Origin of the sequence: Actinoplanes sp. KI2 (genome assembly GCF_025630775.1) — a bacterium.
In the GTDB taxonomy this organism is placed as follows: Bacteria; Actinomycetota; Actinomycetes; order Mycobacteriales; family Micromonosporaceae; genus Actinoplanes.
Window position 1 is genome coordinate 1 of sequence record NZ_JAOSZE010000008.1, and the last position, 57,671, is coordinate 57,671.

The 57,671-nt window shown below is 69.2% G+C and carries 53 protein-coding genes, 1 tRNA gene and 1 pseudogene (1 of these 55 running past the window's edge); 36 read left to right on the plus strand and 19 right to left on the minus strand.

The genetic code is table 11. The annotated features are described in order from the left end of the window. The 3 genes from ODJ79_RS09785 to ODJ79_RS09795 form a co-directional block, all read left to right on the plus strand. Nucleotides 1-248, plus strand: a 248-nt coding sequence (locus ODJ79_RS09785) for a hypothetical protein (protein ID WP_263023033.1), incomplete at its 5' end; no start/stop codon positions are given. Between the two features lie 37 nt (nt 249-285). Continuing rightward, a tRNA-Lys gene (locus ODJ79_RS09790) sits at nt 286-360 on the plus strand. Nucleotides 361-689: 329 nt separating this feature from the next. Beyond that, nucleotides 690-827, plus strand: coding sequence for a hypothetical protein (locus tag ODJ79_RS09795; protein WP_263023034.1), 138 nt, complete (start codon nt 690-692; stop codon nt 825-827). Nucleotides 828-968: 141 nt separating this feature from the next. On the opposite strand, the gene ODJ79_RS09800 is transcribed toward ODJ79_RS09795, so the two are convergent. Continuing rightward, nucleotides 969-1,679 (minus strand): hypothetical protein, encoded by a 711-nt coding sequence (locus ODJ79_RS09800; RefSeq protein WP_263023035.1) that lies wholly within the window; start codon nt 1,677-1,679, stop codon nt 969-971. Between the two features lie 501 nt (nt 1,680-2,180). Between ODJ79_RS09800 and ODJ79_RS09805 the strand changes: the two genes are divergently transcribed. The 4 genes from ODJ79_RS09805 (at nt 2,181) to ODJ79_RS09820 (ending at nt 14,143) form a co-directional block, all read left to right on the plus strand. Continuing rightward, nucleotides 2,181-5,429, plus strand: a complete 3,249-nt coding sequence (locus ODJ79_RS09805) for a DNRLRE domain-containing protein (RefSeq protein WP_263023036.1) — start codon at nt 2,181-2,183, stop codon at nt 5,427-5,429. 26 nt (nt 5,430-5,455) lie between these two features. Then, the gene (locus ODJ79_RS09810) at nt 5,456-12,208 is read left to right on the plus strand and encodes a polymorphic toxin-type HINT domain-containing protein (protein ID WP_263023037.1); all 6,753 of its coding nucleotides are present in this window, start codon (nt 5,456-5,458) and stop codon (nt 12,206-12,208) included. Continuing rightward, nucleotides 12,205-13,095 (plus strand): hypothetical protein, encoded by an 891-nt coding sequence (locus ODJ79_RS09815; RefSeq protein WP_263023038.1) that lies wholly within the window; start codon nt 12,205-12,207, stop codon nt 13,093-13,095. The genes ODJ79_RS09810 and ODJ79_RS09815 overlap by 4 nt, the downstream gene beginning before the upstream one ends. A gap of 649 nt (nt 13,096-13,744) precedes the next feature. Continuing rightward, the gene (locus ODJ79_RS09820; protein WP_263023039.1) at nt 13,745-14,143 is read left to right on the plus strand and encodes a hypothetical protein; all 399 of its coding nucleotides are present in this window, start codon (nt 13,745-13,747) and stop codon (nt 14,141-14,143) included. 82 nt (nt 14,144-14,225) lie between these two features. On the opposite strand, the gene ODJ79_RS09825 is transcribed toward ODJ79_RS09820, so the two are convergent. Further along, the gene (locus ODJ79_RS09825; protein ID WP_263023040.1) at nt 14,226-14,720 is read right to left on the minus strand and encodes a hypothetical protein; all 495 of its coding nucleotides are present in this window, start codon (nt 14,718-14,720) and stop codon (nt 14,226-14,228) included. Between the two features lie 131 nt (nt 14,721-14,851). Between ODJ79_RS09825 and ODJ79_RS09830 the strand changes: the two genes are divergently transcribed. Beyond that, on the plus strand, nt 14,852-15,637 hold the full coding sequence (locus ODJ79_RS09830; protein ID WP_263023041.1) for a hypothetical protein: 786 nt from the start codon (nt 14,852-14,854) through the stop codon (nt 15,635-15,637). 523 nt (nt 15,638-16,160) lie between these two features. Here the strand turns inward: ODJ79_RS09830 and ODJ79_RS09835 are convergent. Further along, nucleotides 16,161-17,143 (minus strand): annotated as a pseudogene (locus tag ODJ79_RS09835) (IS256 family transposase); the annotation flags it as partial. A 647-nt stretch (nt 17,144-17,790) separates the two neighbouring features. On the opposite strand from ODJ79_RS09835, the gene ODJ79_RS09840 reads away from it, so the two are divergent. The 3 genes from ODJ79_RS09840 to ODJ79_RS09850 all read left to right on the plus strand — a co-directional run bounded on the left by ODJ79_RS09840 (nt 17,791) and on the right by ODJ79_RS09850 (nt 19,839). Next, complete coding sequence (locus ODJ79_RS09840; protein ID WP_263023042.1) at nt 17,791-17,931, plus strand: hypothetical protein; 141 nt, start codon at nt 17,791-17,793, stop codon at nt 17,929-17,931. A 124-nt stretch (nt 17,932-18,055) separates the two neighbouring features. Continuing rightward, nucleotides 18,056-19,102, plus strand: a complete 1,047-nt coding sequence (locus ODJ79_RS09845) for a permease (protein WP_411267288.1) — start codon at nt 18,056-18,058, stop codon at nt 19,100-19,102. Then, nucleotides 19,099-19,839 carry a TIGR03943 family putative permease subunit gene (locus ODJ79_RS09850; protein ID WP_263023043.1) on the plus strand — a complete coding sequence of 247 codons (741 nt, stop codon included), beginning with the start codon at nt 19,099-19,101 and terminating at the stop codon, nt 19,837-19,839. Before ODJ79_RS09845 ends, ODJ79_RS09850 begins: the two co-directional genes overlap by 4 nt. Nucleotides 19,840-19,853: 14 nt before the next feature. Here ODJ79_RS09850 and ODJ79_RS09855 read toward each other — a convergent pair whose 3' ends face one another. Beyond that, the gene (locus ODJ79_RS09855; protein WP_263023044.1) at nt 19,854-20,933 is read right to left on the minus strand and encodes a hypothetical protein; all 1,080 of its coding nucleotides are present in this window, start codon (nt 20,931-20,933) and stop codon (nt 19,854-19,856) included. A gap of 148 nt (nt 20,934-21,081) precedes the next feature. On the opposite strand from ODJ79_RS09855, the gene ODJ79_RS09860 reads away from it, so the two are divergent. The 7 genes from ODJ79_RS09860 (at nt 21,082) to ODJ79_RS09890 (ending at nt 28,526) form a co-directional block, all read left to right on the plus strand. Further along, complete coding sequence (locus ODJ79_RS09860) at nt 21,082-21,474, plus strand: SCO5389 family protein (protein ID WP_263023045.1); 393 nt, start codon at nt 21,082-21,084, stop codon at nt 21,472-21,474. 310 nt (nt 21,475-21,784) lie between these two features. Further along, nucleotides 21,785-22,099 (plus strand): metal ABC transporter permease, encoded by a 315-nt coding sequence (locus ODJ79_RS09865; protein WP_263023046.1) that lies wholly within the window; start codon nt 21,785-21,787, stop codon nt 22,097-22,099. Nucleotides 22,100-22,337: 238 nt separating this feature from the next. Continuing rightward, entirely contained in the window at nt 22,338-25,637 is a 3,300-nt protein-coding gene (locus ODJ79_RS09870) for a S8 family serine peptidase (protein WP_411267289.1), read from the plus strand. 248 nt (nt 25,638-25,885) lie between these two features. Further along, nucleotides 25,886-26,200: a PadR family transcriptional regulator gene (locus ODJ79_RS09875; RefSeq protein ID WP_263023047.1), complete on the plus strand. Its 315-nt coding sequence runs from the start codon at nt 25,886-25,888 to the stop codon at nt 26,198-26,200. After that, complete coding sequence (locus ODJ79_RS09880; protein WP_263023048.1) at nt 26,200-27,114, plus strand: hypothetical protein; 915 nt, start codon at nt 26,200-26,202, stop codon at nt 27,112-27,114. The genes ODJ79_RS09875 and ODJ79_RS09880 overlap by 1 nt, the downstream gene beginning before the upstream one ends. Nucleotides 27,115-27,117: 3 nt before the next feature. Then, on the plus strand, nt 27,118-27,258 hold the full coding sequence (locus tag ODJ79_RS09885; protein ID WP_263023049.1) for a hypothetical protein: 141 nt from the start codon (nt 27,118-27,120) through the stop codon (nt 27,256-27,258). 92 nt (nt 27,259-27,350) lie between these two features. Then, complete coding sequence (locus ODJ79_RS09890) at nt 27,351-28,526, plus strand: hypothetical protein (protein WP_263023050.1); 1,176 nt, start codon at nt 27,351-27,353, stop codon at nt 28,524-28,526. 59 nt (nt 28,527-28,585) lie between these two features. Here ODJ79_RS09890 and ODJ79_RS09895 read toward each other — a convergent pair whose 3' ends face one another. Both ODJ79_RS09895 and ODJ79_RS09900 read right to left on the minus strand, forming a co-directional pair. Next, nucleotides 28,586-29,182: a GrpB family protein gene (locus ODJ79_RS09895; RefSeq protein ID WP_263023051.1), complete on the minus strand. Its 597-nt coding sequence runs from the start codon at nt 29,180-29,182 to the stop codon at nt 28,586-28,588. 117 nt (nt 29,183-29,299) lie between these two features. Continuing rightward, on the minus strand, nt 29,300-29,725 hold the full coding sequence (locus ODJ79_RS09900) for a hypothetical protein (RefSeq protein ID WP_263023052.1): 426 nt from the start codon (nt 29,723-29,725) through the stop codon (nt 29,300-29,302). Between the two features lie 166 nt (nt 29,726-29,891). Between ODJ79_RS09900 and ODJ79_RS09905 the strand changes: the two genes are divergently transcribed. From ODJ79_RS09905 to ODJ79_RS09920, 4 genes are all read left to right on the plus strand, one after another. Continuing rightward, nucleotides 29,892-30,410, plus strand: coding sequence for an AAA family ATPase (locus ODJ79_RS09905; RefSeq protein WP_263023053.1), 519 nt, complete (start codon nt 29,892-29,894; stop codon nt 30,408-30,410). Between the two features lie 27 nt (nt 30,411-30,437). Then, nucleotides 30,438-31,169, plus strand: coding sequence for a phosphotransferase enzyme family protein (locus ODJ79_RS09910; protein WP_263023054.1), 732 nt, complete (start codon nt 30,438-30,440; stop codon nt 31,167-31,169). Between the two features lie 66 nt (nt 31,170-31,235). Beyond that, nucleotides 31,236-32,033, plus strand: a complete 798-nt coding sequence (locus tag ODJ79_RS09915; RefSeq protein ID WP_263023055.1) for an AIM24 family protein — start codon at nt 31,236-31,238, stop codon at nt 32,031-32,033. Nucleotides 32,034-32,037: 4 nt separating this feature from the next. After that, the gene (locus tag ODJ79_RS09920; RefSeq protein WP_263023056.1) at nt 32,038-32,928 is read left to right on the plus strand and encodes an AIM24 family protein; all 891 of its coding nucleotides are present in this window, start codon (nt 32,038-32,040) and stop codon (nt 32,926-32,928) included. Nucleotides 32,929-32,952: 24 nt separating this feature from the next. On the opposite strand, the gene ODJ79_RS09925 is transcribed toward ODJ79_RS09920, so the two are convergent. The 3 genes from ODJ79_RS09925 to ODJ79_RS09935 form a co-directional block, all read right to left on the minus strand. Next, nucleotides 32,953-33,831 (minus strand): ZIP family metal transporter, encoded by an 879-nt coding sequence (locus tag ODJ79_RS09925; RefSeq protein ID WP_263023057.1) that lies wholly within the window; start codon nt 33,829-33,831, stop codon nt 32,953-32,955. 129 nt (nt 33,832-33,960) lie between these two features. Continuing rightward, a complete protein-coding gene (locus tag ODJ79_RS09930) occupies nt 33,961-35,520 on the minus strand; it encodes a methyl-accepting chemotaxis protein (protein ID WP_263023243.1) in 1,560 nt (519 codons plus the stop codon). Nucleotides 35,521-35,762: 242 nt separating this feature from the next. Continuing rightward, nucleotides 35,763-36,173, minus strand: coding sequence for a hypothetical protein (locus ODJ79_RS09935; RefSeq protein WP_263023058.1), 411 nt, complete (start codon nt 36,171-36,173; stop codon nt 35,763-35,765). Between the two features lie 240 nt (nt 36,174-36,413). On the opposite strand from ODJ79_RS09935, the gene ODJ79_RS09940 reads away from it, so the two are divergent. Beyond that, a complete protein-coding gene (locus ODJ79_RS09940) occupies nt 36,414-37,952 on the plus strand; it encodes a hypothetical protein (protein WP_263023059.1) in 1,539 nt (512 codons plus the stop codon). 29 nt (nt 37,953-37,981) lie between these two features. Here ODJ79_RS09940 and ODJ79_RS09945 read toward each other — a convergent pair whose 3' ends face one another. The 5 genes from ODJ79_RS09945 to ODJ79_RS09965 all read right to left on the minus strand — a co-directional run bounded on the left by ODJ79_RS09945 (nt 37,982) and on the right by ODJ79_RS09965 (nt 42,351). Beyond that, nucleotides 37,982-39,139: a glycosyltransferase gene (locus ODJ79_RS09945; RefSeq protein WP_263023060.1), complete on the minus strand. Its 1,158-nt coding sequence runs from the start codon at nt 39,137-39,139 to the stop codon at nt 37,982-37,984. Beyond that, nucleotides 39,136-40,269: a glycosyltransferase family 4 protein gene (locus ODJ79_RS09950; protein WP_263023061.1), complete on the minus strand. Its 1,134-nt coding sequence runs from the start codon at nt 40,267-40,269 to the stop codon at nt 39,136-39,138. Before ODJ79_RS09950 ends, ODJ79_RS09945 begins: the two co-directional genes overlap by 4 nt. Before the next feature lie 164 nt (nt 40,270-40,433). Then, nucleotides 40,434-41,108 (minus strand): MBL fold metallo-hydrolase, encoded by a 675-nt coding sequence (locus tag ODJ79_RS09955; protein WP_263023062.1) that lies wholly within the window; start codon nt 41,106-41,108, stop codon nt 40,434-40,436. A gap of 150 nt (nt 41,109-41,258) precedes the next feature. Further along, nucleotides 41,259-41,792: a hypothetical protein gene (locus tag ODJ79_RS09960; RefSeq protein ID WP_263023063.1), complete on the minus strand. Its 534-nt coding sequence runs from the start codon at nt 41,790-41,792 to the stop codon at nt 41,259-41,261. Nucleotides 41,793-41,886: 94 nt separating this feature from the next. Continuing rightward, the gene (locus ODJ79_RS09965) at nt 41,887-42,351 is read right to left on the minus strand and encodes a MarR family winged helix-turn-helix transcriptional regulator (protein ID WP_263023064.1); all 465 of its coding nucleotides are present in this window, start codon (nt 42,349-42,351) and stop codon (nt 41,887-41,889) included. A 106-nt stretch (nt 42,352-42,457) separates the two neighbouring features. Between ODJ79_RS09965 and ODJ79_RS09970 the strand changes: the two genes are divergently transcribed. The 3 genes from ODJ79_RS09970 to ppk2 all read left to right on the plus strand — a co-directional run bounded on the left by ODJ79_RS09970 (nt 42,458) and on the right by ppk2 (nt 44,772). Further along, nucleotides 42,458-43,276 carry a maleylpyruvate isomerase family mycothiol-dependent enzyme gene (locus ODJ79_RS09970; protein ID WP_263023065.1) on the plus strand — a complete coding sequence of 273 codons (819 nt, stop codon included), beginning with the start codon at nt 42,458-42,460 and terminating at the stop codon, nt 43,274-43,276. Between the two features lie 11 nt (nt 43,277-43,287). Then, a complete protein-coding gene (locus tag ODJ79_RS09975; RefSeq protein WP_263023066.1) occupies nt 43,288-43,782 on the plus strand; it encodes a VOC family protein in 495 nt (164 codons plus the stop codon). Between the two features lie 66 nt (nt 43,783-43,848). Further along, nucleotides 43,849-44,772, plus strand: a complete 924-nt coding sequence (gene ppk2 / locus ODJ79_RS09980; protein ID WP_263023067.1) for a polyphosphate kinase 2 — start codon at nt 43,849-43,851, stop codon at nt 44,770-44,772. A 36-nt stretch (nt 44,773-44,808) separates the two neighbouring features. Here ppk2 and ODJ79_RS09985 read toward each other — a convergent pair whose 3' ends face one another. Then, entirely contained in the window at nt 44,809-45,975 is a 1,167-nt protein-coding gene (locus ODJ79_RS09985) for an efflux RND transporter periplasmic adaptor subunit (protein ID WP_263023068.1), read from the minus strand. Nucleotides 45,976-46,155: 180 nt separating this feature from the next. On the opposite strand from ODJ79_RS09985, the gene sthA reads away from it, so the two are divergent. Next, complete coding sequence (gene sthA, locus ODJ79_RS09990) at nt 46,156-47,559, plus strand: Si-specific NAD(P)(+) transhydrogenase (RefSeq protein WP_263023069.1); 1,404 nt, start codon at nt 46,156-46,158, stop codon at nt 47,557-47,559. A gap of 7 nt (nt 47,560-47,566) precedes the next feature. On the opposite strand, the gene ODJ79_RS09995 is transcribed toward sthA, so the two are convergent. Beyond that, nucleotides 47,567-48,397 carry a L,D-transpeptidase family protein gene (locus ODJ79_RS09995; RefSeq protein WP_263023070.1) on the minus strand — a complete coding sequence of 277 codons (831 nt, stop codon included), beginning with the start codon at nt 48,395-48,397 and terminating at the stop codon, nt 47,567-47,569. Nucleotides 48,398-48,550: 153 nt separating this feature from the next. Between ODJ79_RS09995 and ODJ79_RS10000 the strand changes: the two genes are divergently transcribed. After that, nucleotides 48,551-49,210 (plus strand): CGNR zinc finger domain-containing protein, encoded by a 660-nt coding sequence (locus tag ODJ79_RS10000; protein ID WP_263023071.1) that lies wholly within the window; start codon nt 48,551-48,553, stop codon nt 49,208-49,210. 61 nt (nt 49,211-49,271) lie between these two features. Then, nucleotides 49,272-50,054: a zf-HC2 domain-containing protein gene (locus ODJ79_RS10005; protein ID WP_263023072.1), complete on the plus strand. Its 783-nt coding sequence runs from the start codon at nt 49,272-49,274 to the stop codon at nt 50,052-50,054. 181 nt (nt 50,055-50,235) lie between these two features. Here ODJ79_RS10005 and ODJ79_RS10010 read toward each other — a convergent pair whose 3' ends face one another. The 3 genes from ODJ79_RS10010 to ODJ79_RS10020 form a co-directional block, all read right to left on the minus strand. Then, nucleotides 50,236-50,469, minus strand: a complete 234-nt coding sequence (locus ODJ79_RS10010; protein WP_263023073.1) for a hypothetical protein — start codon at nt 50,467-50,469, stop codon at nt 50,236-50,238. A 64-nt stretch (nt 50,470-50,533) separates the two neighbouring features. Further along, nucleotides 50,534-50,980 (minus strand): large conductance mechanosensitive channel protein MscL, encoded by a 447-nt coding sequence (mscL, locus tag ODJ79_RS10015; RefSeq protein WP_263023244.1) that lies wholly within the window; start codon nt 50,978-50,980, stop codon nt 50,534-50,536. A gap of 98 nt (nt 50,981-51,078) precedes the next feature. Beyond that, nucleotides 51,079-51,432: an STAS domain-containing protein gene (locus ODJ79_RS10020; protein WP_263023074.1), complete on the minus strand. Its 354-nt coding sequence runs from the start codon at nt 51,430-51,432 to the stop codon at nt 51,079-51,081. A 165-nt stretch (nt 51,433-51,597) separates the two neighbouring features. Between ODJ79_RS10020 and ODJ79_RS10025 the strand changes: the two genes are divergently transcribed. The 7 genes in view from ODJ79_RS10025 to ODJ79_RS10055 are tightly spaced (at most 43 nt apart) and all read left to right on the plus strand, a layout consistent with a single transcriptional unit that may run on beyond the window. Next, a complete protein-coding gene (locus ODJ79_RS10025) occupies nt 51,598-52,422 on the plus strand; it encodes an STAS domain-containing protein (RefSeq protein ID WP_263023075.1) in 825 nt (274 codons plus the stop codon). A 1-nt stretch (nt 52,423) separates the two neighbouring features. After that, on the plus strand, nt 52,424-52,846 hold the full coding sequence (locus tag ODJ79_RS10030) for an STAS domain-containing protein (RefSeq protein ID WP_263023076.1): 423 nt from the start codon (nt 52,424-52,426) through the stop codon (nt 52,844-52,846). After that, complete coding sequence (locus ODJ79_RS10035) at nt 52,843-53,247, plus strand: ATP-binding protein (protein ID WP_263023077.1); 405 nt, start codon at nt 52,843-52,845, stop codon at nt 53,245-53,247. Before ODJ79_RS10030 ends, ODJ79_RS10035 begins: the two co-directional genes overlap by 4 nt. Next, the gene (locus ODJ79_RS10040; RefSeq protein ID WP_263023078.1) at nt 53,244-54,272 is read left to right on the plus strand and encodes a SpoIIE family protein phosphatase; all 1,029 of its coding nucleotides are present in this window, start codon (nt 53,244-53,246) and stop codon (nt 54,270-54,272) included. Before ODJ79_RS10035 ends, ODJ79_RS10040 begins: the two co-directional genes overlap by 4 nt. 43 nt (nt 54,273-54,315) lie before the next feature. After that, a complete protein-coding gene (locus ODJ79_RS10045; protein ID WP_263023079.1) occupies nt 54,316-55,665 on the plus strand; it encodes a sensor histidine kinase in 1,350 nt (449 codons plus the stop codon). Then, nucleotides 55,662-57,191 carry a fused response regulator/phosphatase gene (locus tag ODJ79_RS10050; RefSeq protein ID WP_263023080.1) on the plus strand — a complete coding sequence of 510 codons (1,530 nt, stop codon included), beginning with the start codon at nt 55,662-55,664 and terminating at the stop codon, nt 57,189-57,191. Before ODJ79_RS10045 ends, ODJ79_RS10050 begins: the two co-directional genes overlap by 4 nt. A gap of 41 nt (nt 57,192-57,232) precedes the next feature. Continuing rightward, nucleotides 57,233-57,671: the 5' portion of a PadR family transcriptional regulator gene (locus tag ODJ79_RS10055; protein WP_263023081.1), read on the plus strand. The gene runs 98 nt beyond the window's last position; only the first 439 of its 537 coding nucleotides appear in the window; the start codon lies at nt 57,233-57,235; its stop codon lies off the right edge, out of view.

The window sequence follows — 57,671 nt, forward strand, 5'->3', positions numbered from 1 at the left end:
GGTTGGGGGCGGGCTTTCGTGCATTCAAGGCCAGGCGCAGAGAAGACTCGCCGATCAGGCCCGCGCACCTTTGCTCGGCAGGCAGCTGGCCCGGCGCCGGCGCCAGCACGGCGAGTTTTCGCGGCAGGGGCCAGCGGGGAAGTGGCGCGCTCCATCGCCTGAGCGGGCACGACCCCGACGTCGACCTGCCGCCGGCCGACGCGCCTCGCGCCATGACCAGGGAAAACGTCGCATTGCTGGATACCTGATCGGCAAGCGAAAGAGGCGCAGGTACGCTGTGATCGCGGGCCGCTAGCTCAATGGCAGAGCTGAGGACTTTTAATCCTTAGGTTCGGGGTTCGAGTCCCCGGCGGCCCACCATAGTGACCTGCGGTTTCCGCGTGGCGGCTGTCCGTTGTGGTGCGTGGACGCTTACTGGTCCCTCGTTGTCGCTTGGACCGTTTTGGTTGTATTTGGTTCTCGCGGGACGCTACCGTGACTCCCTGACCTGCGGTTTTGCCCGCGCCAGGGTGCTAGCTCGTGGTGGTGTTGTGGACGATCTGGTTGACGGCGGTGGCCCATCCCGGCGGCGCTTGTTCTTGGTGGTCATCTTGGCGCGGGCGTTGCGTGCGGTGGTCAGGATGAGCCGGGCGGTGGCTTCTGCGGCCTTGTGCTGGGCAGCGGGTAGCACGCTGGTGTAGGTGTCGGCGGTGAGCACGATGCTGGCGTGCCCGAGCTGGTCAGGTCCGGCCGATCATCAGGTAGTGGGCGCGTTGGCGGCGCAGGTGGGCGCGAAGCACGGTGACGGTGCGCCGGTCGAGCGCGATGGTGCGGCGGCTGGCCGCTGATTTGGGTGGGCCTTCGATGATTTGGTAGCCGACGGTGGTGCGCTGGTTGGTGATGGACGGCTGCCGGTTGTCGAGGTCGATGTCGTGCCAGCGCAGCCAGGCGGCCTCGCCACGGCGCAGCCCGCGCAGGGCGATCAGCCACTACAGCGGATACAGCGGGTCGTCGGCGGCGAAGTCGAGGAACTCGATCAGCTGGGCCGGGGTCCAGACCGCGACACCGGGGCGGACGCCGTCGGTGTGCCAGTCCTCCACACGCCCTTCGGTCCAGACCACCGCCTGGGGCCGTCGGCCGGCCGGCATCTCGACCCGGCGGGCCGGATTGTCGGTGATCATGCCTTCCCGGATTGCCGCGTTGTAGGCGGCGCGCAGGGCCGCCCGGATGCGTTGCAGGGTGGCCGATGAACGCGGCGACCCGGCCGGAGTGGTGCCCGCGGCGAGTTCGGCGAACATCGCGGTCAAATGCCGACTGGTGAGATCGGTCAGCCGTAGGTGCCCGATCGCCGGGATTGGGAACTGGCGGACGTGCCGGGTGTAGATCGCATGCCTCGTCAGCCGGATCGAGGTGCGGGTGGTCAGCCAGTAGGTCAGCCACCGGGCGATCGTCCAGGTGTGCCCGGCGTACTGCTCCCGGGACTCCGCCTGAACCGCGGTGCGGGCCTGCCGGGCCTCCGCCCGGGTGGGGTAGCCGCCGTGGCTGATCTGGACGGGCTTGCCGAGCATGTCCCGGATGTAGCAGCGGTAGTACCAGGCGCCGTGCCCACGCTCGCCGATCCGCGGACAGCGGGTACGCAGCCGCCGCCGGGTGATGGTGTCGCGGCACCCGCATTGCTTGAACAGTCCCGGCGTTCCCATGAACCCTCCCGGCACGTGGCGTGGTCTTTCGGTTCACGGTCCACCGGAACGGCCCTTGATCACTGTCAGTCGGATGGGTGAGCACCACCAACCGCGATCACCCCCGGTCAGCTTCAGCCTTCGTGCCCCGGCCCCGGCCACTATGACAGCCGCTGGTGCGTGCGCCCGCGACAGTTGCTGGTCGTCACCGTCGGTCTTCTTCGTTGACTCCGGCGTTCGATGTCATCACTTGCAGTGCCCACTCCGCTCGCTGGCCGCGCCGGTGTGTCGGGCCGAGGACGCCGTCCGCGGCCCGGTTAATACGAATCGGCCACTGGGTGATCGACGAAAGTTACTTCGATTCATGTCTTTCTGTGAGGCTCCTGTGTGCCGTATCGTCCGCGGCAGTGTTGATCAACGGGGGTTCTGATGGGCGTGTCGTCTGACGGGCGTTGCGGAGATTTTCGGGGCGAACGCATCGTTCGCGCGGCAGTCGGGCTTCTTGTCGCGGTGACGGGTTGGGTGGTCGTTGGGCCGCCCGAGGTGGCGATGGCGGCGCCGTCGGCAGTGGCGCAGGCCCGGCTTGAGGCGCCGGATGAGGCGTCGGCGATGCGGCTGGCGCACCGGAAGCGGTTGCCGGTCCTGGTGACCAGCCAGACGTCGGAGACGACGCAGGTGTGGGCGCAGCCCGACGGCCAGTTCCGGATGACGTTGTATTCGGCGCCGGAGCGGATGCGCGACGCCGCGGGCGAGTGGATCGCCGTCGATCTGACCTTGGAGCGCAAGGACGACGGCAGCATCGGGCCGAAAGCTCACCCGCGGGGCTTGAAACTGTCGGGCAAACGCTCGACAGATAGTGATTCGCTGGTCGAGTTGGGTGTTGGCGCCGATACGGTGTCGGTCGGCTGGCGCGGTGCGCTGCCCGCGCCCAAGCTGGACGGTGCGACCGCTACGTATACCGACGTGCAGGCGGGCGTCGACCTGGTGGTGCAGGCCCGGCCGACCGGCTTCGAGTACTCGCTGGTGGTGAAGGACAAGGCCGCCCTCGCCAAGGTCGGCAAGGTCTCGATGCCGTGGTCGGGCGCTGCGGTGACTTCTGCCTCGGCGAATGGACTGCAGGCACGGTCCGCGCTGGGCAGTTCGGTGTCATTGCCGGCAGCGGAGATGTGGGATGCGCGGCGTTCGACGAAGACGGGTGACCCGGCGTTCCGGGCGCCGGTCGGGGTGACCACCGAGCTCAACGGGAGCGGCGGCAGTGACTTGGTGCTCACGCCGGATCGGGCTTTCCTTGACGACCCGGGCCTGACGTTCCCGGTGACCATCGATCCGGCGGTGGACCTCAACCCGGTCTATGACGCCTTCATCCAGAACACCTACAACACCAACCAGTCGGCATCGACGGAGTTGAAGCTGGGCTACAGCGACGACAGCGGCGACAGTTGCGGCTCCGGTTGCGTGGCCAGGTCGCTGCTGCGGTTCCAGCAGCCGGCCGCGCTGGAGAACGCGAGCGTCGGCACGGCGACGCTGCACCTCTACAACTCCCACTCGTGGTCGTGCACGGCGATGCAGTGGGAAAGCTGGCGCGTCTCGAACGCCGACACCTCGAACACCTGGGCCAACCAGCCGAGCTGGATCGAGCGGGCGGGTCTTTCCACCCAGACCAAGGGCTACAGCGGCTGCTCGGCCGGCGGGGTGGAGATCTCGGTAAAGCCGATCTTCCAGTACGTGGCGGACACGTCGAGCGAGACGATGGCGAAGATCGGGCTGAAGGCGTCGAGCGAGGGCAACCACAACAGCTGGAAGAAGTTCAACTCCTCCGAGGCGGCCTCGAGCCGGCCATATGTCGAGTTGACCTATAACCATAAGCCGAATGTGCCGACCGCGCTGGCGATCGACTCCTGCTACACCGCCTGCAGCTCGCCGGCCACGGTCAGCTCGGGCACGCCGACCATCAAGGCGACGTTCACCGACCCGGACTCGAGCACGATGCGCGCCGAATTCGAGGTGTACAACAGCGCGCATACCGTCTCGTGGGGTAAGTCGGGCACCACGGTAACTGGCGTGACGTCCGGCAGCACCCGGTCCTGGAAGATTGTGCCGCCCTCGGGATACAGCAAGCTTCCGGACGCGGCTTACGCCTATCGGGTCCGAGGGTGCGAGACCTGGAACGGTGCCGCGCTGTGCGGCGACTGGTCGGGCTGGTTCGCTTTCACGGTCAACACTGCGATGCCGACGCTGCCGACGGTGACCGGCACCCCGTACACGGAACGCTCGACCGGCGTGTGGAACGGCGGACCGGGCATCCAGGGCGACTTCACCTTCGGACCGAACGCGGCGACCAGCGTGCTGGAGTACGTCTATCAGCTGAACGACGGCGATGCCGTCACCGTCCCGGCAGGCGTCAAAGGCAGCGAGATGCTGACCGCCAACCAGCAGACCGTCTCCACCAACACGACGGGCTTCGTCGGCGGGGACAGCTCGGTGATCAGCCGGAACGCGACGATGGGGCATCTCGCGGCCGGTTCGCTGCAGGTGGCGCCGGCGGCGACCGCCGGCACCGATGCGGGCAACCAGGGCGACACGTTCGGCTCGCTCGGGGTCGACGACTACAGCGGCCTGGCGGTCGGCATGCTGGGCGGTCACCGGTATACAGTGTCCGGCTGGATCTACGTGCCGGCCTCGACCGGGCTGGCCACGATCGGCACCTACGGCGCCTCGCGCGGTTTGCGGATCATGGGCTTTGCCCGGGTGGGCACCGGCTCCTACCTCACGTATTCGTCGAACAAGGCGTCGGTCACCAACGGCTGGCAGTGGCTGTCGATGACGATGTCGGTGCCGACCGGCGCGACCGAGGCGTTCGTCCGGCTCTACAACGGCTTCTCCGCCGGACAAACCAGCAAGGTCGTGTACTGGGACGACCTGTCGCTGAAGGAGGTCACCGGCACCACCACCGTCGCCGGGATCACACCGACGGTCGAGGGGCCGAACACGCTGGCGGTACAGTCCCGCACGACCAGCGGCCTGACGTCGGACAAGCGGTACTACGAGTTCCTGGTGCGGCCGGCCGCGGGCGCCGAGAACTACTGGAGCCTCGACCAGCGGACCGACCCGGCACCGTCGGAGCCGGACAACAACTACCCGCTCAAGATGAGCACGCAGGGTGCGAGTTGGAGTGAGACCGGCAAGGCGGGCGCGTCGGCGCTGACCCTGGACGGCACGGGCGACCTGTCCTCGGCCGGGCCGGTGCTGGAGACCACGAACGCGGCCGGCTTCTCGGTCGCCGTGTGGGCGCGCCTCGACCCGGACAAGCCGATCACCGGCACGCACGCGGTGCTGTCGCAGGCCGGCACCAACACCGACGCGTTCCGGATCGAGCTGCGCGACGACGTGCTCGACTTGGACGGCGACGGCACCAAGGACCCGTCCTGGTGCTTCTCGCTGCAGCCGACCGACAGCACCAGCGCGACAACCCGGCAGTCGGTCTGCACCACTGACTTTGTGATCCCGGGTGACTGGGTGCACCTCGGCGCCGTCTACGACCAGGCCGCGGGCACGATGACGCTCTACGTCAACGGCGGGTCCATCCTCGGTGGCAGCGAGGTGCAGCAGGCGTACGCCTCGGCGATGTGGGCCGCGAACGGCGTCTTCACCGTCGGACGCGCCTGGCAGGGCGCCAACGTCGACCGCTTCGCCGGCGAACTCGACGAGGTCTACACCAAGCAACGTGCCCTCAACGCGAGAGAAATGGCCCTCTGGGCCAGCCAGCTCTGATCGCCGCCTGTCCCGGGAGACTCGAAATGACCAAGCGCGACATGCGGCTGGTGGGCCGCGGTACCCGGCGGCTCGCCGGAATCCTGGCCGCCCTGGTGGCGGCGACCCTGGCCGCCGAGGCGCCCGGCGGACCGGCCGCCGCGGCCGACTGGACACCGCCGAAGCCGAAACAGGCCACCGGCGTGCCCCGGCACAACGCGGTGCACACCACCCGCCCGACCTGGACAGCCGGTGCCCGGGAGGTCAAGGGCACCCCGGCAGTGACGTGGCCGGCGGCGAGCACCACCACGGTGTCGCTGGCGGACAGCCGGGTTCGCGCCGGCGCGCTGGCAGTCTCGAAGGCACCGGCCGGCCGGGTAGGAAAGGTCACCGTCGCGGTGCGTGACCATGCCGCCGCGACCAAGGCCGGAGTCGCTGGCCTGATCCTCGACGTCAGCCGGGCCGACGGCGTCCGGGCGGCTGGCCAGGCCGAGGTCACGGTCGACTACTCCAGCTTCGCGCACGCGTACGGCGGTGACTGGTCCTCGCGGCTGCGGCTGATCAGCCTGGCCGACGGCCACGAACTGGCCGGCAAGAACAACACCGCTGCCTCGACCGTGACCGCGCTCGTCCCCCTGGCCGCGGACGGCGCGGCGGTGAGTGTCGCGTTGGCCGCCGGGCCGTCCGGTCAGGATGGCACCTATGCCGCGACCAGCCTGTCCCAAGCCGGTACCTGGCAGGTGTCGCAGCAGACCGGCGCCTTCAGCTGGGGCCAGGACCTGCGGATGCCGCCGTCGCTGAACGGCCCGGGACCCAAGCTGTCCCTGTCGTACTCGTCGCTGTCGGTCGACGGCCGCACGGCTGGCACCAATACCCAGGGCTCCTGGATCGGTGACGGCTGGGACATGTGGCCCGGCTACATCGAGCGGCAGTACACGGCCTGCCAGGAGGACAAGGCCGCGGTCGGCGGCGCCGCTGCCAACAACGCGAGCCTCAACGTCGGTGACCTGTGCTGGCTCAAGCCGGAAGGCAACGCCAGCTTCTCGCTCAACGGCCGGGCAACCGAACTGGTCAAGTCCAGCGGCAACACCTGGAAGGGCGTCAGCGATGACGGCGAGAAGATCGAGCTGCTGAAGGACGCCAGTTTCGGCAACGGCGACGACGACGGCGAGTACTGGAAGGTCACCACGACCGACGGCACCCAGTACTCTTTCGGCCGCAACCACGGCGTTGGTGGCGCAACGGCGTCGACGGCCACGAACTCCACCTGGACCGTGCCGGTCTACGGCAACCACCCGAACGAGCCGGGCTACACCGCGGGTGACTTCGCCGGCTCGCGCAAGACGCAGGGCTGGCGGTGGAATCTCGACTACGTCGTCGACACCCACGGCAACACCATGACCCTGTTCTACGACAAGGAGCAGGGCGCGTACGGGCGGGAGGGCGATCCCGCCAAGCGCACCACCTACGACCGCGGCGGGTACGTCACGAGCATCGAGTACGGCAGCCGCAACGACGCCGCGAGCACGGTGCAGGCGGCCGCGAAGGTCGTCTTCGACACCGCCGACCGGTGCGCCTCGAACTGCTACACCGGCACCCCGCCCACGCCGGTGCAGGCGTCATGGCTCGACACGCCGTGGGACCAGTACTGTGCGGCGGCGCCCTGCACGACGCAGCTGAGCCCAACGTTCTGGACGCAGAAGCGCCTCGCGCAGATCCGCACCCAGGTGTACTCCGGCAGCGGCACGACATACACCGACGTCGACCAATGGGCACTGCGGCACACCTACCTGCAGGCTGGAGGCAACGAGGGCAGCCCGATGTGGCTGGCCGGCGTCACCCATACCGGCAAGGTCACGACGGCAGGTGGTACGGCGAGCACCGATCCGGAGATCGTCTTCGACCCGGGATCGGACCCGCTGGCGAACCGGGTGGACGGTCCGGCGGACGGCCGGTCGAGCCTGTTCCGCTACCGGATCAAAGCGATCACCACCGAGTCAGGCGCGCAGATCGTGCCCACGTACTCGCAGACCGAGTGCACCCGCAGCGCGCTGCCGTCGCCGGCGACCAACACCTCGCGGTGCTTCCCGCAGTGGTACGGCGCGCCCGGGGAGGAGCCGACGCTCGACTGGTTCCACAGCTACCGGGTGCAGCGAGTCGACGTGTATGACAACACCGGCGGCTTCACGCACGAGCAGACCAACTACGACTACCTCGACGCGCCCGTCTGGCACTACGAAGACTCCGAACTCGTACCGGAAAAGAAGCGGACCTGGGGCAACTTCCGCGGCTACAGCAAGGTACGGGTGCGTACGGGCCTGGAGTCCGGCACGCAGTCGGCCACCGAATACCTCTACTTCCGGGGGATGGACGGCGACAAGCAGACCTCGGGCGTGCGCGATGTGTCCGTGACCGACTCGCAGAACGTGTCGATCAAGGATGACGACGCCTACGCGGGGCTGCTGCGCGAGCAGACGACTCTGCTCGGCGCCGGCGGCGACTGGATCTCGGGCACCATCACGACGCCGGGCAAGCAAGGGCCGACGGCGACCAGCGGGCCGCTGAAGGCGTATATGACCAACACCGCCATGACGCGCAGCCGGACCAAGTTGTCGTCCGGCGCCACGCGGTGGGTCAAGACCGTCAAGACCTACAACACCGACAACCTCGTCACCCAGGTGGACGATCTGGGCGACGAGGCGACCGCGGCCGACGACCGCTGCGCCCGAACCTCGTACGCCCGCAACAGCACCACCTGGATCCTGTCGGCGGTGAAGAAGACCGAGACCGTCGGAGTCAACTGCTCCGCGACCGCGACCCTGCCTGACGACATGCTGTCCAGCACGCGGATCACCTACGACAAGGACACCAACGATTGGAACACGTTCCTGCCGGTCAAGGGTGACGTCGCCAAGACCGAGCAGATCGACTCCTGGACCGGCACCACACCGAACTGGGTGCAGACCGGCCACGCAGTGTACGACGCCAATGGCCGGGCCACCGACGCCTACGACGCTCTCGGCCACAAGACCCACACTGCGTACACCCCGCCGCTGACGGGGCCGGTCACCCAGTCGGCGATCACCGACCCGATGAACCACACGGTGACCACCACCCTGGACCGGGGACTCGCCGTACCGACCAAGATCGTGGACGACAACGGCCTGGTCACCGACATGACCTATGACGGCTCGGGCCGGCTCCTCGGGATCTGGCAGCCCGGCCGGGCCAAGGCCAGCTATCCGAACTACCCGAACACGTCCTACGACTACCGGCTGCACAACAACGCGCCGACGACCGTCACCACCAAAGCGTTGCTGCCCAACGGCTCCAACACCTACGCCACCACCATCACCCTCTACGACGGGCAGTTGCGCCAGCGGCAGACGCAGAGCCAGGCGCCAGGAGGTGGCCGCGTCATCGCCGACACCGTCTACGACTCCCGCGGGCTCGTCGACTGGTCGTCAATCCCGTACTACGACACGAACAACAACCCGCCGAACACGGCTCTGGCCGGCGGCCCGGGCGACCCGCCCGCACCCGCGACCACGGTGAACGTCTACGACGGCGCCAACCGCAACACCGCGGCGATCTTCAAGGTCGGCACCGCGGAGAAGTGGCGAACCACCACGGCATACGCGGGAGAGCGGGTCGACATCACCCCGCCGGCGGGCGGCACCGCCACCGCAGCGGTAACCGACGCGCGCGGCCACCAGATCGAGCTGCGCCAGTACAAGAGCCTGGCCGACGCCGGCAGCACCGACCCGGCCAAGTACGACAAGACCACCTACACCTACACCGGCCGCGACGAGCTGGCCACGGTCACCGACCCGGCGGGCAACACCTGGAAATACACGTACGACCAGCGCGGCCGGAAGATCAAGGCCGAGGACCCGGACACCGGCACCACCCAGATGTCCTATGACAACGCCGGCCGACTCGCCACGACCACCAGCGGGCGCAACATCACGCTGGCCTACATTTACGACGACGCGGGTCGCAAGACGCAGCTGCGCCTCGGCTCCGCGACCGGCACGCTGCGCGCCGAGTGGATCTACGACGGTCTGACCCGGGGGATCGGCAAGCTCAACAAGTCGATCCGGTACGAGGGTGGCCAGCAGTACATCAACGAGGTCACCGGCTTCGACACCGCCGGCCGCCCGACCGGCACGAAAATCACCATCCCGTCGACCGAGGGCACGCTCTGCGCGGCCGGCGGCACCACCCCATGCACATTCGCCGACACCGTCACATACCGGGCCAACGGCCAGATCGCCTCGACCGGCCTGCCCGCAGCCGCCGACCTGCCCGCCGAGACACTGCTGCACGGCTACAACGACGTCGGCGCCTCGAACGGACTGCTGTCCACAGCGCAGATCTACGTCAACGACGTCACCTACGACAAACTGGGCCACCTCACCCAGAAGATTATCGGTGCGGAACTGAACCGGGTCTGGCTGAACTACACCTACGAGGACCACACCGGCCGGCTCGTCGCTGCCAAGTCGATCCCCGAGCTCAAACCGGAGATCTTCAACTTCGCCTACCAGTACGACAACGCCGGCAACCTCACCCGCATCGCGGACCAGCCCGCCGCAGGCAGCAGCGACACCCAGTGCTACTCGTACGACTACCTCGCCCGGCTCACCGAGGCCTGGACACCCGGCAGCGGTGACTGCGCGGCAGCCCCGACGACCGCCGCGCTGGGCGGGGCCGCCCCCTACTGGCACTCCTACCAGTACGCCGGCCCGGCCGGGCTCGCTGGCAGCCGCACCAAGGAGACCCAACACGCATCGACCGGCGACACGGTCCGCGACTACACCTATCCCGTGCAAGGTGGCCCGGCCGGCAGCAAGCCACACGCCGTGACACAGGTGACCACCACCGGCGCAGCCACCCGCACCGAGAACTACCAGTACGACGCTGGCGGCAACACGAACTGCCGGCCCAGCGGCACGGCGAGCAACACCTGCCCGTCCGCCGGCAGTCAGACGCTCACCTGGAACGAAGAGGACAAGCTCGCCTCCGTTACCGGCGGCACCAGCTACGTGTATGACGCCGACGGCAACCGCCTCATCCGGCGCGACGCCACCGGCACCACCCTCTACCTACCGGACGGCACCGAGCTGCGCAAGACCGCCAGCGCGGTCAACGCAACCCGCTACTACGCCGGCGTCGCCACCCGCACCGCCGCAGGCGTCACCTGGATCGCCGGCGACCATCACGGCACCGCCGAGGCGACGGTCAATGCATCCACCCTGGCGGTGTCCCGGCGCCGCACCTTGCCGTTCGGCAACGAGCGCGGCGCCACCACCGGTACCTGGCCCACGTTCATGGACAAGGGCTTCGTCGGCGGGACCAAAGAACCCAACGGCCTGACCCACCTGGGTGCCCGAGACTACGACCCAGGACTCGGCAGATTCGTCTCGGCCGACCCCGTCCAGGACCTCAACGATCCACAGCAGTGGAACGGCTACGCCTACGCCAACAACAGCCCGGGCACATCGTCCGACCCGAGCGGCCTGATGTTCGACAAGGACCACAACGACCAACGCGCGAAACCTCCTAAGACCAACGGCGGCGGCGGTGGCGGTGGCGGCCAGGACGAGGGCGACGACGTCGGAACCGCGTCGGTGGAGTCATCACTCACCGGCGACGAATACACCTGCATCAGCGGCTACTTCTGCTTCGACGGCCGATCGGTCACCAACTCGACGAACTACATCGCCGCCTACAACGCCGAACTGGCTCGGCTGAAGAACCAGTACCACCTCACCAACTTCCGCGACGACCAGTACGCCGAAGCAATGCTCGCCGCCTGCGGCATACCACCCGAAAACTGCAATTCCCAGCTCTACAACCAGTTGCAGAATCTGTGGGGCGACAAGGCGGTCCGGGCGAAGGAGGCCCACGACGGGGTCAGCCAGGCCAAGGTAGCCGAAGCCTCCTTCTTTGCCGCCGTTACCTTCGTCGCCGGGCTACCGTCTTGCGTCTTCAAGGCCGCGGCGGCCGCCGGGCGCAAGAGCTTCTCGGGCGACACGCCTGTCCTCATGGCCGACGGCAATCACAAGAAATTCAAGAACGTCCGACTCGGCGACAAAGTCATCGCGACCGATCCGGAAACCGGCGCCCAAGGCCCGCGCGAGGTAACCGCGATCTTCGTACACCACGACGACCTGTACACGTTGGTGATCGACGGCAAGCCCCTGACCACCACCGAAGACCACCCGTTCTGGAACGTCACCGACCACCGGTGGGAACGCGCCGACCAGCTCACCATCGGCGACCGGCTACTATCTCCGGACGGCTCGACCGCACGCGTAGACGGCTTCACTTTCGCCACCCACCACGTGGCCGACGCCTACAACCTCACCGTCGACGACCTGCACACCTACTATGTGCTTGCAGGCACCGTGCCGGTACTTGTGCACAACGACGACGGTCGTTTTGGCTACCTCAACCGTCCTGGATACAGCAACTACGTGCTTATGGACGCTAACGGCAGCGTCTATTACTCAGGGATGTTCGGGCCAGGCGACACGGCCACGGGTGTTCAATATCGCCACGCAAACAACGGCAATCGATTCAACCCAGCCAACGGCGACACCATGAGAGTAATGCCGGGCACGCGCACATACGGTGAGTCCCGGCTGATGGAACAACGCCTGGCCGAGCAGTACGGTACTATAATTGGCCGTGACGGAAGCAACTATCGTGGCAACCGCCAGAATCCCTTGGCAGGCGACAAGCTCGCTGAGTATGAAGGTTACGAACGTCGTCTCGGTGGAGGTTGCAAATGAACGAGCAGTTGTTCTCTGCAGAGACACGTAATGAGGCCCAACAAGGCCTTGCTCGCGTCATGACTTCCTTTGTTGAAGAAATCGGCAGTAAGCCGACCCTCGCGGAATTCCTCGACGTTCTCGGGGCTAGCGTGCCGACAAATAGCGAGTCTGTCGAAGCTGTAACCCTTCCGATGCGGTTCAAAGTGAAGCTCAAGGGGAATCGCCGCTATGAGAGTGAAACGTCTCGTACCTTCCTCCTGAACGACGCCACATTCGTTCATGCTGCTGACTTTCTAGAGTTCTTTGCGACGCGAATTAGCGCAGCGTATGGCAGGCCTGCCTCGCCGCGGGACTTTGCCGCGGGTGTCCTGGACCTGTTGAAATCTATGAACACGTCCTTTCAAGATATTGCAGCACATGAAGTTCATTCTATTGCTGCGCAGTCCTCTAAACGGAGCACCAAGGCGGCAGTGGGAGATATTCTTGCCATTCCGATGCGAGGCGCGCGATATCGTATGTCAGTAGTCGTAGCACGGAACAGGTTCGGCACGGCGCTTGGTCTCTTTGATGGAGCATCGGAAGTGCCGCGTGTGGGTGCGAGTCGGCGTCGGGGGCCCGTGCTCTACACGGATGATCAACTTATTGCCAAAGGCGCATGGATTATTGTCGGTCACGAGGATTCGTTACTTTCTTTGTTCCCGGCCGAGCCTGAAATATATCATTCTCCAGATCCGATATTTCCGAATACTCAGATCGGTGAGTTCGGGGCGGCCGAATCTCCAAGTGGTGAGTTGCGGCAGATAGGCAGAGAAGAAGCAAGTCAAGTGGGTTTGTTGGACAACACCTACAGGCAGATCTACCTTAGTACGTATCTGAATCAATTGGTCGACGAGAATCAGCTTTGACGAAAGGTTCGCTAGCGGGTGTGCAAGTCGGGGTGCGGCTCGCTATTGGTTGCTCTGGGCGGAGGTCGCACTATGAAGCGTATCCGTATCGCTCCGGTGCGCGCCGTAGGGCGTTGTTGCGCGCCCGAGTTGCTGCTCACGTACTACTGTCACATGCCCGATTCAGGCTGAACTGGGCGCGGCTTCACAGCCTTGACCAGCAAGCACCTGGCGGACGAGCGGCCCGGGACCGAGGCCGCACGCAGTTTCGGCAGAACATGTTTCCGGATTGAAGGTCCGCGGGGGTCATTGCTGGGCAGTCCAAAGTCGAGTGCCGGCCGCACGCCGACACCAACCGCAGACCGACTACTTTCCGCGACCAACGAAGACACCGACAAACACACGGTCCCGTGCACAGATTGTTGATATGCAAGTCGTGAGGCCCCAAAATCGGGGCGCGCAGTGCCTTGATCACTCTGCGTATCAGGCGCTATGCGGCCCGCCGGGGCGAAGGTGAACGAAGTTCACCCGCATGATGCCGATGACACTGAGTAGGCAAATCAGGAAAACTGATGTCTTGCGCTTGGGGACTCGCAAGCGACGTATCATTTGCAGCCGAATCGGGACCGACGAATGGAAAGCTATGAGTAGGTGTTATTGGATCGTCGTTGTGCTCGCCCTGACGGGCATAACGGCCTGCGGCAAGCAGTCGGGAGCAACAGCCGGCCGTAACCAGTCGAGCGCCTCGGCGGCTGCGCCGCCCTCGGCGACCGCGAATTCGTCCATCGGGCTTCCTGCCCCTACTTTGCCAGGTAGCTTGTCGCCGCCCGACCGGACGGACGAGGAGAACGCTCAGCAGGCCTGGCTTCGAGCGATGTGGGAGTACGACAGGTTCCTCGTCAGCGACGGACCCACCGCCTTGGAGCGCGCAGACCAGCTCTGCCTTGACTTGCGAAAAGAGACGAGCGAGGCGCGGGCCGAACGAGACGCCGCGAAGCTGTTCGAGGTAGATAGCGTCAAGGCCAAGAAGATTGTCACGATAACCAAGTCCACGCGGTGTCCGATCTGAGACCTACGTGGCACGACTCGATACCGGCCGCCCCTCCGGTTGCAGGAAGACCAGCCCAGCCGGCTGCCAGGCGATGTCGGCGTCACGCAGCTAGCCGTTGGCAGCGCTGATGCCGACGCAGGACCGCGTTGGTGGCCGTGTCCATGGCGATGGTGCGGTGCCCGGTGGCGGTCTTCGGCCAGTCAAGGTATGGGCGGCCGCGCACGTGGGCGATTTGCTGACTGACCGTCAGCCTCCCCTCGGCCAGGTCAACGTCGGTCCAACGCAGTGCGCACAGTTCGCCGCGGCGCAGCCCAGGCAGCGCGGTCAGCCACCACAAGGCGAACAACGAGTCGTCGCGGACGAAGACCAGGAAGCCGGCCAGCTGCGCCGGCGTCCACACCGCCACCGCCGGACACTGTCCGTCACACCGCCATTCCTTCACTCGGGCTGTCGTCCAGGGTTGTGGCCGGTGCCGTTGCGGCCGGGGCAGCAGGACCACCCGGGCCGGATTGATTTGCAGCAGCCCGTCGCGGATGGCCATGTTCAGTGCGCGGCGCAGGGTGGCCCGGATCCGTTGCAGGGTCACCGCGGCCATCGGCGTCCCGTGTTTGGTGGGTTGCCCGGCAATGAACGTGAACATGTCTTCGATGTGCCCGGCCCGCAGCGCGGTGGGTGGGGAGCGGCCGAGATACGGGATCAGATACCGGTGTACGTGGATGCTGCGCGATGACCAACGTTGATATTGGCGAACCGCCGCCGCAGACGTTGCCCATGCGGCCGGACGAGTACCGCGGCGGGCCGATCGATCTCGCAGTTCTCGACGGTACAGACTGGGCCGCCCTCGACCGCGGCCCAGGGGACAGGAGCCTGCCGGAGCTCGTACGGGCACTTGTCACTGCGCGTGACGATGAAGGCGAGTGGGAATACCTCATGTGGTCTGAGCTCATGGGAGCTGTAGTCGATCAAGGCGACTGCTTTCCAGCCACGGTCGCCTTAGTGCCAATTCTCGCAGGGTTGGCCACCTCATCGGGGCTCACCGCATCGCGGCGGCTCGATCTCCACATGGCCCTGGTCGTGATCGCCGGACGGGCACTTGCCGAGGCAGTCGATGTTTCGCCGGCGCAGGTCGATCAGTGGGCGGCCAAGGTCCATGCCACCGTCGGAGAGGTGGTGCCGAGGCTCCTGCAACGGTGGCGATACCAGCCGGTCGCCATTCAGTTCCCGCTGGCCGTTCTGGCGGGCCTCTATCCTGAACAAGGATCCACTTCGGCGAGTGAGGTCGACCGTCTGGCCCAAGAATTGGCTGGAACACAACCCGGAGCATACCTAGATTTGGCGTATGCCCTGCTACAGAGGGATGAAATCGCTGCCGTGACAACGGCTCGGCGCATCCTTTCCTGGGATGAACAGATAGACCCAAGCCTCCTCGACCCACCTGGCCTACCTGCTGCCTTGGTCTGCGGTCACCTCCTTCAACAGGGGGCGATGGGAATTGCTAGCAACCACGAATAGCGTGGAGAAATTGTCAAATCCTGTGGTTGACGCAGGCTGCGCGTAGCCAGTGATCGAGGACTGCGAAGTCATCGTCCGTGAGGCCTCGTGACGACACGACGTGATGAGGAGGGCTCGGCCGGGATGGTGCGCGGACACCCAGTTCCGATCGGCGTCGGTGATCTCGTCGTCGATCCAGGCGAACGGACGTCCATCCGCCCACATCACCACGGTGCGGGTCGTCCAGTGAAGTCCCAACCAGCGGTCTTCACGCTCGTGCGTCCGAGGGCTCCGACCAGAGCACGACCGGTAGGCGTGGCAGCCCGATCCGAGGTGCGATCCCAGCGTTCGCCTCCTCTTCCCAGGTCGTGGCCCAGACCAGCTGGCATGGCAGCGCCGCCAGACGATGCCCGGCCTGTGGGTCGAGCCGCGCCAGGTGCGAGGTCGACGCGTCACCTGACGGTTTGCGCTGCGGGCCGTCGCCGAACGGCAGGAGCGGCCCGTCGACGTCGAGGGAACAGCAGTGGGCGCTCCGCGGGGTCGGTCATGCCGCGGCGACCTGTTCGCGTTCGACGAGCACGCCCTTGTCGAATCGGGCCCCGGCGCGCACGAGAGCGACCAGGTGAGGCGCGTTGACCGCGCGCCAGCGTTGCTGGGCGGACTCTATGAGCTTGAACGTCATTGCGGGAGCGGCCGCGCGGGATCCGGCACCGCGGGTGACCTTGGTGCGCAGCCGCACGGTAACGAACGTCGACTCGATCGGGTTGGTCGTTCGCAGGTGGATCCAGTGCTCGGCCGGATAGCCGTAAAACGCCAGCAACACGCCCTGGTCGTCGACGACCTTCGCGACGGCCTTCGGGAGCTTCGCCGCGTACTGCTTGGCGAAGGCCCGCACGGCGGCGCCGGCGTGTTCCTTGTCCTGGGCGTTGTAGATGTCCGCGAGGGCGTTCTTCGCCGCGGGCTGCGCGGATTTCGGCAGGGCATCCAGAACATTCGCCGCTTTTGTGCACCCAGCACCGCTGTTCCCGACTCTCGGGGAACACCTCGCGCAGCGCCTTCCAGAACCCCAGCGCCCCATCACCGACAGCGAGCATCGGGGCGCGCATCCCACGCCGGGCGGCATCGCGTAGCAGATTCGACCACGACTCACCGGACTCCCGGTAGCCGGCGTCCAGGGCTATCAACTCTTGCTGCCGTCGGCCCGAACCCCCACCATAACCAGAACACACGCCTTGGCCTCGTCCAGGCGGACCCTCAGATGCACCCCGTCGGCCCAGACGTAGAGGAAGTCGGTCTTCGACAGATCACGACCCTGGAACGCCTTTTGGTCCTCGCTCCACTGCGCCGTCAGCTGGCTGACAGTCGCCGACGACAACCCGGCCGCCGATCCCAGGAACTGCTCCAGCGCCGGGACGAAGTCCCCAGTCGACAGGCCATGCAGATACAGCAGCGGCAACACCTCGGAGAATTCGGCGTCTTGCGGGCCCACGGTGGCAGGATCGCCGTGGAGAACCGCTTACGCTCCCCAGGCGCCGAACGGCTCGCTGATCGATGAGATCGTCCGGGAAGGTGCCCGGCGGATGCTGGCCGCGGCGTGACCCTGCGCGTCTGTGGCGACTTCGTGTCGGCCTGGGTGCTCCGTGGGTGCTCGGATGTTCCGGACCTGGGACGGATTGTCCGAGGGCGTGGCGGATAGGTCGCCAGGCCACCGCGCTCAATGTCTCACGCTCAGCGGTGACGCGCCTGACCTGGTAGTACTCGGCACGGCCTGCTGGACTCGGCGGCGACAATCCGGACGAAGCTCAATAACCGTCTTTAGGGCGTGGAAAGTGCCATACTGCAGACTTTTATTCCTTAGGTTCGGGGTTCGAGTCCCCGGCGGCCCACCACTACATGGCAGGGCGGATAGCCGAACATCGAAGTCCATCGTGGCTGATGTGAGGCATATGTGGGTCACGGTCGTGGCCCACTGCCCGCAGGGCGGTCGCCGGGGCTCGAGCTCCGGATCTTGGGATTGAAGTTCTCCTCTGCTGTTGGGAGTGAGCAACTTTGATCACCGGGCGGAACCTTAAGATCGGGATCGTGCAAGGCGGTGACCGAGCAGGCGTGCCAGGCCGGCACACCGGGTGGGCAGGCGTGCGGTTCGGCGACCGGACGGGTGGAGCACGGCCCCGGTGCGGGCAGCCAGGTGGTTGTGGATCTGCCGCAAGGTCCGGGCGCGCCGCAGCTTCGTCGGTGACGGCGTGGTGCTGCTGTACCTGCCCGGCGCGGCCACGCCACGCGGCCGCCGCGCACTGAACCGGATACCCAGGTGAAACGTATGGACAGATACGGCGCGTTCGGTCGGCCGGCGCGGTCGGCCGGTGATCCTTGGACCGGCGGCCCGCCAGCGCCGTCCGTCCGGATCGGACATGTCACCCCGGCAGCGTGGAGCAGTTTGTGAGTGCACCGCAGACCATCGGCACCGACCAGCTGGAGCCATCCCCGGCGACGGACGCCCCGGCAATCGCACCGCCGGCGGCACCGGCGAAGAAGAAATCGCGGGCCGGGTCCCTGGAAGTGCTCACCGGCCTGCTGCTGGTGCTGGTGGTCTTCCGCGGGCCGCTCGGCCACCTGGTTTCCGGCGCCCGCTGGCAGACCTGGACAACGGTGTTCGTCTCCGTCCTCGTACAGGCCTCACCGTTTCTGGTCTTCGGGGTGGTTCTGTCCGCCGTGATCGCGGTGTTCGTACCGCGCGCCTTCTGGGCCCGGGCCCTGCCGAGCCACCCGGCCCTAGCGGTGCCGGCCGCTGGTCTGGCCGGCGTGGTGTTGCCCGGCTGCGAGTGCGGCAGCGTCCCGATCGCCGGGTCGCTGATCCGCCGTGGTGTCACCCCGGCCGCTGCGCTGGCTTTCCTGCTGGCCGCCCCGGCGATCAACCCGATCGTGCTGACCGCCACCGTCGTCGCGTTTCCCGGCCGCCCGCAGATAGCGATCGCCCGTGGCGCGGCGAGCCTGGTCGTGGCGGTCGCGGTGGGCTGGCTGTGGCTGCGGCTGGGCAAGACTGAGTGGATCCGGCTGCCGCACCGCCCGGACCTCGACGGCAAATCCCGCGGCCGGGCGTTCTGGGCGGCCTGCCGGCACGACATCATGCACGCTGGCGGTTTCCTGGTGATGGGCGCCGCCGCGGCCGCCACGATCAACGTCTTCGTGCCCGGGTCCTGGCTGCAGAGCGTGGCCGGCACCCCGGTCGTGTCGGTGATCGCGCTGGCGCTGCTGGCCGTGCTGCTATCGATCTGTAGCGAGGCCGACGCGTTCGTGGCCGCGTCGCTGTCGCAGTTCTCGCTGACCGCGCGCCTGGTGTTCCTGGTCGTCGGCCCGATGGTCGACCTCAAGCTGATCGCCATGCAGGCCGGCACGTTCGGGCGGCGCTTCGCGTTCCGGTTCGCCCCGGCCACCTTCGCCGCCGCGATCCTGGTCGGCGCGGCGTTCGGGGTGGTGCTGCTGTGAACCGGCTCAGCCAGGCCATCGTGATGCTGCTGTTCGGCGGCGCCCTGATCAAGGCCACCGTCACCGACGTCTTCCTGCGCTATGTCAAGGCCGGCCTGCGGCCGTTCCTGCTCACCGCCGGCATCCTGCTGGTCGCCGCCGCCATCATGACGATCTGGTACGAGCTACGACCCGCACCCGCCGGCCAGGAGCACGACCACGGGCACGAGCCGGACGACGGGCACGGACATGGGCACGGGCATCACGAGCCGCGCATCGGCTGGCTGCTGATCCTGCCGGTCATCGGGCTGCTGCTGATCACCCCGCCGGCGCTCGGCGCCTACTCCGCGGGGCAGGCCGGCACCGTCGCGCTCACCGGTGACTCCGACTATCCGCCGCTGCCCGCCGGCGACCCGGCCGAGCTCGGGCTGATCGACTACGCATCGCGCGCCATCTTCGACGGGGGCAAGAGCCTGACCGGGCACACCGTGCAGATGTCCGGCTTCGTCACCCCCGGACCGGACAAGAAACCCATGCTCGCCCGGATCGTTCTCACCTGCTGCGCCGCCGACGGCCGGCCCATCAAGATCGGCCTGGACGGCGACGTCACCGTCGACGCGCCCGCCAACAGCTGGGTCCAGGTCGACGGCGTCTACAGCACCCAGGTCGGCACCGACCCGGTCAACCAGGCCAAGGTCGCCTACCTCACCGTGAAGAGCTGGCAGCAGATCAGCGAGCCCGCCAACCCGTACTCGTAAAGAGAAGTCGGTCTTCAGGCGGTGCGTAGGTCCAGGGCGTGGCGCACGTACGAGTCCTGAGTGCCCGTGGACCACCACAGGATCCCCGCCCGGTAGGAGACCGCGAACGCGTCCGGGCTCACCTCGATCAGGGTGCGGGTGCGCACGTCGTACGCCAGCAACTGGATGTCCCCGGTCAGGTCCGACGTGCCGGTCTGCTGCGAGAGCACCTCGAAGCGATCCAGGACCACCGGGTCGGCTATCACCGTGGCCGCCGTCCCCTCGGCGGCCGTGCGCCGCGCGCTGCCGTCGGGATGCATGACCTCGATGCGGCTGTCGCCATTCTTGGTCAGCGACACCAGCCGGCACCACGCCGGGCTGCACGCCGTCACACCCCGGCTCGAGCTTGGCGCCGTCAGCGTCTGCCCGGTGACCAGGTTGAGCAACTGGGTCGTGCCGCCCGCCGCGGTCACCCCGTCGAGGATCCACGGCCACGCCGACAACGCCCACGTGCCCGGTTGGTCCCGGACCTCGACCGGACCGCCGGCGAGCGCGACCGATCGCAGCTCGGTGAAGTCCCCCGGGCCGGCGGCCACCCAGTGCACCCGGCCGTCGGCGATCACCAGGTCGTCCTGGGACTGGTAGAACCGGGCGTCGCCCAGGTCCGCCGTGAGCCGCCGCGGGGCAGCGCCGGTGCGCAGGTCGACGCTCCACAACTCCTGGCTGCGAGTCGTTCCCGCCACCCAGACGAGCAGGTTGCCCGCGACCGCGGCCGTCGAGAACGACGGGCCGAGCTTGGCCGCGACACTGCGCAGCTGCCGCACCGTGCCATCCGACCGGCGCAAAACCAGCCGCACGCTCTTGCCGTCCCGGCTCGGCGCGGTGCCCACCGACGTCTGCGCATCCAGGAACAGGACCGGCTCGTACGCGGTCCCGTCCGCCAGCGCCGCGGGAAGGGTGCTTCTGACCGCGTGCGGCCACGCCTGAGCTGCGGTCAGCGGAGGCGGGGCCTGCGTCTGTCCCTTCGATGGAGCGGCCAGCAGAGCGCCGCTGATCAGCAGCGCCGCCGCCAGGCTCAGCGGCCGCCGTCCGCGCAGAGCACGCCAGCCGCTCACGGCCACCCTCCCTCGCTGCCCGCACCAGCGGGCACCCGACATGCTAGCCCGTCACTTCCGAGGGTGACCCTTCTTGCTAATGGGAATCGTTTCCAACAAGATGGTCGGCGAACCCGGGTTCGACATCCCATCACCGGAAGGAAACAGCATGTCCTTGAACGTCTCTGACGACCTGCTTGCCCGCGCCGAACGCGGCGAGGTCGACGACGCCGCCTTCGTCGGCTGCGTCCGTGAGTCCCTCCCGTACGCCTGGCAGGTGGTCAGCACGGTCATGACCGATTTGCGGACCGGCGGCGGTGCCTTCGCCGACCACGAGGTGCCCCCGCCGTCCGAGGCGGAACGCGGGCAGTTGCTGCGCGCCCTGGCCAGCGACGCCATCCGCGGCGGACTGGAACGCCACTTCGGCGCCAAGCTCGCCTTCCAGAACTGCCACCGGGTGGCGGCCTTCGCCTACGACCAGGTCGGCGGCGATCGCTGGCAGCAGTTCGTCAGCCCGCGCGGCCAACTGCTCAACCAGTCACCCGAGCTGCGCAACTGCTGATCCTCCGGCGGTGCGGGTCAGGCAGCGCCCGCCCCGCACCGCCCGGCTCGGCAGGGCCCGGTCGCGGACTTGGCGCCTTCGCAAGAGCAGGGGGCCGGCGTCGATCATCAAGAGTGTGTGCGCTTTTGACGTCGATCAAGGGCGACGAACCCGGTAGCCGCGTGTTTGCACGGCGGGGGTGACTATTGGAGGGCGGTCCGTGTTTGCGGCCGGTCGCCTCCGCCGTCGCGGCACAGCAGGATCTCGCCGGGACAGCCGGCGAGCATGCGTCGTGTGATGGCCGCGGCGCCAGGTGTTGCTGGCCGTCGCGATGTCCATCCAGATCGTCGGCGCCCTGCTCGTGCTCAGCATCATGTGCACGCCGGCCGCGGCCGCCATGCGGGTCACCGCTGCCCCGTGCATGGTCGCCCTGCTCGGCGTGGTGTTCGCAGTGTGTTCGGTGGTCGGCGGCATCCTGCTGTCCCTCGGCAGCAGCATCCCGACCAGCCCCTACGTCACCACCATCTCCTTCGCCATCTACCTCGCCTGCCGACTGATCGGCAACCGGCGCAGCCGGGGCGGCTACCCCGCCGGGCCGGCGGACCTCGGCCGGCTCGCGCCGCCCCGAGCGACACAGCGCGTCTGACCTGTTCGACGGGTTCACGCTCACCGTGATGATCGTCGAGGTGTTGCGCCACGCCAGGCATCGCGCCGGACTCCCCTGGGCATCGGACGTCCTCAACGTCCACATATGTTCATGACCGAATGTCACGACCGCGTCACGACAAGATCGACGGTAGTGACTTCGACGTTCTTCGAATGCAGGATCCCAGGGATGCGCCTGGTGAATCACGCTGGGCGCCTTCCCTCCGGAGGACCCGTACGTGAGACACACATCCACTTGGGGCCGTCGGACGTTTGCTTCTGTGCTGGCGGTCGGGGTGATCGCCGGCGTGGCCACGCTCAGCGGGTCGATCCCGGCTGCGGCGGCGCCCGGCGCGGGTTCGGTGCCCATGGCCTTGCAGAAGACGCCCGAGGACCCGTCCGTCCCCAAGGACTCGCCGGCCGCCGAGCTCGGCTCGCACGACGCCGACCTGCTGGCGCGGGCCGAGGCCGCGAAGAAGCCGAACGTCACCGTCATCATCGCCACCGACAAGGGCAAGGCGGGCGACGTGGCTGCCCGGGTCAAGGGCCTCGGCGGTACGGTGACCCGCCGCGTCGACCAGGTCGGCTACGTGCTGGCCTCGGTGCCCACGAACAAGGTCGTCAACACCGCGAAGCTGCCGGGCATCTCGGCCGTCGACCTCGACGAGACAATCAAGCTTCCGGAGCCGGACCTCGGCAAGGTCGGCGAGCAGGCGGCCAAGCAGGCCGCGCCGCCGGCCGGCCCGGGCGCGACCACGCCCGCCGCGAACCCGTACCTGCCGACCGACGAGACCGGCTCGGTCGACTTCAAGAAGAAGCACCCGACCTGGGACGGCCGCGGCGTCACCATCGGCATCATGGACTCCGGCGTGGACATCGATCACCCGGCGCTGCAGAAGACCACCACCGGCGAGCGGAAGATCGTCGACTGGGTCACCGCCACCGACCCGCTGCTGGAGAGCGACGGCTCCTGGCGCGCCATGCTCACCCAGGTAAGCGGGCCGTCGTTCGCGTACGCGGGCCAGACGTGGAAGGCGCCGGCCGGGAACTGGCGGATCAACCGGTTCTCCGAAAGCATCACCGCCACGAGCGAGCCCGAGGGCGACGTCAACCGTGACGGCGACACCACCGACTGGTGGGGCATCCTCTACGACCCGGTCAGCCACGACATCCGGGTCGACACCAACCAGAACTTCGACTTCACCGACGACGCGGTCATGCGCCCGTACAAGGAGAAGTTCGACGTCGGCCACTTCGGCACCGACAACCCCGCCACCGCGGTGGTCGAGCGGATGCCGTTCGTCGTCGAGTACCGCGAGGACGTCGACCTCACCCCGGCCGGTCTGCCCGGGCAGACCGCCGACTTCGTCAGCATCGGCATCACCGAGGGCCTGCACGCATCGCACGTGGCCGGCATCGCGGCCGGCAACGACCTGCTCGGCAACACCAACCTGGACGGCCAGGCGCCGGGCGCGAAGATCGTGTCCGCGCGGGCCTGCTCGTGGGGCGGCGGCTGCACGGCGGCCGCGTTGACCACCGGCATGGTCGACCTGGTCGTCAACCGGCACGTCGACGTGGTGAACATGTCGATCGGCGGCCTGCCGGCGCTGAACGACGCCAACAACGCCCGCGCCGTCCTCTACGACAAGCTGATCAACGACTACGGCGTGCAGCTGTTCATCTCGGCCGGCAACAGCGGCCCAGGCGTGAACACCATCGGGGACCCGTCGGTCGCGAACGACGTGGTCAGCGTGGCAGCGAGCGTCAGCGACGACACCTGGCTGGCCAACTACGGCTCGGTCACCCGCCGGCCGCTGCAGCTGTTCCCGTTCTCCTCCCGCGGCCCGCGCGAGGACGGCGGCTTCAAGCCGAACATCTCCGCTCCGGGTTCGGCCATCTCCGCCACGCCGACGTGGGAAGTGGTGCCAAGCACGCTGCCCGTCGGTTACACCCTGCCGATCGGCTACGCGATGGAGAACGGCACCTCGATGGCGGCGCCGGAGGCCACCGGCGGCGCGGCGCTGCTGCTGTCCGCGGCCAGGGCCACCGACCTCGGCGTCACCCCGGCGTCGCTGCGCCGCGCGCTCTATTCGACCGCGAAGCTCATCCCGGGCGAGTCGGTCAACGCGCAGGGCTACGGCCAGATGAACGTCCCCGACGCGTGGAAGCTGCTGGCGAAGAATTCCCCGGTGCGCGACTACACCTCCTCGGCGCCGGTCTGCACCCCGCTCGACGACTTCCTCGCTACCCCCGGCCAGGGCGCCGGCATCTACAACCGGTGCGCAACCGGTCAGGGCGGCCTCAAGGCGGGCCAGAGCAAGACCTACACGGTCAAGCTGACCCGGACCAGCGGGCCGAGCAAGGCGATCACCCACAGGCTGACCTGGGTGGGCGACCGCAACGCGTTCTCCTCGGCAGGATCGGTGGCGCTGCCGCTGAACAAGACCGTCTCGGTTCCGGTGACCGTCCATGCCCAGCCGGGTGACGCCAGCGCGATCCTGCGCGTCGACGACCCGTCCACCCCGGTGGTCGACTTCGAGGTGCTCAACACGGTCGTGACCGGCGTCGACACCAAGAAGCCGGCGTACGCCCAGACGTTCGCCGGCTCGGTGGACCGGAACTCGACGACCTCGTACTTCGTGACCGTGCCCAAGGGCACGACCGCGCTGCAGGTCGACCTGTCCGGCATCGCCACCGGCTCGCAGACCCGCTGGATCGCGATCAACCCGTGGGGTGTCCCGGTAGACAGCACCGCGTCGGCCGCCTGCTACACGAACTACTCCGACGCGTCGGTCTGCAAGCCGCAGGAGCGGTCGTACGAGAACCCGATCCCGGGTGTGTGGGAGCTCGAGGTGGAGTCGCGGCGCACCTCGCCGTCGCTGAACAACCCGTTCAAGCTCACCGCGAAGATCCAGGGCGTCACGGTCGCCCCGGAGACGGTCACCCTGTCGAGCGTCAAGGTCGGCGTGGCCACCCCGGTCACCTGGACCGTCACCAACACGTTCGGACCGCTGACCGTGACCGGCCAGGGAGGCCCGCTCGGCAGCGCGAACCGGCAGCGCCCGACGATCGCCGACGGTCAAAGCCAGGAGTACACGGTCGAGGTGCCCGCCGGGGCGCAGCGTCTCGACGTCTCGATCGGCAACCCGAGCGACGTCGCGGCCGACCTGGACCTGACCGTCCTCAAGGACGGCGTGAAGGTCGCCCAGCAGGCCGATGGCGACGCAGACGAAGCGGTCTCGATCGCCAACCCGGCCGCCGGCACGTACACCGTGCGGGTCGACGGCTACGCGGTGCCCAGCGGCTCCACCGCGTACGACTATCTCGATGTGTACTACAGCCCCACCTTGGGCGGAGTCGCTGTCACGGCGACGCCGGTATCGCTGGCCAGCGGGGCGCACACAACCCTCACCGGCACGGTCACCGCGGCCTCGGTGCCACCGGCCGGCCGTAGCCTGTTCGGTGAGGTCGCCGTGGTCACCGACGAGGGCGCGGTCGTCGGCCGCGGCTCGGTCGCCATCACCACCGTCACCCCGTAACCACGCAGGAGCACAGCAAGCCCGTCCGGGTCACCGGGCGGGCTTGCTGTCCATCGGCGCACTCCCGACGGTTGAACACCCGCCACCGTCGCGCCAGCCAGGGCGGAAAGGAATTCGTTCCTGCACGTCGTTCGATGCCTCCGGAGTCAGGTCGGTGATCGGCGTCCGTGACCGCCCGTGGGCCTCACGACAGCGGCTCGGCGGCGCCTCTCTTGACGCCAACTACTACATGTGTAGAGTTTACGTCCGTGCAGCGTAACCGCCCCCCTTCGCCGCAGACGGTCGATGTTCTGCTGGCGCTGGCCGCCGAGCCGGCCCGGTGGCGTTACGGCTATGACCTGGCCACCGAGGTGCACCTCAAGTCGGGCTCGCTGTACCCGATCCTGGTGCGGCTGGCCGACCGCGGCCTGCTGGAGACGTCCTGGGAGCAGGGCGTCGGCAGCCGGCCGCCCCGGCATCTGTACCGCCTCACCGGCGCCGGCCGCGAGTTCGTCGCCGCCCTGACCGCCGCGCGCCGCGACCGCACTGCCACCCGCCCCCATCGCCGCCTGAGTGAGGCATAATGCCGTTCTTCATCGTGCTCCTGCTGACGCCGATCGGCGTGGCGATCGCGTTGTACCGCCGCAACCCGCGCCGGTTCCTGGACGGCCCCACCGAGGACGCCCCGCTACGGCTTCTGCGCTGGGCGCTCAGCCTGCTCTCCCCGCAACGGGCCGAGTGGGGCCAGGCCATGCTCGGCGAACTCGCCCACCTCGACGGCCGCTGGCCGCGAATGCGCTTCGCTCTCGGCTGTGCCGCAGCCGCGCTGGTCATGCCACCGTGGGGCCGGGCCGCCGTCGCCTTCTGGGCAACAGTCGGCGTCGCCGCGAGCACCCTCGCCATCTACGCCGTCCTGTTTGTCGACTATCGGCTCGGCACCGGCGACTGGATCATGCTGGCCGTCCTCGGCATCGTCTGTGCCGGGGTCCTGCTCGGTGCGATCGCGTTGTTGCGCCGGCCCGGCGTCGCGCTGCCGGGCCTGTTGGGTGGGGTGTTCGCGACCCTCGTGTGGCTGGGGCTTTCCGGGCTCTCCGCGGTCGACCAGGTCACCTTCATCCCGGTCGGCTGGCAGAAGGGGGTGACCATGTTCGCGGTGCCCGCAGCCATCGGCATCGCCGGCACGCTGTGGCTGCGGAGTGCGGACGGGGGCCGTCGTGCCGCCCGCCTGGCCGCCCTGAGCGCCGGCCTGCTGGAGCTGCTGTACGCCACGATCGCGGTCGCCATCCTCGGCGGCGGCGGCCCACCCGATCAGGACGGTGGCTTCACCCTCCGCGGTACGGTCAGCGACCGCCTCGGCAACAACATCGTCCACCTCGCGATCAACACCCTGTTCATCGCGATGGTGGGCTGGGCCGCCGCCGCCCTCACCGGCTATCTGGCACGCCGCGTACTCCCACCCGCCGGCCCGCCGACCAGCGGCCCTATCCAGGAGGCGTGAACCATGACCACACCAGATCCCGCGAGCCAGCCGACGCCGGCACGGCCACCCCGAGGCCGCCGGGCCGTACGGCTCACCCTGATCATCCTCGGCATCGCCGTCTTGATGGCGCTCGTTGCCGGCACGCAGCTCAGCGGCCGCTGAACTAGTGGAAGACCATTCCGGCGGCGGACGACGACACCGCCGTCCTGCCGTGGACGGCGACGCCGGGCTGGCATTCCCTGACCGTACGGTCGGTGAAGTCGGATGGTTCCACGTCGATGGAGGCGTACTACCAGTTCGACGTCATCGACACCCGTCCGAGCGCCTACGCCAACGAGCTGAACATCTCGCCGCGCATTGACGGGGTCGGCGTGCCGCTGAGCATCGAGTTGGAAAGCCAGCTGCCGAACCTGACCGGTTTCGCCTACCGATTCGACGGCGGCCCCGAGCAGACCGTGTCCAACGACGGCAACCCGTACGCTCTCATCACGGTCACGCCGACACACGCCGGTGACAACACCGTGGTGCTTGAGGCGCTGTTGTCGGACGGTACGCGATCGCCCGCCACCACCTACACGTTCGGCATCTGGTCCGGTCCCGTGGTCACGCACACGCCCGAGGGCAGCGGGACCGTCGGCCGGCCCGCGACGTTCACCTTCCACCCTGGGCTGCCGGATGTCGCCTCCTACCGCTACTCGTTGAACGGCGCCGACGAGGAGACGATCGCGGCCGGTCCCGACGCGACCGCGACGGTCACGTACACGCCGACCTCGTGGGGCTACAACGACGTGCGCGTCACGAGCGTGGGTGCCGACGGCACCGAGTCGGACCTGCGGATCGAGCCCTTCGACGTGCGGGACAACAAGGTCGACGTGTACAGCACGTACGACTGGTCGCGTAAGGGGATCGGCTGGACCGGATACTTCTTCTTCTACACCCAGCTGTTCGGCGAGGTGACCGAGTACCACTATCGCGTCAACGACGGCCCGGAGCAGGTTCTGCCGGCCAGCACCGACGGCATGTCGACGCAGGTCGCGGTGCCGTTCGACCGCAACGGCACGAACACGCTGCACGTACAGAGCCGGACGTCGGGCGGCGAGCTCTCGCCGGTGACGGACTTCGACTTCGAGGTGGGCAACGCGCCCTACGTCGTGAGTGCGCAGTATCCGGACGGCACCTGGTCGGGCGGTGGCGGTGTTCCCGGCACCTTCGAGTTCAGCGGAGGTACGCCGGGAATCGTGTCCTTCACCTGGCAGATCGACGACGGCCCGTCGACGGTCGTCCCGGCCGACAGCAACGGGACCGCGTCGATCACCTACACGCCGCCGCACAACAACGAGTCGCACACCCTGTACGTGACCGGCCACAAGGCGGACGGCACCGACACCGACGCCACGTCCTACGACGTCTACGCCTCGGCCGGCGCCTGACGGCGACCGCCGGCCTCCTGGTGTCAGTGTTCAGGACACCAGGGGGCCGGTTTCGTCGATCAACCGCCGGCGCCCGATGCGAAGATGCGTTCGAAGATGGCGTCGATGACTTCGCTCTTGGCCATGGTGTAGTCGCCGTCGGCCGCTTCGCGGGCCAGGCGCCGCTTGGTCGCGGCGTACAGCTCGCGATCGTCGGGGTGGGTGCGCAGCCAGTCACGCAGTAGCCGGTGGCGGACTGCCTCCGGTGTGTCCCTCGGCCAAACGTGCAGGTGGATGGTCTCGTCGGCGTCGACGAGCATGCGGTGCCCATGCCACCACGGCTCACGCAGGACCAGGACGTACCCGAGCTCCTCCAGGGCCGGAAGGTAGCGGGACTCCTCCTCGGTGTCGGCGATCGTGAGGTCGACGTCCACGATGGACTTCGCGGCCAGTCCCGGCACCGAGGTGGACCCGACGTGCTCCAGCCCGAGGACCTGGTCGGCGAGAGTGCCGCGGAGCGTGGCGGCGACCGCTTCGTAGCGGTCGGCCCAGGCGGGGTCGTACTCCTCGATGACGATCGGTTTCCAGCCGTTGGGCGGCTCGCGGACAAGGCGCGTCGCATCCTGTTCGGGCGTGCCCAGCAGTCGCTGCCGGATGTCGTCGGAAAACTCGGGCATCATGCCACCTCCTGAGCGAATCAAAGTTCGCCAGAATACGGCGCCGGCGACGGATCAGTCAGCCGTGTTCCCGCGTTGGCGGCGGCAGGAACCGACCTGCCGCCGCCAACAACCGGATCAGTTGTCGTTGTAGAACTTGTAGGCCTTGCACTCGCCCTCTTCGCCGGGCCCGTCGTACATGCAGAAGAGGAAGCCGATGTAGCGCTTCTCCGGCAGGTCGTAGGCGCCGCCTTCGCTGGCCCGGTGGGTGGAGCAGTTGCCTTTCCCGCCCACGTGGAAGGTGTACTGGGTCGGCCCGTACGCGTCGTCGAGGCTCACGTACATCTTCACGCCGTGACCGTCGGCGTCCGCATCGCAGATCGTGACGACGTCACCGTGTTCGGTGAAGGTGGCCGTGCCGTAGTAGCCGAAGACGCTGCCACCGAACGCATCCCCGGTGTGCATCTCGTGGTAGGAATCCGACGCCATCGCCGGGCTCTGCAAGCCGACCACCAGCGCGGAGGCCGCCGCCGCCAGGGTGAGGGCAGCACGGGCGTACTTCATGTCGTTCCCTTCGGAAATCTCTTGGCGCGCCGCGGCCGTGACGCCGCGACCGGTGTGATCACCTGCGACCAGTTGATCTCGGCAGTGCGGACGAACGCCAGCCGCGCACCTGTTGATCAATCAACTCCGGACAACCGCGCCGGGACGGCCGACTAGCGTCGACCCCATGATCGTGTGGCTCAACGGCACCCATGGCGTCGGCAAGACGACGACCAGCGCGCTCGTGCAGCAGCTGATCCCGGATTCCCGGGTGTTCGACGCCGAGAAGGTCGGCGAGACGCTCATGGACATCACGCCGGGGCTGCCCAGCACGGACAACTTCCAGCACTGGCCGCCGTGGCGGCAGCTGGTCGTCGAGACCGCCCGCCGGGTCCTCGAATACACCGGCGGCACGCTGGTGATCCCGATGACCGTCCTGGTCGAGGAGTACTGGCGGGAGATCAGCGCGGGCCTCGCCCACCACGCCATCAAGGTCCGGCACTTCGTCCTGCACGCCGATCAGGACACCCTCCGCGGGCGCATCGAGGGAGAACATCCCGTCCCGTCCCCGTTCCGCCTCAAATATCTCGAGCCGTACGCCGAGGCGGCCCGCACCTGGCTACCCGGCCAGGCCGAGGTCATCGACACCACGCACCGCACGCCCGCCCAGGTCGCGCTGCAAATCGCCGAGGCCGTCCGAAAGTAGGTCGTGGCCTTTCGTAGAATGTGGCCAATGGGGTGGGAGGTGCTCGAGCAGTGGGGTGACGACGTCGCTCGCATCGAGCCGCTCACCGGCGGAGTCGCCAACGACGTCTGGAGCGTCCGCGTCGACGGCCGCCTCGCGGTCGGTCGTCTCGGCACCAGGAGCGACGCCGATCTCGCATGGGAGACCGAGCTGCTCCACTATCTCGACCGGGCGGGTCTGACCGTGCCGGTGCCGATCCCGACCAGGGCCGGCCGGCTGTTCGCCGGCGGTCTGGTGGTGATGACCTATCTGGAGGGCGGACCGCCCGAGACACAGGCCGACTGGCGTCGCGTGGCCGGCACGCTCCGCGAGGTGCATCGGCTGACACGGGGCCGGCCGCAGCGGCCGGGCTGGCGATCGTCGACCGACCTCCTGCACGCCGAGACCGGGACGAAGGTCGACCTCGGCGCGATGCCACCGGAGGGGGTGGCTCGATGCCGGGCGGCTTGGGCGCGGCTCAGCGGGCGCCAGACGTGCGTCGTCCACGGCGACCCCAACCCTCGTAACGTTCGCATCACCGCGGATCGGGTCGCGCTGATCGACTGGGACGAGGCGCACGTCGACGTCCCCGACCTCGACCTCGTGTTGCCCGGCAACGCCGCGGGCCTCGACGACGATGCGTACGACATCGCCGCGCAGGCATCGGCCGCTTGGGAGGCCGCGGTCTGCTGGGACGACGACTACTCGGTCAAGCGGCTTGCCGAAGTTCGAGCGGTCTGAGGACCGCACCGGGTCGACCGAACCAGCGGGCGTCCGCGCGGGCGTCGCTCTGCTACGTTCCGCGCCGTGGAACGCATCGAATGTCAGTGGTGCCGGCTGCAGAACGCGCCCGGCACCACGTCCTGCCTAACCTGCGGCGCGCCGCTGGATGTCAGGAACGTGGTCAGCGACTCGGGCTGGCGGGAGGCGCCCCGGCTGCGGGACATGACCGAGTTCCGGTTCGCCAACTCGACCGTGCAGGTCGAGGGCGAGCTGGTGCCGGTTGCCGAGATCGCGCTGGCGCACGGCGACGCGGTGTACTTCGAGCACCACGTCCTGCTCTGGAAGGACGAGGTCACGCCGGTCGTGGCCGTGCCGACGCAGGGTGGCGCCCGGCGGATCTTCGGCGGGATGCCGTTCGTGCTGACCATGGCGTACGGGCCGGGCCGGGTCGCGTTCTCCCGGGACTCGCCGGGCGAGCTGGTCGTGCTGCCGCTGCACCCGGGTATGGAGCTGGACGTCCGCGAGCACGCGTTCCTGCTGGCCAGCAACACGATCGGCTATTCCTTCGTGCGGATCCAGGGGCTGGCGAACGTGCTGCACGGCGGCAACGGCATGTATCTGGACCGGTTCGTCACCGCGGGCGCACCGGGCCTGCTGATGCTGCACGGCAACGGCAATGTCTTCGAACGCTGGCTGCAGCCGGGCGAGAAGATCATGGTCGAGCCGGGCGGCTTCCTCTACAAGGACGCCTCGGTGACCATGCAGGCGGTGCAGATGCCGGTCAAGACCGGCCTGCTGCGCCGAGGCATGTACCTGGCCGAGATGACCGGCCCGGGCCGGGTGGGCATCCAGTCGATGTACGTCCACCACCACGCGGGGTGACCTGATGACTATTCCCGAGGGCCAGGTCGTCTGCCGCTACTGCCGGATGGCGCATCCCGCCGGCGGCACCTCCTGCCCGAGCTGCGGGGCGGCGCTGGACATCCGGACGGCCGTCGCCCGCTCCGGCTGGGTCGAGCAGCCGCCGATCAAGGACATGGCCCGGATCCAGTTCGGACAGTCCCGGGTCCAGATCGAGGGCACGTACGTGCCGGTCGCCGATTTCGCGCTGGCGGAGCCGGACTGGATCTTCTTCTCGCACCACGCGCTGCTCTGGACCGAGCCGGGCGTCCGGCTGTCGAACACGTCGCTCGCCGGCGGGTGGAACCGGATGATGTCCGGCCTGCCGCTGATCATGCTGGAGGCGCGCGGGCCGGGTCGGATCGCTCTCTCCGGCGACCGGCCGGGCGAGGTGGTGGCGCTGCCGCTGATGCCGGGCCGGCAGATCTGGACGCGCGAGCACCGGTTCCTGAGCGCCACCGGCAACGTCAGCTACACCTGGCAGCAGACCGGGATCTGGTACACCACCGGCTCCGGCGACGACAAGGAGACGCACTACCCGGTCGGCCGGTACGGCGACATCTTCATGTGCCAGCAGACGCCCGGTTTGCTCCTGCTGCACGCGCCCGGCAACACGTTCCTGCGTGACCTCGCGCCCGGCGAGACCGTGCTGGTGCAGCCGGGGGCGCTGCTCTACCGCGACATGACCGTCGCCTCGCACCTGCACCTGGAGTATCCGCAAGGCGGGCCGACCATCTCGTGGCGGCGGGCGTTCAGCCAGCGCACGGTCTGGCTGCGGCTGGTCGGCCCGGGCCGGGTCGCGGTGTCGTCGGTCTTCGGCCACACCAGCTCGCTGTCGATCAACCAGCATTCCCCCGCGACGTCCCGCCGGTGGTGAGCCCCCGGCGGCCGAGCGACCGCGTCAGGCGCCGCCGGCGGTGACGATCGCGTCGGTGAGGAAGCCGGCCAGCAGGCCGAGCAGCAGGCCCCAGGTGGTGATCTCCTTGGCGCCCATCTTGCGGGCGACGGCGAGCAGCTCGATCACGACGTACAGGATCGAACCGGCCGCCAGGGCCAGGAACGCGACGGCGATGGTCTCGTTGGTGAAGCGCTGCCCGACCAGGGTGCCGATGAAGGTCGGGCCGCCGCCGATCAGGCCGAGCGCGGCGAGGAAGCCCCAGGAGGGGCGGGTGCCGGCGGCGGCCAGCGGCGCCACGATGCCGAAGCCCTCGGTGGCGTTGTGCAGGGCGAACCCGACGATGAGCAGCACCGCCAGGGCGATCTCGCCGGACGCGGCGGAGTTGCCGATGGCGAGGCCCTCGGCGAAGTTGTGCAGCCCGATCCCGGTCGCGATCATGAGGGCCAGTTGGCCCGCCGGGCTGCGCCAGACCGGGGGCGCGGTCACCGGGGCCAGTTGGGCCGAGGCGCGGTCGGCGACGCCGCCGGCCGGCACCGCGACGGGCTCGGGCGCGGGGACGACGACCGGGCGGGCCGCGTCGCTGCGCCGGGCCACCCATCGATCGAAATAGACCAGGCCGAGCAGCCCGACACCGAGCCCGGCGGCGAGGACGACGCCGTTTCCGGCGGCGGCGCCGTAGTGGTGCTCGCCCAGCGCGTCGTCGATCGGCTCCCAGGCGTGCGTGAGGACGTCCCAGAGCAGGAACAGCAGGATGCCGGTGGCGCCGGCGTTGAGCAGTGCCCGCAGCCGGGGCGCCGGGTTCCGCAGCCGCCCGATGGGCAGGCCCAGGAAGATGGTGAACCCGGCGATGGCGCCCAGAAGGGCGATGCTGGTGGCGGACATGGCTGCTCCCGACGCGACGCAGTGTAGGCGAGGGCAGGCTAACCTAATGCCGCGCCACCTACAAGTCGTAGGCGCCGGATCGGAGTACGGGGCCGGACCGGTGCGGTCCGGCCCCGTACTCGCGGTTGGTCAGGTCAACCGGAAGCGGGCGACGATGGACCGCAGCTCCCCGCCCATCCGGGCGAGATCCGCCGCGGACTGCTGGGAGTGGCTCACGCCGGTGGTGGTGATCTCCGCGGCCTGGGCCACGGCGGCGATCGTGGTGGCGATGTCGCGGCTGCTGTCGGCGGCCTCGGCGACGCTGCGGCTCATCTCGCCGGTGGTGGCGGTCTGCTCCTCGACCGCGGTCGCGATCCGGGTCTGGTACTCGCTGATCCGCCCGATGATCTCGGCGATCTGCTCGATGGCCCCGACGGCGCTCGCCGTGTCGGCCTGGATCGCCTCGACCCGCTGCGAGATGTCCTCGGTGGCCTTCGCGGTCTCCTGCGCGAGGTCCTTGACCTCGCTGGCGACGACCGCGAAGCCCTTGCCCGCCTCACCCGCGCGGGCGGCCTCGATGGTGGCGTTGAGCGCCAGCAGGTTGGTCTGCTCCGCGATGGCGGTGATCAGCTTGACGACGTTGCCCACCTCGGCCGAGGAGGTGCCGAGCTTGCCGACCGTCGCGTTGGTCGCCTGCGCCACGCTGACCGCCTCGGCCGCGACCGAGGCGGCCTCCCCGGCGTTCTCGGCGATCTCGCGGATCGCGGAGCCGATCTCGGTGCTTCCGTCGGCGACCGCGTCGACGTTCGTCGACACCTGCGTGGCCGCCCGGGTCACCTCCTGCGCCTGCGCGCTGGTCTCGTCGGCCGACGCGGCGATCTGCTCGGCGGTGCGGGAGAGGTCGTCGGAGGCGCCGGCGAGCGAGTCGGCGTGCCCGGAGACCGCTCCCATCGTGTCGCGCAGCGACTCGACAGTCTCGTTCAACGCGTCCCCGAGCTGACCGAGCTGATCCCGGCTCCGGATGTCCACCGTCGCGGTGAGGTCTCCCTTGGCGAGCTTGCCGAGGGCGGCGACGACGAGCGACAGCGGCCGGACCACGGAGCGGGTGACCAGGATGCTCAGCGCGACCGCCAAGGCCAGCCCGACCAGCAGCGCGCCGACCAGGGCGTACCGGCCCAGCCGTTCGGCGTTCTCGCTCTGCTTGCGGGCCGCGTCCATCCGCTGGTCGACGGACTTGCCGAGCGCGTCGGCCGTGTCCTCGATCGTGCCGAGCGACTCCGCCGCGGGGCCGTCGTTGATCGCGTCCATCGCCTTGACCTTGCTGGCCTGGGTGCCGTCGGCGACCCAGTTCATCACCTTCGCGTCCCAGTCGAAGAAGTCGTCCCAGGCCGGCTTGAGCTTCGCGTACAGCGCCTGCTCGGCGGGAGTCATGTAGGCCGTGTGGGCCTTCTTGAAGCTCTCGTACAGCTTGTCCTTGGCCTTGAGCTCGGCCCCACGGTTGAAGCTGTCCGTGCTGAGCGCGGCCTTCGAGCCGTACGCCCCGGCGTCAGCGACGACAAGTCCCTGCCAGCCGGAAATGTCCGCCATCTGGTACATGGCCAGATCCACGTCGCCCTGCACCAGCTGCAGGTCGGTGATCTGCTGCTGGGCCTGCTGCTGGCGGGACATCGCCCACCAACCCACCCCGGCAGACGCGATCATCAGCACCATGAGCACGGAGAACGCACCCCCGAGCCGCTTACCCACACCCGCTCGACCGAAGCGCACAATCATCCCTTCCGCGCCTGACTTTGATACCGCCATATCGGCCGGGATCGGTGGCATCTAGCCATCAGTGGCCCTACTCACGTGGGGGAAACCCGGGCCGATCGGTGGAAAGGCGGCCGGCGCACGTAGCCCGAGCCGCGCCACCGGATCGGACGAAGCCGGTGGCGCGGCGTGGCGGCGTGCTGTCAGGCGGCGTCGAGGGCGTTGGTGATCTTCCGGATCATGTCGGCGACGACGGGGTTGGGTTTGCTGCCGGCGGTGGCGGCCTCGATCGCGAGCGTCACGGTGCCGCGGAAGTTGTCGGCCTCCGCCGGCGACTCCGCCCGGAGCAGGGCCACCGCCTCGGTGAGGGCCGGCAGCACGCGGTCGGCGATCTCGGCGACCGACTTGCCGTTGAGCTCGGAGTGCTTGGGGTGGTCGGCGAGCACGTGCCCGACCACACCGGTGGCCGAGCCGAGCGCGATGCTGCCCCGGGTGGAGACCTTGTGCGGCGAGCCGCCGACCGCGCTCGCGGCGGAGAGCAGGGTGATGGCGCCGTACGCGGCGATCCGGATGGTGGTCTTGGCCTGGGCGGAAAGGGTGATCTCGTTGGTCATGCGACTACCTTCGCGACCGTGCCTGACACGGCTCCGCCACGGCACTGACACGGGCACTGACACGGGGTCAACACCCGATCGGGCCATCGGCGCGATGGCCGAACGGGCCGGGTGCGATGTCATTACGGCCGCAATCCCCGAGCGACGATACGGCGCCGTTCAAACGCGTGCTGCGAAGATCGCGATCATGACTCTATGATCCTCCGGCTCGTCCCCCTCGAAGCGCGGAGGAACCCCTTCATGTACCGCACCATCCGCCGGCGCCTGCTTGGCGTCGCCGCGGCGGCGACCGCCGCTGTCGCGATCACCACGCCTGCGTACGCGGCCGCGCCTCAGATCGTGGTGCTGCTCCCGGACGCGACGGTCGCCGCCGGCGCCAGCACCACGATCATGCCGCTGCTGTTCGCCGTGGACGAGGTCACGTTCACCAACGCGAAGGCCACCTTCCAGCTCGGAGATGGCCTCGCCGGGGTTTCGCTCCGCCCGGCCGCCGGGGTCGACGGCTGCACGGCCGTCAGCCCGACGACCGTCACCTGCGAGGTCGCGAACTCGCACGACGCCGTCGACCCGTTCGAAACGACCCTGCAGTTCGCCGCCGAGATCAGCGCGACCGCCGCCGCGCTCGGCGAGACCGGCAAGGTGACCTACACGCTCTCCGGCGACGGCATCCAGACGGTCACGAAGACCGTCGACGTGACCGTGGCCGAGGGTGTCGACCTCGCGGCCGGCCCGGACAAGACGATCTCCGTGAAGCCGGGCGCCGGGTTCGACGCCGGCCTGCAGGTGCACAACAACAGCGACTCCGTCGTGCACGGCGCGGCGGTCGTGTTCCTCACCGACTACCCGTTCGCCAGCACCCAGCAGTTCTCCAACTGCTTCTACGGCGACGGTCAGGTCACCGCCTGCACCTTCGACCAGGACCTGCAGCCGGGCGCCAGCTACCAGCTGGCCATGCCGTACCAGCTGCGCAAGGACACCGCCGCGCCCAGTGCCACGGGCGCCGTCTTCGAATGGCTGCCCGGCGGTGACTGGGACGATCTGATCAAGTTCCTCGACGACAACGGCATCGACGGAGTGGGGACGCCGGGCAAGGGCGGCGCGATCGCCCTCCAGCCGACCCCGACGAGCCAGTCGCTCAAGCAGACCGACCCGAACTACGACAACAACTTCCAGGCGCTCGACGTCAACGTCACCGGCAAGCAGGGCGTCGACCTGGCCGCCGTCGGCGCGACCGCGACCGGCGCGGCCGGTACCACGGTCACCGTCCCGGTCGGCGTGAAGAACAACGGCCCGGCGACGCTGAACCGTACGGAGAGCGGCTTCGGCATCGCCGCGCTGATCACCATCCCGGCCGGCGCCAGCGTCGCGTCGTTCCCCGAGGACGAGTGCTTCCTCAACACCCAGGACACCATCATCCATGGCGACCCGAAGGCGGTGCAGTACGCCTGCTTCACCGACGACGTCCTGCCGGCCGGTGACTCCGTCACCTGGAAGTTCGGTCTGAAGATCAACAAGGCCACCCCCGGCGCGACCGGTTCGGTCGCGCTCTACCCGACCTGCGAGTGTGAGTGGCCGGCCGACTCCAACAAGGCCAACGACACCGCGAAGATCGTGCTCAACCCGGCCGGCGCCGGCCAGCCGGGCGGCGGCAGTGGCGGCGGCCTGCCGATCACCGGCCCGCAGACCGCTCTGATCGGCGCGGCCGGCGTGGCCCTGCTGGCCGGCGGTGCGGCGTTCTTCGCGCTGAGCCGGCGGCGTCGGACCCGCTTCGAAGCCTGATCAGAAGTCGGATCCGCTCCGAGGCCTGATCAGAAGGTAGTGGGCGAAGCGGCCGGGACAGCTTGTCCCGGCCGCTTCGGCGTTTCCGCCTCGTGCGCGGCGAGGAACCCGGCGACCGACGCCGACCAGGGGAACGTCTCGGCCTGCGCCCGTGCCGCGGCCCGACGCTCGGCCGGCGGGCGGCGCAGAACCTCCTGGATCGCCGCCGCGTAGGCCGGCCCTTCGCCGCCGGCCGCGAGACCGGCCGAGCCGATCACCTCGGGCAGTGCACTCTGCGAGCTGACCACCACCGGCGTGCCGCTGGCCAGGGTCTCCAGCGCGGCCAGGCCGAACGTCTCGACCGGGCCGGGCGCGATCGCCACGTCCACGCTGGCCTGCAGCGTAGCCAGCTCGATCGGGTCGCTGACGTGGCCCAGGAAGCGCACCGGCAGGCCTCGGTCGGCGGCCTCCTCCTGCAGCGCTTGGCGCAGCGGACCGGCACCGGCCACGACGAGCACCGCGCGTACGCCCAAGGCACGCAAGCCCTCGACGGCCGCAAGCGAACGTCGGGGTTTCTTCTCCGGCGAAAGCCGGCCGCAGTGCAGTAGCAGCACGTCGTCCGGGGCGGCCCAGCGGGCGCGCATCGCCGGATCGTGCCGGGCGGGCGAGAACCGCTCGAGATCGACGCCGAGCGGCACCCGGATCACGTTCGGCACGCCGATGCGCTCGAACTCGTTCGCCGCCCACTGCGTGGTGCAGACGATCTTGTCGTGGTCCCGCGCGGTGCGCCGGTTGAGCAGGTCGCTCACCCGCCGGCCGGAGGCCGGACCGAAGAGGCGGAGCAGGCCGTCCAGGCTCTCGTGCGAGACCATCATGGACGGCACGCCCGCGCGACGCGCCCAGCGGCCGAGCCAGCGCAGCGTGGTGCGGTCGGAGACCTCGATCCGGTCCGGCTTGATCTTCTGCAGCGTCTGTGCGACCTGGCGTCGATCCAGCAGCACCCGGTAGCCGCCGACGAAGGGCACCAGCGGCCCGGGCAGCGTGATGACCCGCCCCTGTTCGGTGGGCAGATCGGAGAACTCCGAACCGGGGACGATCAGCACCGCCTCGTGGCCGGCCGCCTGGTAGCCGGCGCCCAAATGCCGTAAGGCCGTCTTCAGCCCACCCGACCTGGGTGCCACGAAGTTGGCAACCCGGACAATCCTCACGCCGCCACCGCCATCGCATCGGAACCGCATACAGCCCGATAATGCCCGATAAGTTCGTCGCCGACCGCCGACCAGCTGCGCCCCTCGATCGCTTTTCGCCCGGCCGTGCCGAAAACGGCCCGTTTCGAGGGATCGGCGGCGAGATCGGCGACGGCCGCGGTGAACCCGGCGGCCTCGAACGGCGGCACGAGGTAGCCGGTCCGGCCGTCCTGTACGAGATCCATCGGGCCGCCCGCCCGCGGCGCCACCACCGGCAGGCCGCTGGCCATCGCCTCCTGCACCGCCTGGCCGAACGTCTCGTACGGTCCGGTGTGGGCGAAGATGTCGAGGCTGGCGTAGACGGTCGCCAGCTCCAGGCCCTTGCGCACGCCCAGGAAGGTGGCCCGCGGCAGCGCCTTGTGCAGCGCCGGCCCGGCCGGCCCGTCGCCCACGATCACCAGCCGTACGCCGGGCAGGCGGCTCACCTCGGCGAGGAGGTCGATCTGCTTCTCCACCGCCAGCCGGCCGACGAAGCCGACCACCACCTCGTCGTTCGGCGCCAGGAGCGCGCGCATGCCCGCGGTGCGCCGGCCGGGGTGGAACTGCACGTCATCTACGCCGCGCCGCCACAGATGGATGCGCTCCACGCCGTGCGCGCGCAGCGCCGCGACCGACTCCGTGGAGGGCACCAGCGTGCGCGCCGCCGCGTTGTGCAGCCGGCGGATCCAGCGCCAGGCCGCGCCCTCGGTCATCCCCACCTTGTAGGCGCGGGCGTAGGCGGCGACATCGGTCTGGTAGACGGCGACGGCGGGCAGCTTCAGCGACTTGGCGCCGGACATGCCCCAGGCGCCGAGCACGAACGGGCTGGCCAGATGCACGACCTCGGCGCCGTGTTCGCGTAGCGCGCCGGTGACGGTGGGGGTGGGCAGCCCGAGCCGGATCTGCGGATAGCCCGGCATCGGCAACGAAGCGATCCGCACCACGGGATAGGGCATGTCGACCCGGACGTCACGGACCGCCGGCGGCGGCTGCGGGGCGATCACCATCGGCTGGTGCCCGCGACGCCGCAGATGTTCGGCCGCTCGCACCACCGAGTGCGCGACCCCGTTGACATCCGGCAGGAAGGACTCGGTGACCAGAGCGACTCGCATACGGTCACGATGAGTGCCGTCGATGTCCGAGCCGCAAACTTCAAACAGCTTTTTCGAGTACGGGTTTTGCCAAGTCCCGCCTCTTCCACGCGACCTCGGCGTCGGGTCACGGCCGCAGCGCGACTCTCGCGTTATTGCATGGTGCCGGCTTTGTCGGGTCGCCCCTACGGCAGAGTCGCCGCGTAGGTGCGGAACTTCTCGACCGCTTTGCCGGTGACCGCCTGGCCGTGGCCGAAGACGGCGTACTCGAAGTCGTGCGAGGCCAGCTTCGCGACGCTGCGGTCGAGCTCGGCCAGGTCGACGGCGGCCGCGCGCGGCGCGCTGCTCACTGCGCCCTTGCGGCCGGCCGCGGCGTCCCCGGCGAACAGCACGCCGCCGTCGCGGTCGAGCAGGTAGGAGACGTGACCGCGGGTGTGCCCGGGGGTGTGCACGGCGGTGAAGCCGGGCAGCGGCTCGGAGCCGTCCCCGCTGATCACCTGATCGATCTTGGTGGGCTCGGCCGACATGAACCGCGACACCAGCCGCACCATCCGGCTGGTGATCTCGGGCCGGATCGCGCCGCTGATCACCGGGGCGTCGGCGGCGTGCGCGAAGACCCGGGCGCCCGAGCGGGTGCGCAGGTCGGCGACGTTCCCGGTGTGGTCGAAGTGGTGGTGGGTGAGCAGGATCGAGCGGACCTCGCCGATCGACTTGTGGATGCTCTGCAGCGCCTTCTCGATGCGGGCCGAGCGCCGGGGCAGGCCGGTGTCGACCAGCACCACGCCGTCGTCGGTGACCACCAGGTGCATGTTGACGAAACCGAGGCTCAGCTCGAAGACGCCGTCGACCACTTCTCGCACGGGGTAATTATGCCGTCCTTATGATTTTGGCGAGCCGCTCAGGGGTCGGCCAGTGCACGTCGTGCGCCCAGCCCAGCCGGCCCGGGCGGGTGCCGGACCGCCTACCGGCGAACCCGCGCGAGCCATCCCGTGAATCGACGGGTTGTGCGATCAGGCGGTGGCGGCGGTCTTCGCGTCCTGCTCGATCTCGCCGGTGTCGGCCTTGAGCTCCTTGGCCTCGAGCTTTTCGGCGCGGCGCATGGCCCGCTCGACCTTCGCGCCGATGTCCGAGACGGCGACCACGACGAGGCCGGCCTGGCCGGTGTCGAGGTATTCGCCCAGCTCCTTGAGGTCGTGCCGGCTCATCCCGGCCGCGGCGTGGCCCGCCACGGCGCCCAGGATCGCGCCGCCGCCGGCGGTCGCGGCCAGCAGGCCGCCACCGATCGCGGCGAACGGGAACAGCGCCACCACCAGGCCGGTGGCCAGGCCCACCCCGCCGCCGAGCACCCCACCGACCCGGGTCGGCGTCTCGTGCTTCTTGACGATCTTGGTCTTGCCGCCCTCGCGGCGCTCCAGGACGGCCGCGTCATAGGCGTCGATCAGGCCGGCCTCGCGGTGCAGTTCCTTGACGAGGTCGTAGTCCGCCTCGGCGTCGGCCACGCTGGGGTACACCCCGACGTAGACCATGAAGGTGTCGAAAGCCATCGTGGCGCCTCCCTCGAGCGGTGCCGTGCAGTGCGATGTCGTGCCCCTAGCCTGTCGTGGGGCCGCCCGGCGTCGCCTCATCCGCGAGAGGTGACTACTCGCCGGCCTCGAGGCGCCGAAGGAGGGCGGCACTGATCGTGGCCCACTCGCGGACCTGGTCCGGGGTGAGAGTGTCGAAGATGAGCCGGTGGACGAGCTCGACGTGCGCGGGCGCGGCCGCCTCGATCGCCGCGCGGCCGGTCGGGGTGAGCACCACGTACGCCCCTCGGCGGTCCGCCTCGCACTCCTGTTTTGCCACCAAGCCTCGGGCGGCGAGCCGGGCGACCTGCTTGGAGACCCGGCTCTTGTCCCACTGCAGGCCGTCACCCAGCTCGAAGGCGCGCAGCCGCCCGTCGGGCACGTCGGTCAGGTGCACGAGCACGTCGTAGTCGGAGAGCGTGAGCCCCGATGTCTGCTGCAGCTCGCGGTTGAGTTTCGCGGAGAGCCGGGCATGCAGATCGAGGAACCCGCGCCACGCACGTTGCTGGGTGGCGTCGAGCCAGCGTACGTCGGTCGTCACTTCTCGCATGGTACGGGCGGCGGTTGACGTGCCCGGGGCATCGGAGTTAAGTGGTTGCCACGGCAACCACTTTCGCTCCAACGAACCTCTGTACGGGAGGGTTCCGATGAGTGCGTGGAACTTCATGAGCTACGAGAGCAAAGCCAACCTCCTCGAAGCGGTACGCCGGGAGTCGGCCGGCATGTTCGCCCTCGCCGAGGAGTCGGAGACCTGGATGGCGCCGACCGGTGCCGGCGACTGGCAGGTGCGCGACGTGTTCGGGCACCTGATCGACACCACCGAGACCTACTTCGTGGGCTTCGACGCGGCCCGCAAGGGCACGAGTCCCCCCGACTCGGCGCCGCTGCGCGACATGGCGACGCATGTCGACCGCGGCGCACGGCAGTTCCGGACGCTGGAACGCAAGGAGGCGCTGGACCGCCTCGCGACCGCGCTGGACCGGATGCTCGGCATCACCGAGAACCTGTCCGAGCAGGAGTGGTCCGGACTGCTGGTCCCGCACAAGTACATGGGTCCGCTGCCGGCCTTCTTCTACCCGGTCTTCCAACTGGTCGACTACGCGGTGCACAGCTGGGACATCCGGCAGGGCATCGGACGGCCGCACGCGTTGGAGGCCCAGTCGGCCGACCTCCTCGTCCCGCTGTGCTTCGTGCTCTGGTCGGCGACCCCGCTCACCGGGCCGGAAGCCCGGCCGATCGAGCTCGGCATCCGGATCACCTCGGGCGCGAACGCCGGCGACACCCGGGTCGCGATCGGCCCGTCGGGCGCCGCCACCACCCCCGGCCCGCTCGACGGCCTGTCTTGCATAATCGAGTTCGACCCGGGCAGCTTTGTCCTCACCGCGTACGGCCGCACGAACGCCGGAACCGCGCGCGGCGACCGGGACCTGGCACACCAGTTCCTCGGCGGATTCTTCCGAATCTAGGGAGGCAGCCCATGACGATCGACCGCGAGGCCATCGCCGCCGAACGCGACCGGATCAGAAACGACTACCTCCGTGAGGCGCCCGACCGGCCGCCGTCGAGCGCCCGTGGCCTGCACCATTTCGCGCTGATCTGCGCCGACGTCCGGCGGACCATCGAGTTCTACCAGAACGTGCTCGAGTTCCCGCTGACCGAGATCTTCGAGAACCGCGACTATCCCGGCTCCAACCACTTCTTCTTCGACATCGGCAACGGCAACCTGCTGGCCTTCTTCGACCTGCCCGGCCTGGACCTGGGCCCGTACGCGGAAGTCCTGGGCGGCCTGCACCACCTGGCCATCTCGGTCACGCCCGACCGGTGGCGGCACCTACGTTCCAACCTGGACGCCGCCGGCATTCCCTACGACGTGGAGAGCGGCACCTCGATCTACTTCCGCGACCCCGACGGCGCCCGGCTGGAACTGCTGGCCGACCCGCTCGGCGAGATGTACGGCGCCAAGGTGCTGTAACCCCCGACGTTCACCGCAATCGGAACTACAGTCCGAGGAGGGGATGGCTCGGAGGAGGTGGGCTGGGTGCCCAAGTCGGAGCGGTTCGATCGGCTGCCGAAGGCGACCTACGAGGCGGAGCTGTTCCGCCTTCAGGGCGAACTCGTGAAGCTTCAGGAATGGGTGAAGGTGGAGGGCGCCCGGATCGTCGTCGTCTTCGAAGGGCGGGACGCGGCCGGCAAGGGAAGCACCATCAAGCGGGTCGCCGAGTATCTCAATCCCCGCCTCGCCCGTATCGCCGCGTTGCCCGCGCCCACCGAACGCGAGCGCGGGCAATGGTATTTCCAGCGCTACGTCGAGCACTTCCCCTCCGCGGGGGAGATCGTGCTGTTCGATCGAAGCTGGTACAACCGGGCCGGCGTCGAACGGGTGATGGGCTTCTGCAGCAAGGAAGAGTACATGCGCTTCCTGCACCAATGCCCGATCTTCGAGCGGCTCCTGACCGAGGACGGGATCCTGCTTCGCAAGTACTGGTTCTCGGTCAGCGATCACGAGCAGGAGGAGCGGTTCCGTTCCCGCCTGCAAGATCCGATGCGGCGCTGGAAGCTGTCGCCGATGGACCTCGAGTCGATCAGCCGGTGGGAGGACTACTCCCGGGCCAAGGACGAGATGTTCATGCACACCGACATCCCCGAGGCACCCTGGTACGTCGTCGAGAGCGAGGACAAGCGGCGGGCACGGATCAACATGATCGCCCATCTGATCTCGACGATTCCCTACTACGAGGTGCAACGCGTGCCGCTGGAGCTGCCGCCCCGGCCACCGTCGAGCGGCTATCAGCGCACCCCGCGCGAGATGCAGACGTTCGTACCGGACCATGCCGCGGCGCTGCCGGCCCGGCCGCCGGCCACGGAGTCCTCGGCGAAGGCCAAGTCCCCGGCTCGGCCGGGGGGCAAACAGGCCGGCAAGCGGCGTCCGAAAGCGGATCGTTCCTCCGCCGGCCGCACCTGACACTGTGGTCGGTGCCCTCATTGGTGCTCCCCGGGGTCATCGCCCGGCCCCGCCGCCGGGCGGGCCGCCGCCGGTCAGACCGCTGCCCAGGCCGCCACCGCCCGGGAACTGCCCGGTGTTGTTGCCGGTGCTGGTGGACGTCGTGGTGAGCAGGACCTGTTCGCCGGCCTGCACGCCCGAGGTGATCTGGGTGGCCGAGTCGCCCTCCAGACCGATCTGGACCGTCCGAGTCTCCTGCGCGCCGTTGGTCACCACCGTCACCGTGCGTTGGTTGCCGGCCGTGGTGATGGCCGCCGAGTTGACGTAGGTGGCGTTGGCCACGCTGCCGGTGGTGACCGACACCGACACCGTCTGTCCGACCCTCGCTCCGGCCGGGCTCTTGTCGATGCTCAGCGTCACGCCGTAGGTCACCACGTTGTTCGACGTGGTCGCGGACGGGTCGACCGCCACGACCTTGCCCGTGGCGGTGGCGCCGGACAGCGCGTTCCAGGTGATCGTGGCCGCCTGCTTCTCGTTCAGCTGGGTCGCGTCCGCCTCGGCGAAGTCGGCGCTCACCTGGAGCCTGCTCAGGTCGGCGATCTCCACGAAACCGGAGGATGAGGACGAGGACGAGCTGCTGCTCTGGTTGCCGGCGCCGGACGAGGAGGACGAGCCGGTGCCGGAGACCGAACTGCCGAGCGTGCCGTTGACAGCGGTGACCGTGCCGGTCATCGGGGCGGTCAGCACGGTGCCGTCCACGGCCGCCTGAGCGTCGTCCACCGCTTGCTCGGCCGACTCGACCTCGGTCTCGGCGCTGGAGGTGTCCGAGCCGGCATCCTCGGCCCGGCTCAGCGCATCGTTCGCGGAATCCCGATCGACCTCGGCCGCCTTCAGGCTGCGCTGCGCATCGGCCGGGTCGACCTCGGCCAGGACCTGACCCTTCTTGACCACCTGGCCGACCTTCACGTTGATCGCCGTGATCGTGCCGCCGGTGACGAAACTGGCGGAGGCCGTGCGGGCGCTCTCCACCGTGCCGTCCGCGGTGACGGTCTTGGTGACGGTGCCCGTCTGCACCGACACGGTTCGGACCGAGGCGTTGGCGGCGTTGTTGGTCGACGGACCGGACAGCGATTCGTACGTCCACAAACCGCCGCCCGCTATGGCGACGACGAGGGCGGCGTTGACCGCTGTCGAGGGATGTCGCAGGTTGAAGCGCGCTGGCATGCGCACACTGTTTCTGCGAGCCCTACGAGGACCTTCGGCAACACCTGTGGAACAGCTACGAACCGTCGATTCCCGGCGTATCTTCGCCGTGCTTCCGCGTCGACGGTTCGGAGAATCGGCGCGAAAAAGCCGACGACGGGACGTAGACCGGCCCGCATTCAGGCTGCGAGGCTAAGTGCTGTGTATGACTACGACCTGTTGGTGCTGGGCTCCGGGCCCGGCGGGCAGAAGGCCGCGATCGCCGCGTCGAAGCTCGGTCGTCGCGTCGGGATCATCGACCGCCGCGACATGATCGGCGGCGTCTGCATCAACACCGGCACGGTGCCGTCGAAGACGTTGCGCGAGGCGGTCCTCTACCTGACCGGGCTCAGCCAGCGCGACCTGTACGGCTCGAGCTACCGGGTCAAGGAGGAGATCACCGTCTCCGACCTGGCCGCCCGCACCCAGCATGTGATCAGCCGGCAGACCGACGTCATCCGCAACCAGCTGTCCCGCAACCACGTCGCGATGATCACCGGCACCGGCCGGTTCGCCGACGCCCACGCGCTCTGGGTCGACGGTGGCGGCGGCCGGGAGGCCAAGGTCACCGCTGACAAGATCATAATTGCGGCGGGTACGCGACCGGCACGCCCGGACAGTGTGGACTTCGACGAGCGGACGATCGTCGACTCGGACGGCGTGATCAACCTGCAGGCCGTCCCGCGCAGCATGGTCGTGGTCGGCGCGGGCGTGATCGGCATGGAGTACGCGTCGCTGTTCGCCGCGCTCGGCACCAAGGTCACCGTGGTCGAGCGCCGGGAGAAGATGCTCGACTTCTGCGACGACGAGATCGTCGAATCGCTCAAGTACCACCTGCGCGACCTGAGCGTCACGTTCCGCTTCGGCGAGGAGGTGGCTGCGGTCGAGAAGCATCAGAACGCTGCGCTCTGCATCCTGAAGAGCGGTAAGAAGATCGTCGCCGACACGGTCATGTACTCGGCCGGCCGGCAGGGCCAGACCGACGACCTGTGTCTGGAAGCGGCCGGACTGACCGCCGACCGTCGCGGCCGCATCGAGGTCGACGCCAACTACCGTACGGCGGTAGACAACATCTACGCCGTCGGCGACGTGATCGGCTTCCCGGCGCTCGCCTCCACCTCGATGGAGCAGGGCCGGCTTGCCGCCCACCACGCGTGCGGCGAGCCGGTGCGCGAGATCGGCCACCTGCAGCCGATCGGCATCTACACGATCCCCGAGATCAGCTTCGTGGGTAAGACCGAGGACGAGCTGACCGACTCGTCCACGCCGTTCGAGGTGGGCATCGCCCGGTACCGCGAGCTGGCCCGCGGGCAGATCGTCGGCGACTCGTACGGGATGCTCAAGCTGCTGGTCGCCCCGGACGACGGCACGCTGCTCGGCGTGCACGTCTTCGGCACCGGCGCCACCGAGATCATCCACATCGGGCAGGCCGTGATGGGCTGCGGCGGCACGGTCGACTTCCTGGTCGACGCGGTCTTCAACTATCCGACGCTGTCCGAGGCGTACAAGGTGGCGGCGCTGGACGCGGCCAACAAGATCCGCAACATCACGCGCATCGACGGCTGAGCCGCGGTCAGGAGCGGTACACCCACACGGGGGTCTTCAAGGGCAGCTTGCCGGTCGCCCAGATCCAGTTGATGGCCGCGTTCGACACCCGGGCGCAGCCGTGCGAGGCCGGGTACGGCGGGATGCTGGGCGAGCCGTGCACCGCGATGCCGCCGTTGAAGTACTTCGGCCGGAACAGGTCGCCGAGGGGTCCGTGCCGTACGCCGTCGATCTGCCGGCCGACCTTGAAGTGGCCGGTCGGGGTGTCGGCCAGGTAGGTGTCGCCCTTGTACTCGTAATGCTCGTTCGACCCGGTCGAGGTGTTGAGCGTGGCGATCACCTCGCCGTCCTTGACGAACATGAGCAGCTGCTTCTTCAGGTTGATCTCGACGAGGTACCCGCTGCCCGCCTTCGACCTGGCCTTCGGGCGTACCCCGTCGTCGAGGGCCTTCTGCGTCTTCGGGCCGACCGAGCCGTCCCGCCCGATGCCGGCCGCCTTCTGCAGCGCGAAGACCGCCTGCTGGGTGGTGCCGCCGAACTTGCCGTCGGCCTCGCCGTTCCAGTAGCCGAGCTCGGTCAGCCGCTGCTGCAGCGCGAGCACGGCCGGGCCCTTCGTGCCGATCTTGAGCTTCTGTGGCGGCTTCGCCGTGGCCGTCGTGGTCGGCGTCGGGGTGGGCGTGGACGTCGGCGTCACGCTGGGCTCCGCGGACGGCAGCATGGAAGCCGACGGGAGTACGGCGGGAGCCTGCGCCCCGGACTGGGGGGAGTCGTGCGAACCGCACCCGGCCAGCGTGATGGCCGCCGCGGCCGTCACCGCGAGCGTCAGTGCCTTGCGCACCATGCGTTCCTCCCGTCCCACCAGAGGATCATTGCCGAAAATGTCTCACCATGCCCACCCGTTGGCGAAGTGAGATCGTCTCGCAATTCCCATGGTGACCGGCGGTGGCAAGTTCGAGCACGGTTCGAACGAGTGGTGGACGCGTCATGAAAAAGAGTCAAGTACCCTTCGGCTATGTCATGGATGGCCAGCGCCCGGCACGGCGTACGCGAAGCCCCCGGCGGGCTCGCGCTCGTGCAGGATCTGCTGAACACCCGAGCCACCATGCACTACGGCGCTGACCTGCTGCTCCACGCCGATGACGCGCAACTTTGGCTGACCGAGGCGCTGACCACCTGGTCGCGAGTGTCCGGTTTGCCCGCCCCCACGCTGCTGATCTCATCGAACGACATACGGTCGCTGCGCCGGCTGCGGACCACCTTCGAGAACGTGATCCTTGCCGCCGGCAAGGAACGGCTGGACGGCGCGCTGCCGCCGGCCGACGTGCCGGTGAGCCTGGTGCCCGACGCGGACGGCTGGGTGCGCATGGTCCCGACCGGTCGCGGCACGCGCTGGCTGGCCTCCGCGCTCTGGGCCGAGGCGCTGCTCGCCCAGCAGGCCGGGCTCTGGCAGCGGCTCAAGCTGTGCCACAACGCCGACTGCCGGGCCGCATTCTTCGACACCTCGCGGAACAACTCGGGCGTCTGGCATGACGTCTCGACCTGCGGAAACACGGCGAACCTGCGAGCCTTCCGGGAGCGCAAGCGCCTGCTCGGCGGCAGCGACCCCCAGGTCGGCCGGCCCCAGTTGCCCGGCAGCCCGCCGCAACTGCCCGGACCGCCCGGCCTGCGCTGACCGGGTCGGCACTTCTCTCCGCGGCGGGAACTTCGCGGGGGCGCCGGGCGACTATCCCGACATGGCTTCTTGTGAGCGGTGGCGCGAGATGCTGTCCGCGCAGCTGGACGGCGAGGACGACCCGGCCGCCCGGCCGCTGGTCGACGAGCATCTGGCCGGGTGCGCCGACTGCCGGGAGTGGCTGGACGGCGCGGCCACGGTCAACCGGCTGACCCGGCTGGGGGTGGGTGCCGCCCCCGATCTCAGCGCGAGCATCCTCGCCGCGCTGCCGGCCGCGACCCCACCGCCGAGGCGGCGCTTCCCGATGGCCGCCGCCCTCTACATCGCGCTCGCCGGGGTCGGTGCGGTGCAGCTCATCCTCGGCCTCGACCAGATCGGCGGCGGCGTGGTCGGCACGCACGTGCATGCCGGTCTGGACGCGACGCCCGGGCACCTGTGGCACGAGTCGGCCGCCTGGAACGTCGCGGTCGGCGCCGGGTACATGTTCATCGCGCTGCGCCGCGCCCGGCCGTCCGGGCTGGTGCCGATGCTCACCGCGTTCGTCGGGATGCTGCTGCTGCTCTCGGTCAACGACCTCACCGGCGGCCGGGTCGACTCCACCCGGCTGGTCAGCCACGGCTTCGTGATCCTCGGATACCTGCTGGTGGTCGCGCTCACTCGCATCCCCGGCGGCTTCGCCGAGCCACCCGGCGCCCGCACGACGCCCCGATCAAGCTGGCGCGCCCGCTTCACCGACGACGAACCCGCGTCCGGCGATCTTGACAGGTTCCACCGGCCGGGCTTGCGCCTGGTGCCGCCCGGCCCGATGACCGCCGAACACCGGCGAGACCGCCCAGCCGCCTAAAGACCCCGCGATTTTCCGGGGTGCCCCGTATCCGGGAACGGCCCGCGATCGCCCCGCTGATGAGCGGGCAGTCGATTTCCGCCACCGCGGGGTTTGCGGTGTCGGAAATCGCCTGCCCGCTCATCAGCGTAAAAGGGGCGATCGCCCGCGGAGCGAAGCGGAGCCAGCCAGCTCAGCCAGCTCAGCCCAGCGGGGGGCGGACGGAGAGCTCGCGCCACTCGTCCGGACCGGCGAGCAGCACACGCACGGCGTCGAGGGCGGCGTCCTCGCTGCCGTACTCGAAGAAGTGCGATACGCCGTCCGCACCCCCGTTACGCGACTCGACATACCACTGGTCGCCGCTCACCCGCAGGAAGACATCCCTGCGGGCGATGCGGCCCCACTTGCCGTTCCACCAGTGTTTACGCTGCTCCATCCGGCTACTGTATAGAACATCTGTTCGAATCGTACCCGGTCTGGTTGATCTTTTTCGCAGCGTGTCAGCGCGGTGGCTCATCGCGACGGTTGAGGATGTCCTGCACGGCGCTGCCGCGGGCGCCCGAGGCCGTGGCGTCCTGCGCCAGCAGGTCGCGGATCTGGGTGAGCAGCAGGATGTCCTCGCTCGGCGTCTTCGGCGGCGGCTCCTCGCCGCGGCGGCGCCGCTCGGCGAGGACGTTGAGCGGCATGACGACCAGGAAGTACAGCACGGCCGCGGTGATCAGGAAGGTGATGACCGCGTTGATGAAGGTGGCGTAGTCGAAGACGACGCGGCGGACCACCCAGGTGCCGCCCTTGATTCCGCCGCCGCCCATCAGCTGGATCAGGGGCTTGATGAAGCCGTTGGTGAAGGCGGTGACGACCGTGGTGAAGGCGGCACCGATCACGATGCCGACCGCGAGATCGACCACGTTGCCGCGCATGATGAAGTCTTTGAAGCCTTGGAAGATCTTGTTCACGAGCACACTCCAGCACGCCGAGGGGGATTCGGTCGGTCCGGCAGCACATGCCCGCGACCGGTCGGCGACAAACTACGCCGATCGGGTTATCAGTCGAGTGCCGGTTCCTGAGCGGTGACCGCCTCGTCGACCGTGGGATAGGTGCGCAGCACCTCGACCAGGCCGCTCACCTCGAGGATGCGCAGCACCCCGCGCTGCGGGGCGGCGAGCCGGACAGTGCCGCCGGCGTCGTCGGTGCTGTTTTTGGCCCGCACAAAGACCGAGAGCCCGGTGGAGTCGCAGAACGAGACCTCGGCCAGGTCGAAGACCAGCCGGGTGCGCCCCTTTTCGAGCAGGTCGCTGATCTGGTCCTGCAGCTGGGGCGCGGTGGCCATGTCGAGCTCGCCCGCCACCGACACGACGACCATGTCGCCGCGCTGTTCCGTTTGTACCGTCAGGGACATTCAGGACCTCCAGGTATGAGCAGAACGGTACTCCAGACCCGGTCTGATCGGCAGGACGGGGGCGTCCAGTTCGTGACCTTGCCGCCTTAGTTGGCTTACGGCAATTATTAGACCTCCCCGGTGATACAGTCCGCGCGTCGCGAGTATCGGAATGGGGAGGCAGCGGTGGCGTTGGGAGCGGAAGAGGCGAGTCGCTTCGCCGCCGTGCTGGAGGAAAACCAGGATGCGCTGGTCGCTGCCTGGACCGACCGGGTGGCGCAGAGCCTGCGCGGCCGGTTGAGCCGCACCGAGCTGGAGCGGCAGACCACCGAGCTGCGCAAGGGCTTCCACGCCGCGCTCGCCGGCGGGGCCGGTGACGTGGGCCAGGAGCCGGCCGCCGAGCTGCGCGCCCAGCTGGCCGAGCTGTCCACCAGCCGGGCGCGGCAGGGCTTCAGCGCGACCGAGACCGCGGTCAGCGTCTTCGCCCTCAAGGAGGCGGTGCTCGGCGTCCTGGACGGTGGCGACGCCGCCAACCTGCGCGACTACGTCGCCTTCTCCGCCTTCGTCGACAACGCCGCGCTGTTCACCTTCGACAACTACGTGCAGGTACGCGAGGGGCTGATCGCCGACCAGGCCGAGCAGCTGCTCGAGCTGTCCACCCCGGTGGTGAAGCTGTGGGAGGGCGTGGTGGCCGTCCCGCTGGTCGGCACGCTCGACTCGGCGCGCGCCCAGGTCGTGATGGAGCGGCTGCTGCAGACGCTGGTGGACACCGGCTCGCCGTACGCGATCATCGACATCACCGGCGTGCCGGCCGTCGACACCCAGGTGGCGCAGCACATCCTCAAGACCGTGGTGGCCGCCCGGCTGATGGGTGCGGACTGCATCATCTCCGGCATCCGGCCGCAGATCGCCCAGACGATCGTGGCGCTCGGCATCGAGTTCGGTGACATCGCCACCAAGGCCTCGCTCGCCGACGCCCTCCGGTTCGTCCTCCGAAAGACCGGGCGCTGACGTGGACCGGGTGCCGATCCTCAAGATCGGGGACATCCTGCTGGTCTCCATCCAGATCGACATGGAGGATCAGGTAGCCCTGCAACTGCAGGAGGACCTCGCCGATCGGATCGTGGCGACCGGCTGCCACGGCGTGATCATCGACATCAGCGCGCTGGACATCGTCGACTCGTTCGTCGGCCGTACGCTCGCGACCATCGCCTCGATCTCCCGGGTGCTGGACGCCGAGACGGTGGTGGTGGGCATGCGCCCGGCCGTGGCGATCACCCTGGTCGAGCTGGGCCTGTCGCTGCCCGGGATCCGCACCGCCCTCAACGTCGAGCTCGGCATGGCGTTGCTGGCCCGCGACCGGGACGAGGAGGAGCCCGAGGTGCCCGGTGAGCCCGACGAGGACCACGCGTCCCCGGCGGTTGACCAGCCGTGAGCGACGGCGGCGAGCGGATCGAGGTCGGTACCGACCAGGACGTCGTCCGGGTGCGCCAGCTCGTGCGTACCGTCGCGGTGTCGGTCAAGCTCTCCCTGGTCGACCAGACCAAGCTGGTCACCGCAGCGAGCGAGCTGGCCCGCAACACGCTGGTCTACGGCGGTGGCGGCGCGGTCGAGGTGAGCCGGGTGGACAACGGCCGCCGGCAGGGCATCCGGATCGTCTTCAGCGACCAGGGCCCCGGCATCGCCGACCTCGACCTGGCGTTGACCGACGGCTACACCACCGGCGGCGGCCTGGGGCTAGGGTTAAGCGGCGCCCGGCGGCTGGTCGACGAGTTCGACATCGACACCGCGGTCGGACGGGGAACGACCATTACGGTCACCAAGTGGTGCCGATGATCGGAGGCACCGTGGCGTCGCTGCCCGAGCAGCTCCTGGACGGGGGCGCCTGGTTCCGGGTGGAGGCGGCCGCGACCGCCTCCGCCGCCCGCCGCGCCGCCGAGCGGCTCGCCACCCAGCTCGGGCTCTCCGAGCGACGCACCGCCGACCTGTCGATCGTGACCGCCGAGACGGCCGGCAACCTGGTGAAACACGCCGACCAGGGCACGCTGCTGGTCCGCGCGGTGCGCACCGAGCAGCAGGCCGGGGTCGAGATCATCGCGATCGACCACGGGCCGGGAATGGCCGACCTGGTGCGGTCGGCGGGTGACGGACATTCCACGGCGGGCACGCTCGGCATCGGGCTGGGCGCCATCGCGCGCCAGTCCTCCTGGTCCGACCTGCACTCCGTACCCGGCAAGGGAACCGTGCTGGTCGCCCAGGTCTGGTCGGCCGACCCCCCGGAACCCGCCTGGGCGGCCGGGTTGACCCGTCCGCTCACCGGCGAGCCGGTGAGCGGCGACGCGTTCGCCGTTCGCGACGCGGACGGCCGGCGCCAGGTGCTGATGTGCGATGGGCTGGGGCACGGCGGTCTCGCCGCCGCTGCCTCGCAGGAGGCGGTACGAGCGTTCGCCGAGTCCCCGGCGCAGCCGCCGGCCGCCGTGGTCGAGACGCTGCACCGCCGGCTCAGCCACACCCGCGGCGCCGCGCTGGCCGTGGCCGAGCTCGACCCGGACGCGGGCCTGGTGCGGTACGCGGGGCTCGGCAACATCTCCGGCACGGTGATCGGCCCGGCCGGCCGTCGCGGGATGATCTCGCTACCCGGGATCGCCGGTCACCAGCGCCGTCAGATCCGGCAGTACGACTACCCGATCACGCCGGACGCGATCGTCCTCATGCACAGCGACGGCGTGGTCGACCGCTGGAACCAGGCCGACTACCCGGGCGTGTTGTCCCACTCGCCCGCCCTGATCGCGGCGACCGTGCTGCGCGACGCGGGGATACGCCGCGACGACGCCGGCGTGCTCGTGGCCCGGCTGCCATGACCGCCCGCGCCGAGCGGCACTTCCGCGCCGCGGAGGCACGGCCATGACCGCGTCCGGCGCCCAGTCGCTGATGCGCATACGCCTGCGGGCCGAGCAGGACGTGTTCGTGGTGCGCCAGCTCGGCCGCGAGGTGGCCCGTGCGGTCGGCCTCGAGCAGCAGGACCAGACCCGGCTGGCCACCGCGCTGAGCGAGGTGGGCCGGGTGATGCTGGCCGCCGGACCGGACACCGAGGTGGAGTTCACCGCGGAGCCGAATGGGGTACCCACGTTGCGGGTGGCGGTGGGCAACCCGCAGCCCGGCGGCGCCGCCGAGATCGGCGCGCAGCTCGTACAGGTCGGCCGCCTGGTCGACACGATGGAGGTCAGCGATGGCGAGACCGGTACGGTGGTCCGGATGGCTCGACGGTTGCCGGCGAGCGCGCCGAGGCTGACCCCGGATCGCATGGACGAGATTCGTGCCGGGCTGGCCCAGCATGTGCCGGGCACCCCCCTGGACGAGCTGAGCGTGCAAAATCAGCAGCTCATCGCCGCGCTTGACGAGGTGCGCGCGCAGCGCGACGACCTGGCCCGGCTGAACGCCGAGCTGGAGGAGACCAACCGTGGCGTGATGGCGCTCTACCACCAGCTCTCCGACGAGCTGGAGGAGACCAACCGCGGCGTGGTCGCGCTCTACGCCGAGCTGGACGAGCGGTCGGTGCAGCTGCGGGCGGCGAGCGAGGCGAAAAGCCGGTTCCTGGCGAACGTGAGCCACGAGCTGCGCGCCCCGGTGACCGCGGTGATCGGGCTGACCCGGCTGCTGCTCGACCCGGCCTCCGACCCGCTCACCGCCGAGCAGCGCCGCCAGGTCGACCTGATCGGCGGCTCGGCCGGTGACCTGCTGACCCTGGTCAACGACCTGCTGGACCTGGCCAAGGCGGAGGCCGGCCGGATCGAGCCGCAATGGTCCGAGGTGGATCTGCGAGTCGTCTTCGGCCAGTTGCGTGGCACGCTGCGTCCGCTGGCCACCCGGCCCGAGGTCGACTTCGTGGTCGAGGAGCCGGCGGTGCCGGGCCTGCGCAGCGACGAGGTGCTGCTCGCCCGGGTGCTGCGCAACCTCCTGACCAACGCGATCAAGTTCACCGCCGAGGGGTCGGTGACGCTGGCGGTCCGGGCGGTGGGCGACGACGTCGAGTTCACCGTGGCCGACACCGGCACCGGCATCCCGCCCGAGCTGCACGAACGGATCTTCGAGGAGTTCTACCAGGTGCCGGGCAGCCGGGCGATCACCGGCAAGGGCACCGGCCTGGGCCTGCCGTACGCCCGGCGGCTGGTCGGGATTCTCGGCGGGGGCCTGCGCGTCGACTCGGTGCCGGGCGAGGGCAGCACCTTTACCGTACGGCTGCCGAAGTCATGAACGCGGCGACCGTCCTAGTCGTCGACGACAGCGCCCCCAAGCGGTATCTGCTGGTCAACTGGCTGACCCGGGCCGGCTTCACGGTCCGCGAGGCGGAGACCGGCGGCGAGGCGTTGCGGGTGCTGCCGGGCTCCGGGATCGACCTCGTGGTGCTGGACGTCAAGCTTCCGGACATGAGCGGCTTCGACGTCTGCGAGAGGATCAAGACCGATCCCGCGTACGCCGCGCTGCCCGTCGTGCACGTGTCCGCGCATGCCGTCGACGTCAACGATCGGACCCAGGGGCTGAACCGGGGTGCGGATGCGTACCTGGTCGAGCCGATCGAGCCGGACGAGCTGATCGCCACCTGCCAGGCCGTGCTGCGGTACTACTCGGCGCGCCGCCGGGCCGAGTTCCTGGCCGCCCGCCTGGTTCGGCTGGCCGAGGCCACCCTCGCGATCAACCTGGCCTCCACCCTCCCCGCCCTGCTCGAGGCGGCGGCCGCCGGCGCGTACGACATCTTCGGTGGCCCGGTCGTCGTGCTCGCCGAGACCGCCGACGGCGACAGCCTCGCCGCGGTCGGCTCGCCGCCGGTGATCCGCCCGTGGTCGCTGTCCGAGCGCAACGCGGCGATCGGCTCGCTGGTTCGCACCGACCAGCCGGCCGACTGGGACGTCGCCGACTGGCCCGAGGGCGACGAGGTGGCGGTGGCCGCGACCCGGCTGCGGATCGACCGCCCGTCGGTCTACGTGGCGGTACGGTCCAGCTCGCAGACCCCCGGCTTCCCGGTGCTGCGCCAGCTCTCCCAGGCCGTGGCGGCCGCCGTCGAGGCGCAGCGCTCGTACGACGAGGAGCACCGCATCGCCATCACCCTGCAGCGCAGCCTGCTGCAGTCGAGCCTGCCGAGCCTGCCCGGCGTCCAGACCGCGGTGCGCTACATGCCGGCCGGCTCGCAGACCGAGGTGGGCGGCGACTTCTACGAGGTCACCATGCTCGACGGCCAGCTGCTGGTGGCGATCGGCGACGTGGCCGGCCACTCGCTGCACGCGGCCACGGTGATGGCCGAGGTGCGGCACGCGGTCCGCGCGTACGCCGTCGAGGGCCATCCGCCGGGGACGGTGCTCGCCCTGGTCAACCGCTTCATGCGGCGGGTGCTGCCGGCCGATTCGGCGACCGTCTGCCTGCTCGTCCTCGACCCGGTGACGGGCCGGGTCCGGATGGCCGGCGCCGGTCACCTGCCGCCGCTGCTGCACACCGCCGACGGGGTCACCTTCCTGCAGCCGGGCGGCGCGCTGCTCGGCATCAACGCGCCGCGCCCGGACGATCTGGAGTTCGTGCTGCCCCGCGGCGGCACGCTGGTGCTCTACACCGACGGTCTGGTCGAGCGCCGGGACGAGGACATCGACGTGGGGCTGGCCGCGCTGCGCCGGGTGGCCGCCGAGGTCGACCCGGACCTCGAGGACTTTTGCGATCGCCTCCTGCTGCGGTTGGGCGCCGCCGGGCAGGCCGACGACGACGTGGCGGTGGTCGCTCTCCGCCGCGGCTGACCCCTTGACGGCAGCTATTCACTCGTTGAATAGTAGCCGCCATGTCCACGGCCCATGTTCTGCTCGGTCTGCTCGCCGGTGGTCCGCGGCACGGCTACGACCTCAAGCGGGCCCACGACGATCGGCTGCCCCGGGCCAAGCCGCTCGCGTACGGCCAGGTCTACTCGACCCTCGGCCGGCTCGAGCGGGATGGCCTGGTCACCGAGGCCGGCCAGGATCGCGAGGGCGGCCCCGACCGCACGTCGTACGAGATCACCGACGAGGGTCGGCAGCACCTCGACACCTGGCTCGCCGCGGTCGAGGCGCCGGCGCCGTACGTCGCCAGCGAACTGTTCAGCAAGGTGGTGGTCGCGCTGCTCGCGGCCGACGCCGGGCGGGCCCGCGACTACCTGGTCGCCCAGCGCGCCGCCCACATGAGCCGCATGCGCGAGCTCACCACCGAGAAGTCCGAGCCCGGGGCGAGCGTGGGCGACGTGATCG

Coding starts and splice junctions, on each gene's coding strand:
- ODJ79_RS09800 (WP_263023035.1), bottom strand. CDS start 1,679: ATGGGAACGCCGGGACTGTTCAAGCAATGCGGGTGCCGCGACACCATC.
- ODJ79_RS09810 (WP_263023037.1), top strand. CDS start 5,456: ATGACCAAGCGCGACATGCGGCTGGTGGGCCGCGGTACCCGGCGGCTC.
- ODJ79_RS09815 (WP_263023038.1), top strand. CDS start 12,205: ATGAACGAGCAGTTGTTCTCTGCAGAGACACGTAATGAGGCCCAACAA.
- ODJ79_RS09825 (WP_263023040.1), bottom strand. CDS start 14,720: ATGGCCGCGGTGACCCTGCAACGGATCCGGGCCACCCTGCGCCGCGCA.
- ODJ79_RS09830 (WP_263023041.1), top strand. CDS start 14,852: ATGACCAACGTTGATATTGGCGAACCGCCGCCGCAGACGTTGCCCATG.
- ODJ79_RS09860 (WP_263023045.1), top strand. CDS start 21,082: ATGTCCTTGAACGTCTCTGACGACCTGCTTGCCCGCGCCGAACGCGGC.
- ODJ79_RS09865 (WP_263023046.1), top strand. CDS start 21,785: ATGTCCATCCAGATCGTCGGCGCCCTGCTCGTGCTCAGCATCATGTGC.
- ODJ79_RS09880 (WP_263023048.1), top strand. CDS start 26,200: ATGCCGTTCTTCATCGTGCTCCTGCTGACGCCGATCGGCGTGGCGATC.
- ODJ79_RS09885 (WP_263023049.1), top strand. CDS start 27,118: ATGACCACACCAGATCCCGCGAGCCAGCCGACGCCGGCACGGCCACCC.
- ODJ79_RS09895 (WP_263023051.1), bottom strand. CDS start 29,182: ATGCCCGAGTTTTCCGACGACATCCGGCAGCGACTGCTGGGCACGCCC.
- ODJ79_RS09900 (WP_263023052.1), bottom strand. CDS start 29,725: ATGAAGTACGCCCGTGCTGCCCTCACCCTGGCGGCGGCGGCCTCCGCG.
- ODJ79_RS09905 (WP_263023053.1), top strand. CDS start 29,892: ATGATCGTGTGGCTCAACGGCACCCATGGCGTCGGCAAGACGACGACC.
- ODJ79_RS09910 (WP_263023054.1), top strand. CDS start 30,438: ATGGGGTGGGAGGTGCTCGAGCAGTGGGGTGACGACGTCGCTCGCATC.
- ODJ79_RS09920 (WP_263023056.1), top strand. CDS start 32,038: ATGACTATTCCCGAGGGCCAGGTCGTCTGCCGCTACTGCCGGATGGCG.
- ODJ79_RS09925 (WP_263023057.1), bottom strand. CDS start 33,831: ATGTCCGCCACCAGCATCGCCCTTCTGGGCGCCATCGCCGGGTTCACC.
- ODJ79_RS09930 (WP_263023243.1), bottom strand. CDS start 35,520: ATGGTGCTGATGATCGCGTCTGCCGGGGTGGGTTGGTGGGCGATGTCC.
- ODJ79_RS09935 (WP_263023058.1), bottom strand. CDS start 36,173: ATGACCAACGAGATCACCCTTTCCGCCCAGGCCAAGACCACCATCCGG.
- ODJ79_RS09940 (WP_263023059.1), top strand. CDS start 36,414: ATGTACCGCACCATCCGCCGGCGCCTGCTTGGCGTCGCCGCGGCGGCG.
- ODJ79_RS09950 (WP_263023061.1), bottom strand. CDS start 40,269: ATGCGAGTCGCTCTGGTCACCGAGTCCTTCCTGCCGGATGTCAACGGG.
- ODJ79_RS09960 (WP_263023063.1), bottom strand. CDS start 41,792: ATGGCTTTCGACACCTTCATGGTCTACGTCGGGGTGTACCCCAGCGTG.
- ODJ79_RS09970 (WP_263023065.1), top strand. CDS start 42,458: ATGAGTGCGTGGAACTTCATGAGCTACGAGAGCAAAGCCAACCTCCTC.
- ODJ79_RS09975 (WP_263023066.1), top strand. CDS start 43,288: ATGACGATCGACCGCGAGGCCATCGCCGCCGAACGCGACCGGATCAGA.
- ODJ79_RS09985 (WP_263023068.1), bottom strand. CDS start 45,975: ATGCCAGCGCGCTTCAACCTGCGACATCCCTCGACAGCGGTCAACGCC.
- ODJ79_RS10000 (WP_263023071.1), top strand. CDS start 48,551: ATGTCATGGATGGCCAGCGCCCGGCACGGCGTACGCGAAGCCCCCGGC.
- ODJ79_RS10005 (WP_263023072.1), top strand. CDS start 49,272: ATGGCTTCTTGTGAGCGGTGGCGCGAGATGCTGTCCGCGCAGCTGGAC.
- ODJ79_RS10010 (WP_263023073.1), bottom strand. CDS start 50,469: ATGGAGCAGCGTAAACACTGGTGGAACGGCAAGTGGGGCCGCATCGCC.
- ODJ79_RS10020 (WP_263023074.1), bottom strand. CDS start 51,432: ATGTCCCTGACGGTACAAACGGAACAGCGCGGCGACATGGTCGTCGTG.
- ODJ79_RS10040 (WP_263023078.1), top strand. CDS start 53,244: ATGATCGGAGGCACCGTGGCGTCGCTGCCCGAGCAGCTCCTGGACGGG.
- ODJ79_RS10045 (WP_263023079.1), top strand. CDS start 54,316: ATGACCGCGTCCGGCGCCCAGTCGCTGATGCGCATACGCCTGCGGGCC.
- ODJ79_RS10050 (WP_263023080.1), top strand. CDS start 55,662: ATGAACGCGGCGACCGTCCTAGTCGTCGACGACAGCGCCCCCAAGCGG.